The sequence below is a fragment of the Pseudomonas sp. P4795 genome (assembly GCF_048822895.1).
Lineage (GTDB): Bacteria > Pseudomonadota > Gammaproteobacteria > Pseudomonadales > Pseudomonadaceae > Aquipseudomonas.
In genome coordinates this window covers 1-54,982 of the sequence record NZ_JBMFBT010000012.1, presented here as the reverse complement: position 1 = coordinate 54,982, position 54,982 = coordinate 1, and the positions used below count along the sequence as shown (strand labels likewise).

Genomic DNA, 54,982 nt, shown 5'->3' with positions numbered 1-54,982 from the left:
AACTGCAAACGACTTTGCAGAGTGAATTGGCCGGACACCACTGAAGCCTGGCCGACTGCGGCCAAGCGTCCGACCCGTTCGATCAGGTCCGGCGCATGCTGGGTGGAAATCTGCGTCAGCAAATAGGTTTCCAGCCATGGCGCGAGAATCAGGCGAGTGTCCATGGCGATCTGCTCGCGCAACGCTTGCAGCGCGCTGAGCGCATTGGTGAATCGGTCATAACCGTCCGGCCACCAACCGACGCCAGCGAGGCTTTTCGAATCCAGCCCGTTCAGCGCGGTTTGCAGCGCCTGATAGCGGCTGAGGGTTTCGCTCTCGGCGCCTTCGGCCTGCAAGGCATTGCCCAGATTCAGCGTGGCTTGTGCGACCGTCGGTTGCACCGCGTCGAACGCAGCCATCGCGGCGAGGGTAGCGGGCGTTGGTTGACGGTTGGTTTCCGTGGCGCGCCAGCGGGCGGCGCGGTCGCGTTGCGCGGCGAGCAGATTGTCCAGCGCATCCAGTGCAAGCAACTGACGCACTCCGGCACGCTCGCCGGAAATCAGCTCGAGTTTGTTGCGGTAGTCCTGACCGATCATCAGCAGGCTACCGGCCAATGGCAGGATGAACAGTAGAAACAACAGCTGGAATTTACGCGCGAAACCAAAACGGCCCAGTAACTGGATCCCCGGTGATAAAAAAGCCTGCATGCCTCATGACTCCTCTGGACACCACGCACCATTGGCGTGCGCCGCGCTTGTTGAATGCGCGATCTGTGCCCTGCTAAAAGGCTTCGAAAGTCCACTCTCGCCCGCTCTGTAGGCCGGCTCTGTAGCGGAACTTCCCATTCTCGATCCCCTTTGTAAGGAGGCCGCGTTCAAGCGGATAAGGAAGGCAAGATTCAGACCATGGCGTTGCGCTATCACCTGGCAGCCGATGAGTGAATCGTTCGTTAGCTGGCTAAGGGGATGGCGCGCCCGCACCGAAAAATGGCACATTGACGCACCTGCCTGCGTGCACCCATCCGTTGTCCGGAAATTCCCATGGCTATCAGCAACGTTCAGGCCGCCGCTGCGGCGGCGCCCGCTTCCTCACAAAGCAGTCCACTGGTGATGCGGATCATTGGCGCGGTGGCGCTGGCGCATTTGATCAACGATCTGATCCAGTCGGTGTTGCCGTCGATCTATCCAATGCTCAAGGCCAGTTATGGCCTGACTTTCACCCAGATCGGCCTGATCACCCTGACCTTTCAATTGACTGCATCGTTGTTGCAGCCATGGGTGGGTTATCACACTGACCGTCATCCCAAGCCGTGGCTGTTGCCGGCGGGCACGGTGTGCACCTTGATCGGCATTCTGATGATGTCGGTGGTCGGCAGCTTCCCGCTGATCCTGCTGGCGGCGGGGTTGATCGGTATCGGCTCGTCGACTTTCCACCCGGAAGCTTCGCGAATTGCGCGGCTGGCCTCGGGCGGGCGTTTCGGGCTGGCGCAATCGACCTTTCAGGTGGGCGGCAACGCGGGTTCGGCACTCGGTCCGTTGCTGGCGGCGGCGATTATCATTCCTTACGGTCAGGATCACGTGGCGTGGTTCGGTCTGTTCGCGGTGTTTGCGCTGTTCGTGCTGTACCGCATCAGTCGCTGGTATGCGCATCACCTCAACCTGTTCAAGCTCAAGGCCGGCCAGGCTGCCACCCACGGATTGTCGAAGGGCAGGGTAACCAGCGCGCTGGTGGTGCTCGGGCTGCTGGTGTTCTCCAAGTATTTCTACATGGCCAGCCTCACCAGCTACTTCACCTTCTACCTGATCGAGAAGTTCGACCTGTCGGTAGCCAGTTCGCAGCTGCACCTGTTCCTGTTCCTCGGCGCGGTGGCGGCGGGCACGTTCTTTGGCGGGCCGATTGGCGACAAGGTCGGGCGTAAAGCGGTGATCTGGTTCTCGATCTTCGGCGTGGCGCCGTTCACCTTGCTGATGCCGCATGTCGATCTGTTCTGGACCAGCGTGCTCAGCGTGGTCATTGGCTTCATCCTCGCTTCGGCGTTCTCGGCAATCGTGGTTTACGCGCAAGAGCTGGTGCCGGGCAATGTCGGAATGATTGCCGGGATATTCTTCGGTCTGATGTTCGGTTTTGGCGGGATTGGCGCAGCGCTGCTCGGGCATTTGGCGGATGTGCACGGGATTGAGTACGTGTACTTCCTGTGTTCGTTCTTGCCGTTGTTTGGGGTGTTGGCGATTTTTTTGCCGAGGACGAAGAAAGCATAAGATCAAAAGATCGCAGCCTTCGGCAGCTCCTACAAAGGCTGCGATCTTTTGGCGGATTGTCAGGCACAAAAAAGCCGCGTATCAAACGCGGCTTTTTCATGGGTGCAGCTTTTAGACGTTGAAACGGAAGTGCATCACGTCGCCGTCTTTGACGATGTAGTCCTTGCCTTCCAGACGCCATTTACCGGCTTCTTTGGTGCCGGCTTCGCCCTTGTACTGGATGAAGTCGTCATACGCGATTACTTCAGCGCGGATGAAGCCTTTCTCGAAGTCGGTGTGGATCACGCCGGCAGCCTGAGGTGCGGTGGCACCGACTTTGACGGTCCAGGCGCGGACTTCTTCGACACCGGCGGTGAAGTAGGTCTGCAGGTGCAGCATTTCGTAGCCGGCGCGGATCACGCGGTTCAGGCCAGGCTCTTCCAGGCCCAGAGCCTCGAGGAACATGTCTTTCTCTTCGCCGTCATCCAGCTCGGCGATTTCCGCTTCGATCTTGTTGCAGACCGGCACAACGATCGCGCCTTCTTCTTCGGCGATGGCCTTGACCACGTCGAGCAGCGGGTTGTTCTCGAAGCCGTCTTCAGCCACGTTGGCGATGTACATGACCGGTTTGGTGGTCAGCAGGTGGAAGCCCTTGATCACCGCTTTTTCGTCGGTGCTCATGTTCTTCATCAGGCTGCGTGCCGGCTTGCCTTCGGTGAAATGCGCGATCAGTTGCTCGAGCAGCGCTTTCTGAACCACGGCGTCCTTGTCGCCACCCTTGGCGTTGCGCGCGACTTTCTGCAGTTGCTTCTCGCAGCTGTCGAGGTCGGCGAAGATCAGTTCCAGGTCGATGATTTCGATGTCGCGTTTCGGGTCGACGCTGTTCGAAACGTGGATCACGTTCTCGTCTTCGAAGCAGCGCACGACGTGAGCGATAGCGTCGGTTTCGCGGATGTTGGCGAGGAACTTGTTGCCCAGGCCTTCACCTTTCGAGGCGCCGGCAACCAGGCCCGCGATGTCGACGAATTCCATGGTGGTCGGCAGGATGCGCTTCGGATTGACGATGGCAGCCAAGGCTTCCAGACGCGAATCCGGCATCGGCACGATACCGCTGTTCGGCTCGATGGTGCAGAAGGGGAAGTTCTCGGCCGCGATCCCGGATTTGGTCAGGGCGTTGAACAGGGTGGACTTGCCGACGTTAGGCAGGCCGACGATGCCGCAATTGAATCCCATGGTGCTTCCCCTTCGGGTAAAAGTCAGGCCTTCTGGCTGTGCAGGTTTTTCATCGCGCGGTTCCATTCACCGGCGAGGATATCCGGCAGCACGCCGAGGGCAAAGTCGATGCTGGCATCGAGTTTTTCCTGTTCGGCGCGTGGCGCACGACCCAGGACGAAATTTGAAACCATACTGGCGACGCCCGGGTGGCCGATGCCAAGCCGCAGGCGGTAAAACGTATTCTGATTGCCCAGTTGCGCAATGATGTCGCGCAACCCGTTGTGACCGCCATGACCGCCGCCCTGCTTGAGCTTGGCAACGCCCGGAGGCAGATCGAGTTCGTCGTGCGCCACGAGGATTTCTTCAGGCGTGATGCGGAAGAAACCGGCAAGCGCCGCCACGGCCTGGCCGCTACGGTTCATGTACGTGGTGGGAATCAGCAGACGAACATCCTGACCCTGATGCGAATAGCGTCCGGTCAGGCCGAAATATTTGCGATCGGCCACAAGGTTCACACCTTGCGCGTGGGCGATGCGCTCAACAAAAAGGGCCCCTGCGTTATGCCGGGTCTGTTCGTATTCAGCGCCTGGATTTCCCAGGCCAACGATCAGTTTGATGGCAGTCACGATAGGGGCCCTTCCTTTGGAGTTGTGGATAACATCGCCGTCAGCGAGTGCGGCGAAAGTGGACGAAAAACTTCATTTACTCAAGAGTAAACGCCGCGTTATCGCCCGCTTTCTCGCTACGTTTCGGTCCGCGATGTTTCCTCAAGCTCCGGCAATACAGAGTGAATTACTCTGCAGCGCCTTCTTCAGCTTCTGGAGCAACGCGTGGAGCGTGTACGTTTGCAACAGCTTTGTCGTCACCGTGAGCCAGTGCAACGAACTCAACGCCTTTAGGGGCTTTGAGGTCGGACAGGTGAACGATCGCGCCGATTTCCAGAGCCGACAGGTCGACTTCGATGAACTCAGGCAGATCTTTCGGCAGGCAGGTCACTTCGATTTCGTTCAGAACGTGCGAGATTTCGCCGCCTTTCTTGATCGGAGCTTCTTCACCAACGAAGTGAACTGGCACGATAGCGGTCAGTTTCTGACCCGCTACAACGCGTACGAAGTCAGCGTGCAGCACGTGGCCTTTAGCTGGGTGACGTTGCAGAGCTTTGATGATGACGTTCTGCTTGGTGCCGCCAACGTTCAGTTCGATAACGTGGCTGTAAGCAGCATCGTTTTCGAGCAGTTTGGCAACTTCTTTGGCCAGCATGCTGATGGATTCAGGGGCTTTGTCGCCACCGTAAACTACAGCTGGAACCAGGCTTGCGAGACGACGCAGGCGGCGGCTCGCACCTTTCCCCAGGTCGGAACGCAGTTCAGCATTCAGAGTAAAATCGTTCATGTTGTATCTCCAAAATAGCCATGACCGAGCGGCGTTTGCGACCAGCGCCAAACACGGTATGGGCAAAAAAGCCCCGCCCCGGCAGAAATGCCGGGGCGGGGCGCTTTTCGTCAACGAGACATTTCGAGAAGGGCAGGGCCCTTAGCGGAACATCGCGCTGATCGATTCTTCATTGCTGATGCGGCGAACCGCTTCGGCAACTACCGGTGCGATATCCAGTTGACGGATACGCGCACAGGCTTGTGCTGCAGCGGACAGCGGGATGGTGTTAGTCACCACCAGCTCGTCCAGCACGGAATTTTCGATATTCTCGATGGCCCGACCCGACAGCACAGGGTGTGTGCAATAGGCAAAGACCTTGGCTGCGCCATGCTCTTTCAGGGCCTTCGCCGCGTGGCACAGAGTGCCGGCGGTATCGACCATGTCATCAACCAGAATGCAGGTACGCCCTTCGACATCACCAATGATATGCATCACTTCAGAGTGATTGGCTTTTTCACGGCGTTTGTCGATGATTCCGAGATCCACGCCCAGGGATTTGGCAACAGCACGTGCACGCACGACGCCACCAATGTCCGGGGAAACGATCATCAGGTTTTCGAAGCGCTGATCTTCAATGTCATCCACCAGAACCGGGGAGCCGTAGATGTTATCTACCGGAATATCGAAGAAACCCTGAATCTGGTCAGCATGCAGATCAACCGTGAGAACACGGTCGATGCCGACTACGGTAAGCATGTCAGCAACGACTTTCGCGCTGATAGCCACACGTGCGGAACGCGGACGGCGATCCTGACGGGCATAACCAAAATAAGGAATAACAGCAGTAATACGAGTAGCCGAGGAGCGGCGGAAGGCATCAGCCATCACTACCAGTTCCATCAGGTTATCGTTGGTCGGAGCGCAAGTCGGCTGAATAATGAAAACGTCTTTACCGCGAACGTTTTCATTGATCTCGGCAGTAATTTCGCCGTCGGAAAACTTGCCGACAGAGATGTCACCGAGAGGGATATGCAGCTGACGTACGACACGTCGAGCCAGATCGGGGTTAGCGTTCCCCGTAAAGACCATCATCTTGGACACGCGCAGTACCTAGAGGCTGAGGGTAACCTGGATGAGTATGGAAAATGGCAGGGGCGGCTGGATTCGAACCAACGCATGGCAGGATCAAAACCTGCTGCCTTACCGCTTGGCGACGCCCCTGTATCTGTTGCTTGCAAGTGCCGAGCACTTGGTTCCTTTAGAGCAGACTTTGCAGCTTGCGATGCAACATCGAAATGTTGCTTCCCTTTGCTACAAACCCTGTAAGGGTCTCTGTCAGAAGGGCCGAGACTTTATCAGCTTCAGCTTTGCTTGGGAAGCCCCCAAACACACAACTTCCAGTTCCGGTGAGTTTCGCTTCGGTAAAATTACCTAACAAATTCAACGCGTTACGTACTTCTGGGTAACGCCTCGATACCACCGGCAAGCAGTCATTACGACTGTTTCCCTCGGGAACGGGGCGCACTTTAATGGGCGGCGTGTTACGTGTCAACAATGGATCTGAAAAAATTTCTGCCGTACTTACAGAGACTTGCGGAACGAGCACGACATACCACGGTTCTGCGGGTTCGACCGGGGTGAGTTTTTCGCCCACGCCTTCGGCAAATGCCGCGTGGCCGCGCACGAACACCGGGACGTCTGCGCCGAGCGAAAGGCCCAGTGTCGCCAGCCGATCCTCATCCCAACCGAGTTGCCACAAATGGTTGAGGCCGAGCAAAGTGGTCGCCGCATTCGAGCTGCCACCACCAATGCCGCCGCCCATGGGCAGGATCTTGTCGATCCAGATATCAATCCCGAGTGCACAGCCGGATTGTTCCTGAAGTTTTTTCGCTGCACACACGATCAGGTTGCTGTCGTGCGGCACGCCGGCAAATTCGGTGTGCAGCCGAATCACGCCGTCATCGCGCACGGCGAAGGTGATTTCATCGCCGTAATCGAGGAACTGAAAAATTGTCTGCAACTCGTGATAACCGTCTTCACGGCGACCGAGAATATGCAGCATCAGGTTGAGTTTGGCCGGCGAAGGCAGCGTCAGGCGTGGAGCGGTCATGGGTTATTGCCCCAGTTTGCGCGGTTGCCAGTTCTTGATCACCAGCGTCACGTCCAGATCCGAACCATGCAGTTTGATCCGCTCGGGCAGCCAGTAGCCGTTCTGTTCGGCATAGCTGAGGTATTCAACCTGCCAGCCATCCTGATCCAGATTGGCCAGACGGCTGTCAGCATCCAGGGTCAGACGGCTTTTGCTCTCGGGTGCTGGCAAGCCGCGCACCCACCAGGCCAGGTGCGACACCGGCAGTTTCCAGCCAAGTTGTTCTTCGAGCAGGACTTCCGGAGTCGGCGCTTCGTAGCGACCCTGATTGGCCACTTCCAGCGAGACGGCGCCCGGGCGCCCGGTCAAGCGTGCCGCGCCACGACCCAGCGGGCCGGACAGGCGGATGTCGTAATAGTCCTGACGTTGCAGCCAGAACAGCGTGCCGCTGCCGGAATCTTTCGGTGCGCGGATGCCGATCTTGCCGTCGATCTGCCAGCCATCAAGGCTGCTCAGTTGCTGTTTGTGCACGTTCCACTGCGCCGGGTTGCCGTGGCCCTCGACCGATTCGCGTGCGCCGAAACCCGCACAACCGGCGAGCAGGGCGATGAAGCTGAAAACAATAACGTGGCGCAAAAACATGAGTTATAGAGTCTCGGATCCGGTCAGGCGCTTGATGGTGCTGCGCAGAATGGTGCTGTCGGGCTGGTCCTTGAGGAACTTGCCCCAGATTTGCTTGGCTTCGCGCTGCTTACCCTTGGTCCACAGCACTTCACCGAGGTGAGCGGCGACTTCGTGGTCAGGGAAACGCTCGAGCGCCTGACGCAGGTATTTCTCGGCGTCTTCCAGATTGCCCAAGCGGTAATTCACCCAGCCAAGGCTGTCGAGAACCGCCGGGTCTTCAGGATTGATCTGGTGGGCCTGTTCGATCAGGGCCTTGGCTTCAGCGTAGCGTGTGGTGCGGTCGGACAGGGTGTAGCCCAAAGCGTTGAGCGCCATGGCGTTGTCCGGGTCACGCTTGATGATCAGGCGCAGATCTTTTTCCATCTGCGCCAGGTCATTGCGTTTTTCCGCCAGCATTGCGCGGGTGTAAAGCAGGTTCAGGTCGTCCGGATATTGCAGCAACGCTTGCTGCAGGACTTTCCAGGCCTTGTCGCCTTGATTATTGGCGGACAGGCTTTCGGCTTCGATCAGATACAACTGAATCGCGTAATCCGGCTGCTCGTCGCGTTCGGCAGCCAGTTTGCTCTGGGCTTCGGCGGCTTTGCCGTTGCTCATCAGAATGTCCGCCTGACGCAATTGCGCCGGCAGATAGTCGTTGCCGGGGCCGACCTGGGCGTACTCGATCAGTGCGCCCTGCGGGTCGTTGCGTTCTTCGGCGATGCGACCGAGGTTCAAGTGAGCAGAATCGACGTGGCTTTCGCGGGCGATCAGATCTTCCAGATAACCCTTGGCCTCGTCCCAGGCCTTGCCTTCCAGGCACACCAGCGCCAGCGAGTAACGCAGTTCGTCGTCTTCCGGGTATTGCTGCACCAGCGTGGAGAACTCGACTTTGGCGTCGTCCATGCGGTCCTGTTCGACCAGCATCCGCGCGTAAGTCAGGCGCAGACGTTTGTCGTCCGGGTATTTTTTGATGCTTTTCTGCAACAGCGGCAGCGCTTCGTCGCCTCGGTTCAGACCTTGCAGCAGACGCGCGCGTAGCAGGATCGGGGCGATTTCGCCGTCTTCCGGAGGGTTGTCTTCAAGCAGGGACAGCGCACCTTTGGTGTCGCCATTCTGTTGCAACAGCAAGGCTTTACCGAAAATCAGCTGATTATTGTTCGGGTGGCGCTGCAACAAACGGTCAAAACTTTTCATCAGACCGTCGCGGGTTTCCTGATCGGTGTCGGCAGCCGACAGCGCAAGGAAATCGAAATGCGTGTCGCCCTTGCCCTGCAGGACTTTCTCCATGTAGACCATCGAGTCGTCGTAACGCCCGGCGCGTGCCAGTTGCACGGCGGCGGCGCGTTGCGCTTCGAGGTCGTCAGGCGCATTTCTCGCCCAGATCAAGGCGGTATCCAGCGCTGGCTGATCCGCGCCGAGGTACTCGGCAATGCGGAACGCGCGCTCGGAGACGCCCGGATCCTGGGTATTGATGGCCTGGGTCACGTAGTTATCCAGGGCAATGTCGAAACGATTGCGCTGGCCGGCCAGTTCAGCGCTCAACAGGCTAAAGACTGTTTCCTCGCTGAACGAACTGTAAACCTTGGGCTTTTCGGGGGCTGGCGTAGTGTCTTCGGCCGGTGAGGCACTGTCCTGCGACACGGGAGCCAAGGCCTGGCAGCCGCTGAGGAAGACAAAAGCAAGGAGCAACGCGGAGGATCTATTCATATAGGAAGAGGACGACTAACCTGCGGTCGGATCATCATGACACAAGCCTTCGGCCAAACATAACCGAGACTCGATTGTGCCCTTTATAGGGGTAAGCAATTGGGACAATAGTCAGCGGTGGTTGTTCTGAATCTGGCGAAGTAGGACAATTGCCGGCTTCACGTCACCATCAGCGACCTTGAATGGCCTTCCTCGCACTCGGTATCAACCACAAGACTGCTTCTGTAGACGTCCGCGAGCGCGTGGCGTTTACCCCTGAGCAGCTGGTGGAGGCGTTGCAGCAACTCTGCCGACTCACCGACAGCCGCGAAGCTGCGATCCTTTCCACCTGCAATCGCAGCGAGCTTTATATAGAACAGGATCACCTGTCCTCGGACGTGGTGCTGCGCTGGCTCGCCGATTATCATCATTTAAGCCTCGAAGAGCTGCGCGCGAGTGCTTATGTGCATGAAGAGGATGCGGCAGTTCGTCACATGATGCGCGTCGCCTCCGGGCTCGACTCGCTGGTGCTCGGCGAACCGCAGATCCTCGGCCAGATGAAATCCGCCTACGCCGTAGCACGCGAGGCCGGCACCATCGGCCCGTTGCTCGGGCGCCTGTTTCAAGCGACGTTCAACGCCGCCAAGCAAGTGCGCACCGACACCGCCATCGGCGAAAACCCGGTATCGGTGGCGTTTGCCGCTGTCAGCCTGGCCAAGCAGATTTTCAGCGACCTGCAACGCAGTCAGGCCTTGTTGATCGGCGCTGGCGAGACCATCACTCTGGTCGCCCGCCATCTGCATGAGCTGGGGGTCAAACGCATCGTCGTCGCCAACCGCACGCTGGAGCGCGCCAGTCTGCTCGCCGAGCAGTTCGGCGCGCACGCCGTGTTGCTCTCGGACATCCCCGCTGAGCTGGTGCGCAGCGACATCGTCATCAGCTCCACCGCCAGCCAGTTGCCGATTCTCGGCAAGGGCGCGGTGGAGAGTGCGCTGAAGCTGCGCAAGCACAAGCCGATCTTCATGGTCGACATCGCCGTGCCTCGGGATATCGAGCCGGAAGTCGGCGAACTCGACGACGTTTACCTGTATAGCGTCGATGATCTGCACGAAGTGGTCGCCGAGAACCTCAAAAGCCGTCAGGGCGCTGCCCAGGCCGCCGAAGAAATGGTCGCCACCGGCGCCGATGATTTCATGGTGCGCCTGCGCGAGTTGGCGGCGGTCGATGTGCTCAAGGCTTATCGTCAGCAAAGCGAACGCCTGCGTGACGAAGAATTGCAAAAAGCCCTGCGCCTGCTGGCCAACGGCGGCAACGCCGAAGATGTGCTGGTGCAACTGGCGCGTGGCCTGACCAATAAACTCCTGCACGCCCCGAGCGTGCAGTTGAAAAAGCTTTCTGCCGAAGGCCGCCTCGATGCGCTGGCCATGGCCCAGGAACTCTTTGCCCTCGAGGGCTCACCGGATAGCTTTTCGGATAAAAAACCGCAATGAAAGCGTCACTGCTCAATAAGCTGGACATCCTCCAGGACCGTTTCGAGGAACTGACCGCGCTGCTTGGCGACGGCGAAGTCATTTCCGATCAGACCAAGTTCCGCGCCTATTCCAAGGAATACGCCGAACTCGAGCCGGTCGTCGCAGCCTATAAACAGCTGCTCCGGGTCCAGACCGATCTGGAAGGTGCCCAGGCGCTGCTCAAGGACGGCGACCCGGACATGCGTGAAATGGCCGTGGAAGAAGTCCGCGAGACCAAAGAACAACTGATCGAAATCGAAGCCAGTCTGCAACGCATGCTGCTGCCCAAGGACCCCAACGACGGGCGCAACGTGTTCCTCGAAATCCGCGCCGGCACCGGTGGCGACGAGGCGGCGATCTTCTCCGGCGATTTGTTCCGCATGTACTCGCGTTACGCCGAGCGGCGTGGCTGGCGCGTCGAGATCCTGTCGGCAAACGAAGGCGAACACGGCGGCTACAAAGAAGTCATCGCCCGCGTTGAAGGCGACAACGTTTACGGCAAGCTGAAGTTCGAATCCGGCGCGCATCGCGTGCAGCGTGTGCCCGCGACCGAATCCCAAGGCCGCATCCACACCTCCGCGTGCACCGTGGCGGTGTTGCCCGAGCCGGACGAGCGGGAAACCATCGAGATCAACCCGGCGGATTTGCGCGTCGACACTTACCGCTCCTCCGGGTCTGGTGGTCAGCACGTCAACACGACCGACTCGGCGATCCGCATCACGCACTTGCCGACCGGCACCGTCGTCGAGTGCCAGGAAGAACGTTCCCAGCACAAGAACCGTGCACGGGCGATGGCGTGGCTGTCGGCCAAGCTCAACGATCAACAGACCGCAGCCGCGGCTAACGCGATCGCCAGCGAGCGTAAGTTGCTGGTGGGTTCCGGCGACCGTTCCGAGCGTATCCGCACCTACAATTTTGCTCAGGGCCGGGTCACTGACCACCGCGTCAATCTGACCCTGTACTCCCTCGACGAAATCCTCGCCGGTGGCATCGACGCAGTGATCGAGCCGTTGCTCGCCGAATACCAGGCCGATCAACTCGCAGCGATAGGTGAGTAAATGACCATCATCGCCAGCCTGTTGCGCGCCGCCGAACTGCCGGATTCGCCGACCGCGCGTCTGGATGCTGAGTTGCTCCTCGCTGCTGCGTTGGGCAAGTCACGCAGTTTTCTGCACACCTGGCCCGAGCGCATCGTGCCGTCCGAGGCCGCGCTGATCTTTGCTCAGTACCTGCAACGCCGTCGCGCTGGCGAGCCGGTGGCTTACATTCTCGGTCAGCAGGGTTTCTGGAAGCTGGATCTGGACGTCGCGCCGCACACCTTGATCCCGCGTCCGGACACCGAATTACTGGTGGAAGCTGCGCTGGAATTGCTCCCGGCAACCCCGGCCAAAGTGCTCGATCTGGGCACCGGCAGCGGCGCGATTGCTCTGGCGTTGGCCAGCGAGCGTCCGGCCTGGCAAGTGACTGCGGTGGATCGCGTGCTTGAAGCCGTGGCCCTCGCCGAACGTAATCGTCAGCGTCTGCACTTGAACAACGTCAAAGTGTTGAGCAGTCACTGGTTCAGCGCCGTCGAAGGCCAGCGTTTTCAACTGATCATCAGCAACCCGCCATACATTCGTTCCAGCGATCCGCATCTGGTCGAAGGCGATGTGCGTTTCGAACCCGAAAGTGCGCTGGTCGCCGGTATCGACGGGCTCGACGATCTGCGTCTGATCGTCGCCCAGGCGCCGGCACATCTTGAGGCCGGCGGCTGGCTGATGCTTGAACACGGCTATGATCAAGCCGAGGCCGTGCGCGATCTGTTGCAGGCCCACGGTTTCGCAGATATCCACAGCCGCACCGATCTGGGCGGCCATCAACGGATCAGCCTGGGGCGCCTGCCGTGCTGAGTGATCAGGAATTATTGCGCTACAGCCGGCAGATTCTGCTGCAACACGTCGACATCGACGGCCAGTTACAGCTCAAGGCCAGCCGAGTATTGATCGTCGGCCTCGGCGGGCTCGGCGCGCCAGTCGCGTTGTATCTGGCGGCGGCGGGTGTCGGTGAATTGCATCTGGCGGATTTCGACACGGTCGATCTGACCAATCTGCAACGCCAGATCATCCACGACACCGACAGCGTCGGCATGAGCAAGGTCGATTCGGCGCTCAAACGCCTCAGCGCGACCAATCCGGAAATTCTGCTGGTGCCGCATCGTCAGGCGCTGGACGAGGACTCCCTCGCCGCGGCCGTGGCGGCGGTGGATCTGGTGCTCGACTGTTCGGACAATTTCTCAACGCGCGAAGCGGTCAATGCGGCTTGCGTCGCGGCGGTCAAACCTCTGGTCAGCGGCGCGGCGATTCGCCTCGAAGGCCAGTTGTCGGTGTTCGATCCGCGTCGCCCCGAAAGCCCGTGCTACCACTGTCTGTACGGGCATGGCAGCGAAGCCGAACTGACGTGCAGCGAAGCCGGCGTGGTCGGGCCGCTCGTTGGTCTGGTCGGCAGTCTGCAAGCACTGGAAGCTTTAAAGATGCTGGTCGGTTTCGGTGAGCCATTGGTCGGCCGCTTGTTGCTGATCGATGCGCTGGGTTCGCGTTTCCGCGAGCTGCGGGTCAAGCGCGATCCGGGCTGCGCAGTCTGTGGCTCGCGCCATGCGTGAGGCGCCGATCGGCGTATTCGACTCCGGCGTCGGCGGCTTGTCGGTATTGGCCGAAATCCAGCGCCTGTTACCCAACGAGTCGCTGCTGTACTTCGGCGATTGCGGGCATATTCCTTACGGCGAGAAAACGCCAGAGTTCATCCGCCAGCGTTGCAGCGTGATGGCCGGGTTTTTCCGCGAGCAGGGCGCCAAGGCGTTGGTGCTGGCCTGCAACACTGCGACCGTCGCAGGCGTTGCCGATCTGCGCCGCGATTATCCCGAATGGCCGATTGTCGGCATGGAGCCTGCGGTCAAACCGGCGGCGGCTGCCACGCGCAGTGGTGTGGTTGGCGTGCTCGCCACCACAGGTACATTGCAGAGCGCCAAGTTCGCCGCGCTACTCGATCGTTTTGCCACCGATGTGCGGGTGATCACCCAGCCGTGCCCGGGGCTGGTCGAGCTGATCGAAAGCGGCGATCTGCACAGCGCCGAGTTGCGCCAGTTGCTGCACGGTTACGTCGCACCGCTGCTGGCTGCCGGTTGCGACACGATCATTCTCGGCTGCACGCACTATCCGTTTCTCAAGCCGATGCTCAGAAGCATGATCGCCGATGACATCAGTCTGATCGACACCGGCGCCGCTGTAGCGCGGCAACTTCAGCGTCTTCTGGCGGAACGAAATCTGCTGGCTGAAGGACCGAACCGATCGGTCAGATTCTGGACCAGTGCCGATCCCCAGTACTTGAAAAATGTCCTGCCGCTGTTGGGCCAAACCGCAAACGAAGTGCAACGCTTCGATTTGTAAAAAAAATGTGAAATAACTGAAAACTCATCTGAACTTCTAAACAGGCGCGGGCTTCTATAGCGCAGTTATCCAGAAAACCAAACGATCGTTCCGGAAAAGGAAGTTTTGAAGTGAAGCGACTATTTTGCTTGGCCGCGATTGCGGCCGCATTATTGGGGCACAGCTATACCGCACAAGCTGCAGGCGTTGAATTCGGAGTTGGCGCGACCAGCGATTCGACCATGACCTATCGCCTGGGCATGCAATTCGACTGGGACAAGAGCTGGCTGCAGAGCGACGTCGGCCGTGTGACCGGTTACTGGAGTGGCGCTTACACCTATTGGGAAGGTGACAAGACTTCGAGCAACAACAGCCTGTCGTTCTCCCCGGTGTTTGTTTACGAGTTTGCCGGTGAGTCGGTCAAACCGTACGTCGAGGCGGGTATCGGCGCGGCGTTCTTTTCCAACACCAAATACGAGAGCAACAACATCGGCGGCTCTTTCCAGTTTGAAGATCGCCTGGGCTTTGGTCTGCGATTCGCTGGCGGGCATGAAGTCGGGATTCGTGCGACGCACTATTCCAACGCCGGTCTGAGTAGCAGTAACGACGGCGTGGAAAGTTACGCACTGCATTACACGATGCCGTTGTAAGCCAGATCAAACGATCGCAGCCTGCGGCAGCTCCTACATGGGATTGATGTACAACCTGTAGGAGCTGCCGAAGGCTCGGGCCGCGATCGGACGATCTTTTGCTTTTAATCAGCGGTAAGCGGTGGCGATACCCTGGCGTTCTTCGATACATTCCGGTGCGCCCATCTCGAACTCGCGACAGATCAGCGGACGTTTCTCGTAGATCGTGCACATCATCGTGTCGCGATCCAGCGCCGCGCACCAGCCGTCGTCCAGCCGCAACATCACCTCACCCCCCCAGTCGTCGGTGTCGATAAAACGCTCGGGCACGCCGGTGTCGGTGATCAACATCACTTCAAGCTGACAGCAGCAGGCTGCGCAAGTCGAGCAGGTGACTGCCGGTTCGGCGATTTGCCGGAGGGGAATGGTCTTCATGGGCGGCAGTGTAAGGCAGTCGTCGATAACTGTGTGAAAGGCCTGACAGGCGTTCAGCTTGCTGCGTCGTCATTCAGGCGCCGAGCCAAGCTGTGCAACAACGGAAACAGCAACGCCCAGAGCAAACCGATGCCGATCAGCGTCGGCACTTCGCCGTAGGGAAACTGCACTCCCGCCAAGCGTCCGCCAGCGTAATACGACAAAGCGCCACCCAGCGCACCAAGCAAACTCGCCAGCCACCATGGCCGCGCGCTCCATTGCAGACAATGGCGCAGCGTGGTCGCCAGCAAGGCCCAGAGCAACATCAGCCACAACGGAATCAGCGGCGACAGATCCGTGAACTCGAACACCCCGAGACTACGCAAAACACTGTCCACCGCTATGCCAATGATGACCACGCTGAGAATCAGCCGACCTTCCGCCGCCCAACTGCCAATCCAGCGCAGATGAATCACCAGCACCGCCAACGCCACCAGCAACCACAGACTATTGCCGCCGAGCACGCAGGCGAACCAGCCAACCTGGAACAGTGCAGCATTCGCTAGCCGCTCAAGCATCGAAGCGTCCGAGCAGCGGCGCCGGCATCGCCGCCGGTTTCGCCAACAGCAGTTGCGCAGTGCCGATCGTGCGTTCGAGGAATCCACCCTCGCAATAGCACAGGTAAAACTCCCACAGCCGCAGGAAATAATCGTCGTAACCCAATTCGCTCAAACGCCCATGTGCTTGCCGAAAGTTTTCGCGCCATAAGCGCAGGGTCTTGGCGTAATGCAGGCCGAAGTCTTCCATGTGCAGCAGGTTCATGTCGGTGTCGCGGCTGACGATCTCGAGCATCTTCTGCACGCAGGGCAGGGCGCCGCCGGGAAAGATGTAACGCTGGATGAAATCCACGCCGCGCCGCGCCTGCTCGTAGCGTTGATCGCGGATGGTGATCGCTTGCAGCAGCATCAAGCCGTTGCTTTTGAGCAGGTGCGCGCACTGTTTGAAGTAGGTCGGCAGGAAGCGATGGCCGACTGCTTCGATCATCTCGATCGACACCAGTTTGTCGTACTGGCCGGTGAGGTCGCGATAGTCGGTCAGCAGCAACGTCACTTGATCCTGCAAACCCAGGCGCTCGATGCGTTCGGCGGTGAAGGCGAACTGCTCTTTCGACAATGTGGTGGTGGTGACTTTGCAGCCGTAATTCTGCGCGGCATACAGCGCCATGCTGCCCCAACCGGTGCCGATTTCCAGCAGGTGATCGCCGGGCTTGAGCGCGAGTTTCTGGCAGATTCGTTCGAGTTTGTTCAGTTGCGCCTGTTCCAGAGTGTCTTCCGGGCTGAGGAACTGCGCGGCGGAATACATCATGGTCGGGTCGAGAAACTGCTCGAACAGATCGTTGCCGAGGTCGTAATGCGCGGCGATGTTTTTCTGTGAGCCTTTGCGTGTATTGCGATTCAACCAATGCAGACTGCGCACCAGCGGCCGACCGATTTTCGCCAGTCCGCCCTCCATGCCGTCGAGCACTTCCAGATTGCTCACGAACACGCGCACCACGGCGGTCAGGTCCGGCGAGCTCCAGTAACCGTGGATAAACGCCTCGCCGGCGCCGATCGAACCGCTGGCGGCGACCATGCCCCAGACGGCTGCATCGTGTACCTGAATTTCGCCAACCAACGCGCTGCCCGCTGCACCGAAGACTTGCCGTTCGCCGTCTTCGATCAATACCAGTTGTCCATGTTTGAGTTGCTCCAGTTGGCGTAACACGCCGCGGCGCAATAGCGATCCGCTCAGGCCGTTGGCACTGAACAGGCTGGCTTTGACCGAAACGCTAGGAGTTTTCATGGTGGCGTTCCTTGGGAAGCACGGTTGCAGTTTGAAAGGTGCCGTCGGCAGCCTGATGAGAAAAAATCGGTGTGCGTTTGAGCAGCAAGCGCAGCGCCTGCCAATAGATCGCCAGCGCAGTCTTCGCGGTCATCCACGGAAAGCGCCGGATGTAGCGGTGCAGATGCGCTCGATCCAGCGGTTCGCGTTGCAGCTTCAGCGTGGCGTCGAACAGTTTGAATTCGCCCTGCCAGTCGGCCATGTGTACGCCGAGGTTTTGCGCTGCGGGACTGAAGCTCATGCGGTATTCCAGATCGCGTGGCAGGAACGGCGAAACATGAAACGCCTTGGCCACTGCGAAATGCTGATGCATATCCCCCAGTTCAGTCGCCTGCCGCGCGGGGAGCACATAGTGATAACGCTCGCGCCACGGCGTGTTGCTGACTTCGCAGAGGATCGCCGCCAGTTGCCCGTCGGCCTCGTGGCAGTAGAAGAAACTCACCGGGTTGAACGCCAGGCCCCAACTGCGCGCCTGGGTCAGCAGGCAGATCGAGCCTTGCGGTTCGTGGCCGATAGCCGCCGCGACCTGCTGGCGCACCGCGTCGATCAGGCGCACGCCTTGTCCGGTGAAGGTCTTCAGGTAGTCGCTTTCGCGAAACGAGAACGGCGCGAAACGGCTGTGTCCGGCCAGCGGCGACAAACCGAACACGGCGTCCTGCTCGGCCAGATCCAGATACAGCAGACCAATCCGGTAGCGGAACTCATGTCGCCGCGGAGCGAAGCGCCGATGGGCGATCCAGCCACTGTAGAGGGCGCTGTTCACAGGCTCTCCCCGAACGCAGCGGCGACGCGCAACGCGCTGACCACGCCATCCTCATGAAAGCCGTTGGCCCAATAAGCGCCGCAATAATGCGTGTGCTGCGCACCGTCGATTTCGGCCCAGCGGTTTTGCGCCACGACGGCACGCAAGCTGAACTGCGGATGCGCGTACGTGAAGCGCGCGAGGACTTTCGACGACTCGATGCCGGCACTCTGGTTGAGGCTGACGCAGAACGTAGTGTCGCTGTGAATGCCCTGCAAAATGTTCATGTCATAAGTGACAGCGGCGTGGGTGTGGCCGGCGCCGTTGAGGCGGTAATTCCAGCTGGCCCAGGCCAGTTTGCGTTTGGGCAGCAGGTTGGTGTCGGTGTGCAGCACCACTTCGTTGTCGGCGTAGGGCAGGGCGCCGAGCACTTCGCGCTCGGCATCGCTTGGCACGCCGAGCAGTTTCAAGGCCTGGTCGCTGTGGCAGGCGAACACCACTTTGTCAAAACGCTCGATGCCGGCCGGGCTGTGGATACCCACGCCATGCTCGTCGCGATCGACGCGGCTGACCGGACAATTCAGGCGAATTCTTTCACTGAAGGAGGCAGTCAGCGGCGCGATGTAGGCGCTGGAGCCGCCCTCGACCACGCGCCACTGCGGACGGTTATTCACCGAGAGCAAGCCGTGGTTTTCGAAGAAACGCACGAAGAACTGCAGCGGGAAATTGAGCATCTCGGCCATCGGCATCGACCAGATCGCCGCGCCCATCGGCACGATGTAATGCAGGATAAACCGCTCGCCGTAGCCGCCAGCTTTCAGGTAATCATCAAGAGTGGTGTCGGCAGCGATGCGCTGTTCGGCGAGGTCACGCTTCGCCTCTTTGTTGAAACGCAGAATGTCGCGCAACATGCCCCAGAAACCTGGCGAAAACACATTGCTGCGCTGGGCGAACAGGCTGTTGAGGTTGTTGCCGTTGTACTCCAGACCGCTGTCCGGATCGTTCACCGAAAAACTCATTTCGGTGGCTTTGAACGGCACGCCCAATTGCCCGAGCAGGCGAATGAAGTTCGGGTACGTCCAGTCGTTGAACACGATGAAACCGGTGTCCACCGCATACTGGCGACCTGCGACCGTCACGTCGACCGTGTGGGTGTGGCCGCCGACCCAGTCGCCAGCCTCGAACACCGTGACTTCATGTCGGCGATTGAGCAGGTAGGCGCTGGTCAACCCGGCGATCCCGCTGCCGACGATGGCGATCTTCACGCTGGATCCCTCATCGGCGGATTTTTGCGCACCATGCGCTTGCCGATCGCCAGTTGCACGCGCGACGGCATTTTCGACAGCGGCCAGAGCATTGCCATGAACATCGCGGGGAAGGCGATTTCCAGCGGTCGATCTTTGAGCCTGGCGTAGATGTGCCGCGCGGCTTTATCCACAGGCCAACTGAGCGGCATCGGAAAATCGTTCTTGGCGGTCAGCGGCGTATCGACGAAACCCGGGCTGATCACCGTGACTTCGATGCCCTCGTCCGCCAGATCAATGCGCAACGATTCGAACAAATAGCGCAGCCCGGCTTTCGACGCGCCGTAGGCCTCCGCCCTCGGCAACGGCACGTAAGTCACGGAGCTGGCCATGCCCACCAGATGTGGCGCAGTACCCTTGCGCAACAACGGCAGAGCGGCTTCGATGCAGTAACTGCTGGCGAGCAGATTGGTGCGCACCACGTGTTCGATGATCGAAGCGTCGAACTGCTTGGCATCGACGTATTCGCAAGTGCCGGCGTTGAGGATCACGCTGTCCAGCGAGCCCCAGTCTTCGGCGATCTGTTGACCGATTTCGCGCACCGTCTGACTGTTGGTCAGATCGCCCGCCACCACCAGCACTTGCCCCGGATAGCGTTGCGATAACACTTTGAGCGGTGCGACCTGACGCGAACTCACCGCCAGGTGCGCGCCGCTCTTGAGGATTTCTTCAGCCAGTGCCGCGCCGATGCCACTGCTGGCACCGGTCAACCAATAACGCCGTGGAGGTATACGACTCATCCCATTCTCCTTTTCAGCCAGGCGATCACCCGGCCCAATACTGGTAGATGTTCATAGAGCAGTGCCCCGGCATCAAAGTAATCCCGGTGCCGATAAACCTTGTCGCGCCAGAGCAGGTGCGAGCAGCCTGCAACGCGAATCGACTGACCACCCGCCAATCGCGGATGACGGTAACTCATGACCCAGCGCAGGTAGCCTTCGCCCTCACTGATCTGGTCGAAGCCGTGGTAATCGAAATGCAGCTCGCTGACGTTGGCGTACAACTCGGCGAAATAAGTGCGCAGATGCGCCAGTCCCTGCACTTCATGCAGTGGATCGGTGAAATGAATGTCTTCGCTGTACAGCTCGCCCAGACGATGCAAGTTGTCTTTGTTCAACTCGGCAAACTGGCGGGCGAAGCGCTGCAGGAATTCACTCATCATGACCTCCGGCTGGCTGTCGGCTTGGCAGGTTCTTGAACGCGGTCAGCGCGCGTTGTCGTGAGCTGCTCAGATCGACGATCGGCTTGGGGTAATCGGCAATGCCGAACAAACCGCCGAGGCTGGCCGGATTATGCACATCCTTTTTGTTCAGCCCGGCGAGTTGCGGCAGCCAGTGCTTGATGAACAGGCCTTCGCTGTCGAATTTTTCCGACTGGCTTAGCGGATTGAAAATGCGGAAGTACGGCGCCGAATCGGTGCCGGTCGAAGAACTCCACTGCCAGCCGCCATTGTTTGCAGCGAGGTCGCCATCGATCAGGTGACGCATGAAAAAACGTTCGCCTTCACGCCAGTCGATCAGCAGGTTCTTGGTCAGGAACATCGCCACCACCATCCGCAGACGGTTGTGCATCCAGCCGGTTTCAAGCAACTGACGCATGGCGGCGTCGATGATCGGCAGGCCGGTGCGCGCTTCTTGCCATGCGGCCAGCTCCTTCGGTGCATCTCGCCAGGCGAGGGCTTCGGTTTCCGGGCGAAACGCTCGGTGACGCGAGACCCGTGGATAGCCCACCAGAATGTGTTTGTAGAACTCGCGCCACAGCAGTTCATTGATCCAGGTGACCGCGCCAACCTTGCCGCTTTCGAACTCCCCCTGATTGCTTTGCAACGCGGTGTGCAGGCATTGGCGCGGCGAAACCACACCGGCGGCGAGATACGCCGAGAGCTGACTGGTGCCCGGTTTGGCGGGGAAATCGCGCTCGTTTTTGTAATAGTCGATTTGCACGTCGGCGAACGTATCGAGCCGGCGCCGCGCTTCGGCTTCGCCTGCCGGCCACAGCGCTTGCAGCGATTCGCTTGGCGTTGGGAAACCTTCGACAGAGGCGGGCACCGGGTCGCTTTTGATATCCAGGGCCGATTGCTTGAACGGTGCCTTGATCAGCCCCGGCATCGAGCGATGCAAGCGCTCGTAGCAGACCTTGCGGAACTGGCTGAAGACCTGAAAGTAAGTGCCAGTTTTGGTCAGGACGCTGCCGGGCTTGAACAGCAATTGGTCGAGATAGCTGAAGAACGCGATGCCCTCGGCTTGCAGCGCTTCGGCCACCGCAGCGTCACGACGGCTTTCGTGGATACCGTATTCCTCGTTGACGTGCACGGCCTCGATCTTCAACTGCTGACAGAGTTCGAGCAGCACCGCTGGCGCCTGATCCCAGTGCGAAGCAGTGCGGATCAGCAGCGGAATATTCAGCTCGCCGAGGCTTTTGCTCAGCTCTTTCAGGTTGCGCAGCCAGAAGTCGACTTTGCATGGGGCATCGTCATGTTCTTGCCATTGCTTCGGGCTCAACAGGTACACAGCCACGCTCGGGCCACGCTCGGCGGCGGCCGCGAGGGCAGTGTTGTCATGTTGGCGCAGGTCGCTGCGCAGCCAGATCAATTGCATGCTGTTCTCTGCACGATTCATCAAATCAGCCCACGCTGAACCAGCACCTGATGCGCCGACAATGGATCTTCGGCCAGGTACACATCAGCGATCTCGGAAGTTCTTGCGGACAACTCGGCGTGGTGGATGCACACCGTTGGTCCGGCAATGATTTTTGGGCAACTGACGCCGTTGAATAGTTTCGGCAATTGCGCCAGGTTCATGGCTTTACTGGAATACAGCAGTACGCCACGGGCTTGCAGGTGATCGGTGGCCAACGCCAGCTCGCCGGCCGGCAGCGGCCAGTCGAACACTTGCACCGGGCAGTCGGCGCTGCTGATCAGCCACGCCGTCAGCCACAGTTGCGGCTCCAGCGGCAGGTCGGAATGATTGATCAACAGCAGCGACGCGGAACGCAACTGACGGTTGTTATGGTAGATGCGTGCGCCGAACTTGCTGCGCAGCCAGGAATAAAAAAACACTTGCTCCATGCGCCCGCCGAACTGGCCTTGCCAGCGCTGTTCGAGCTCGGCCAGCAATGGCAGCAAAAGCTGCTCGCACAAAGTGCGCGGTGGATACAGCGCCATCGCCTGATTGATGCTGTCATCGAGGCCGCGTTCATTGAGCTGGGTGACCGCGACCAGTGCAGTCTGGCGCAGCGGCTGCCAGTCGTTTTCCAGCGGTTCGCTGACGGCTTGCGGAGTGTCGAGCAATGGCTTGACCAGACTCACCGCCACGCCACGGTTGAGCCAGGTGAGAATCGCCTGAATGCGCTGCACATGTTCGGCCGAATACAAGCGGTGGCCCTTGGGCGTGCGCTGCGGCACGATCAGGCCATAACGGCGCTCCCAGGCGCGCAGGGTCACGGCGTTGACGCCGGTCTGCCGCGCGACTTCGCGGATCGGCAGCCAGCCCTCGTCGAGGGCTTTCTTGAAGTCGGCGCCGAGGTCTTCGCTGGCGCTGGTGTCGGGTTTCACGTTCATTAAATGGCGTTTCGCAGGCTGAGGTTTTCCGGGTGCGGTTGCAGGTAAACCTGTTGCGCGATGTACGGATCCGGGTGTTGGCGAAAGTGATGTTTGAGCAGCGTCAGCGGCACCACCAGCGGCACGATGCCGAGGCGGTACTGGCCAATCACGTGCTGCACCTCTTCCTTGTCTTCGGCGCTGATCGCCTGTTTCAGGTAGCCGCTGATGTGCTGCAACACATTGCTGTGAGTGCCGCGCGTGGCGCATTTTTTCAATGCCGCCATCAGTTCGCTGAAGTAGCGCGGGCCGAGTTCTTGCGGATCGCTCAGCGCCATGTTGCCGAGCAATTTGCCCAGCGCCTTGTACTGCAGCGGGTTGTTGGCCATCAGCAGGTATTTGTAGCGCGAGTGGAATTCGATCAGTGCGCGGCGCGTCAGGCCCTGCGTCAGCACCTGCTGCCAGTCGCTGTAGGCGAGGACGCGGGTGATGAAGTTCTCGCGCAGCACGGGATCGTTGAGGCGCCCGGCCTCTTCCACCGGCAAGTCGGGATGCTGCGCACAGAACGCCTGAGCGTAAATGCCCCGCCCGCCGCCGTTCACCGGAGCGCCATTTGCGTGGTAGACCTTGACCCGCTCCAGCCCGCAGGAGGGCGATTGCTGCATGAAGATGTAGCCGCAGATGTCGTTCAACTCGACGGCCATCTTCTGGCCATAGTCGGCAAGCGGTTGGGTGACGTTGATTTCTCGATCGACAGTGCCAACCGCTTGCGGATTCTGCGGGTCACCAATCAAGCGGATCGGCTCACGGGGCGTGCCCAGGCCAATGGCTACTTCCGGGCACACGGGGGCGAAATCGAAATATTCAGTCAGCGTGCGTGAGCACAGCCGCGATTCCTTGTGCCCGCCGTTGAAGCGCACTTCGGCGCCCATCAGGCAGGCGCTGATGGCGATTTTCGGTTTGGCTGTTTGCTCGGACATCGGGGCACCTCGAATCTGAACCTGTACAGAGCGTGCGCGCTGTACAACATGGCTTTAGCATAGATTCAAGGCTGTACAAGTCAAATCATTTGTACAAGTTTTGCAGAGGATTTTACAGCCAACCCATTTTCCACCGGGAAATGTCCTGCAGCGCTTGCCATTCGAAGCGCTCACTGCGCTTGGTCAGCACCGCCTGCAACTCAATCTCCAACACCGTGCCTTCCTCATCCCGGAACAACTCGGTCACCAGAAAATGTTTTTCGCGGTTTTTCGGGAGGGCTGCTGTCCATTTCGACAGCAGCAATTTACGCGGATTGATCTGATTCACTGCAAATGCTCATGCAAGCGTCGCGCGGCTTCCTGGCCACTCAGCCACGCACCTTCGACACGGCCAGACAAGCACCAGTCGCCGCAGGCGTACAGGCCCAGATCGGCATCGGCCAAGGTGCCCCATTCATGGCTGCTGGCCGGGCGGGCGTAGAGCCAGCGATGGGCGAGGCTGAAGCTCGGCGCAGGCATGGCGCTGTGCAGCAGTTCGGCGAATGCGCCGTGCAATTGCTCGATCACCGCTTCCTTGGACAGGTCGATATGTTGCCGACTCCAGGCGCTGGTAGCGTGCAGCACCCAAGTGTCGAGGGTGTGGTCGCGCCCGGGTTTACTGCGGTTGCGCGCCAGCCAGTCGAGCGGGCTGTCCTGCACGAAGCAGCCTTCGATCGGCGTATCCAGCGGGGTGTCGAAGGCAAGGGCGACCGCCCAGGTCGGCTCCATTTTCACCCCGGCGGCGGCCCCGGCGAGTTTCGGTGCGGCGGCCAGCAAAGCGGTGGCTTGCGGCGCTGGTGTGGCGATCACAACGTGGCTGAACGGGCCATGGGTGAACCCTTCGGCGTCTTGCAGATGCCAGTGTTGTTCGCCGCGATAGACTTCGGTGATCCGGCAAGCGAAGTGCACTTCCAGGCCCTCAAGCAAACCACGGGTGATGGCACTCATGCGCGGCGAGCCGACCCAGCGCGTCTGCTCGTCCGGCGACAAATTCAGTTGCCCGCCCTGACAGGTGTAGAGCTGCGGAGTCCACTCGGCGACCCAGCCCTGACTTTGCCAGCGCTGCACCTCGGTGACGAAGCGCCGGTCGCGCGCGGTGAAGTACTGCGCGCCCATGTCCAGCGAGCCGGCGTCACTGCGCTTGCTCGCCATGCGTCCGCCGCTGCCGCGACTTTTGTCGAACAGCTGCACGATGTGCCCGGCGTCAGTCAGCGCCTGGGCGGCGGAGAGTCCGGCGATGCCGGTGCCGATGATTGCGATAGGTACAGTCATAGGGGCCTCGTTTACCTTTCTCTGTACAGACTACGCCGTGGATGAAACCTGTACAATTTTGTTTTTTGGTATAACTTCCAGCATTCTCGTTCTGACAGCTTGGCCTATGGTTAAACAATAGAGCCTGCCCGATAGAAAAGATCCCTGCTTATAAAAATAGACTAGGGATCGACGGAAAACGCCACGCGAGGAACAAGCCATGCACATATTGCTGACCGGCGGTACTGGATTGATCGGACGTCAGCTCTGCCGACACTGGCTGGGGCAGGGCCATCGGCTGACGGTGTGGAGTCGTCGCCCGGAAAAAGTCGCGCAGATCTGTGGCGCGCAGGTGCGTGGTATTGCGCGCCTGGAGGACCTCGGCGAAGAGCCGCTGGATGCGATCGTCAACCTCGCCGGCGCACCGATTGCCGACCGGCCGTGGACGCATCGGCGCAAGGCGTTGTTGTGGAGCAGCCGCATCAAGCTCACGGAAACTCTTCTGGCGTGGCTGGAAACACGCGCGCAGAAACCCGCGCTGTTGATCTCCGGTTCGGCAGTTGGTTGGTACGGCGACGGCGGCGAGCGCGAGTTGACCGAAGAATCGCCGCCAGTGATTGACGACTTCGCCAGTCAGTTGTGCATCGCCTGGGAGGAGACCGCCCAGCGTGCCGAAGCCTTGGGCATGCGCGTGGTGCTCGTGCGAACCGGGCTGGTGCTATCGGCCGAGGGCGGCTTTTTGTCGCGGTTGTTGCTGCCATTCAAACTCGCGCTGGGCGGGCCTTTGGGTAACGGGCGGCAATGGATGCCGTGGATTCATATCGATGATCAAATCGCCTTGATTGATTTTCTTCTGCACCGCGATCAGGCGATCGGTCCTTATAATGCGTGCGCGCCGACACCTGTGCGCAATCGCGAATTTGCCAAGACGCTGGGTAGCGTGCTGCACCGCCCGGCGTTCATGCCGATGCCGGCCCTGGCCCTGAAGGTCGGGCTCGGTGAAATGTCTTTGTTGTTGCTCGGCGGTCAAAAGGCCTTGCCGGCACGTTTGCTGGAAGCCGGATTCCGCTTCCGCTTCACGGAATTACGCGCGGCTCTGGACGACCTCTCCAGCCGCCTCTGAAATAGGACGTTGCATGACCGATCACGCCTTGCTACTGGTCAACCTGGGTTCGCCGGCCTCCACCTCGGTGGCCGATGTGCGCAGCTACCTCAATCAGTTTCTGATGGACCCGTATGTCATCGACCTGCCATGGCCGGTGCGACGGTTGCTGGTATCGCTGATTCTGATCAAGCGCCCCGAGCAATCGGCGCATGCCTACGCTTCGATCTGGTGGGAGGAGGGTTCGCCACTGGTGGTGCTCAGCCGCCGCTTGCAAGAGCAAGTGAAGGCGCAGTGGAAGCACGGCCCGGTAGAATTGGCGATGCGTTACGGCGAGCCATCGATTGAAACGCGCCTGCTGCAACTGGTCGCGGCGGGGCACAAGAAAATCACCCTCGCACCGCTTTATCCACAGTTCGCCGACAGCACCACGACCACGGTGATCGAAGAAGCCAAACGCGTGCTGCGCGAGAAAAAACTCGACGTGCAGCTGTCGATCCTGCAGCCGTTCTACGATCAGCCGGAATACCTCGACGCATTGGTCGCCAGCGCCAAGCCGCATTTGCAGCAGGATTACGATCACCTGTTGCTGAGTTTTCATGGCTTGCCCGAGCGGCATCTGACCATGCTTGATCCCACCGGGCAGCATTGCTTCAAGAATGAAGATTGCTGCAAGAACGCTTCGCCGGCGGTGTTGGCCACCTGTTATCGCGCGCAGTGTCTGCGCACAGCCGCGTTGTTCGCCGAGCGCATGGGGCTGGCGGACGGCAAATGGTCGGTGTCATTTCAGTCGCGATTGGGCCGGGCGAAGTGGATCGAACCGTACACCGAAGCGCGGCTGGATGAGTTGGCGAAAAGCGGCGTGAAGAAGATTCTGGTGATGTGCCCGGCGTTCGTTGCCGATTGCATCGAAACGCTGGAGGAGATTGGTGATCGCGGTAAAGAGCAGTTCCGCGAAGCCGGGGGCGAGGAGTTGCTGCTGGTGCCATGCCTGAACGATGACCGGCAATGGGCCAAGGCGTTGGCGACCCTGTGCGAACGAGCGCCGTTGGCGCTGTAAGACATTCTGGAAACACACAGCTCTCACTGTGTAGAACAAATTGTGGCGAGGGGATTTATCCCCGTTGGGCTGCGAAGCAGCCCTAAATCCTGCGGATGCGGTGTGACAGGAATACCGCGTTCGCCAGATCTGCGACTGCTTCGCAGCCGAACGGGGATAAATCCCCTCGCCACAGGTATCGTGTCAGCCTTTAGAGCAGTGGCTCATCCGCCTTCTTGTGCTTCCAGCTGTCATTGCCCGGCAGCAGCAGATTCAGCGCAATCGCCACCACCGCGCACAGCGCGATGCCTTTGAGGCCGAAGTCGTCTGGCCCGGTGCCGGTGCCGACCAGCACACCGCCAATCCCGAACACCAACGTCACCGAAACAATCACCAGATTGCGCGCTTCGCCCAGATCGATCTTGTGGCGGATCAGGGTGTTCATGCCCACTGCCGCAATCGAGCCGAACAACAGGCACAGAATCCCGCCCATCACCGGCACCGGAATGCTTTGCAGCAGCGCGCCGAACTTGCCGACGAACGCCAGACTGATGGCGAAGATCGCCGCCCAGGTCATGATTTTCGGGTTGTAGTTCTTGGTCAGCATCACCGCGCCCGTCACTTCCGCGTAGGTCGTGTTGGGCGGGCCACCGAACAGCCCGGCTGCTGTGGTGGCGATGCCGTCACCGAGCAGAGTGCGGTGCAGGCCTGGCTTCTTCAGATAGTCACGACCAGTCACGCTACCCACTGCAATCACACCGCCGATGTGTTCGATGGCCGGGGCCAGCGCCACCGGAACGATGAACAGAATCGCCTGCCAGTTGAATTCCGGCGCGGTGAAATGCGGGATCGCAAACCACGGTGCAGCGGCTATCTTCGCGGTGTCGACCACGCCGAAATAGAACGCCATGCCAAACCCGACCAGCACGCCGGAGATGATCGGCACCAGACGGAAAATGCCTTTGCCGAACACCGCCACGATCAACGTGGTCAGCAGCGCCGGCATCGAGATCAGCATTGCGGTCTGATAAGGAATCAGCTCGGAACCGTCGCCAGCCTTGCCCATCGCCATGTTTGCGGCAATCGGTGCCATGGCCAGACCGATCGAGATGATCACCGGGCCGATGACTACCGGCGGCAGCAGACGGTCAATGAAACCGGTGCCTTTGATCTTTACGGCCAGGCCGAGGAAGGTGTAGACGAAACCGGCCGCCATCACGCCGCCCATGGTCGCCGCGAGGCCGAACTGGCCCTTGGCGAGAATGATCGGCGTGATGAAGGCGAAGCTCGACGCAAGGAACACCGGCACCTGACGCCCGGTGACGATCTGGAACAGAATCGTGCCCAGACCTGCGGTAAACAGTGCCACGTTCGGGTCCAGGCCCGTGATCAGCGGCATCAGCACCAAAGCGCCGAAAGCCACGAACAGCATCTGCGCGCCGGACAGCACCGTACGCCAGAGCGGATCGTTGAACTCTTGTTGCATGCTTACGCGTCCTTCTGCTTGGTGCCGAAAATCTTGTCACCGGCATCGCCAAGCCCAGGGATGATGTAGCCGTGCTCGTTCAACTTCTCGTCGATGGACGCGGTGTAGATTTTCACGTCCGGGTGCGCCTTCTCGACAGCAGCAATGCCTTCCGGCGCGGCAACCAGCACCATCGCGCGGATTTCCTTGCAGCCAGCCTTTTTCAGCAGGTCGATGGTCGCAACCATCGAGCTGCCGGTGGCGAGCATCGGGTCGATGATCATTGCCAGACGCTCGTCGATCTCTGGAACCAGTTTTTCCAGATAGGTGTGCGCCTGCAGAGTTTCCTCGTTGCGGGCCACGCCCACAGCGCTGACTTTGGCACCCGGGATCAGGCTGAGCACGCCTTCGAGCATGCCGATACCGGCGCGCAGGATTGGCACGACAGTGATCTTCTTGCCGGCGATTTTTTCGACTGACACGGTGCCGCACCAACCTTCGATATCGTAGGTTTCCAGCGGCAAATCTTTGGTAGCTTCATAGGTCAACAGCGCACCGACTTCCTGAGCAAGCTCACGGAAATTCTTGGTGCTGATGTCTGCACGGCGCATAAGGCCAAGTTTGTGACGGATCAGCGGATGGCGGATCTCTTGGATGGACATGGGGAAAGGCTCCGGCGGCGGGCAAAAAAACCGGCCTAGATTAATCTATCCGAGGGTGATGTCCTATAGGACATACAGTACGTTAGTCCATAAAGGCTTGATTCAGCCGTGCGAGGTGCGTACCTTTGCCCGCTTTTCGCGACTATACCCCCTGCCAACCACCCCCCGGAGAGCGCCATGTCCGCTGATCTCGAGCATATCCGTCAAATCATGCGAGAGGCTGACTGCCTGTACACCGAGTCTGAAGTCGAGGCCGCCATTGCCCGCGTCGGTGCGCAAATCAACGAAACACTGGCCGATACCAACCCGGTGGTGTTCTGCGTGATGAACGGCGGGCTGATTTTCTCTGGCAAGCTGCTGACTCATCTGCACTTCCCGCTGGAAGCGTCCTACCTGCACGCGACCCGTTATCGCAACGAAACCAGCGGCGGCGACCTGTTCTGGAAAGCCAAGCCGGAAGTCTCGTTCCTCGACCGTGACGTGCTGATCATCGACGACATCCTCGACGAAGGTCACACCCTGGGCGCGATCATCGACTACTGCAAACACGCCGGCGCGCGCAAAGTGCACACTGCCGTGTTGATCGACAAAGATCACGACCGCAAGGCGCGTCCTGACCTGAAAGCCGATTTCGTTGGCCTGCCGTGCGTTGACCGCTACATCTTCGGTTACGGCATGGACTACAAAGGCTACTGGCGCAATGCCAACGGGATTTTTGCCGTCAAAGGCATGTAATCCCGCCATCGCGACTGACTGCAAGATCGCCCCGGTGACGCCTGCGTTGAGCGATGCAGGCGCACGGGGGTAAACTGCCTGCCCCGTGAAATGTCTGCGAGCTGGAGTCGGCAATGCGTAAAGATAAGAAGCAAGTGATTGGTGACGAGATCGGCGATGAGCAGATCAAGCTGTTCCTCGATTTTGAACCGGTCGACGCCACCTCGCCGTCGCTGCACAAACTGGTCAAGGCCTACCGTGGCCTGCGCATCGATGACTTCGAGCGTTTTCTGACGTTCTTCGTCGAGGCGGGTTACGACGTTGACGGCAAAGACGAGCAGGGCCAGACCTTTGTGGATCAGATCCGTGATCAGCGTAATGCTGCGGAATACATCGAACTGATCGACAAGGCGCGCGGTTAAGGTCAAAGGACAAGATCAAAAGATCGCAGCCTTCGGCAGCTCCTACAGGGGATTGGTGTTCACCCTGTAGGAGCTGCCGAAGGCTGCGATCTTTTGCTTTTTAGAAGACCAAAAAAAACGCCCCGCACTCACTGAGTGCGGGGCGTTTTTTGTGCGGCCGAATCAAGCGTAGCTTTCGGTCTCGTTGCTGGCTGCAACCAGTTCCAGAGCGACGTTGTTGTGCGCGTTGATCTTGCGATACAGCGCTGCGTCGGTTTCCAGAACCTTTTCCCGAGCCGGGAAGATTTCTGCCAGTTTGGCTGCCCACTCACCGGACGCCTTGGCCGGGAAGCACTTCTCGATCAGTTCAAGCATGATCGAAACCGTCACCGAAGCGCCCGGCGAAGCACCGAGCAGAGCGGCGAGGGAACCGTCCTTGGCCGCGACCAGTTCGGTACCGAATTGCAGGATGCCGCCCTTTTTCGGGTCTTTCTTGATGATCTGCACCCGTTGGCCGGCCACTTCCAGGCGCCAGTCTTCGGCCTTCGCCTCCGGGTAGAAACGGCGCAGGGAATCCAGGCGCTGTTCCATCGACTGCATCACTTCGCTGACCAGGTACTTGGTCAGGTCCATGTTGTTTTTCGCCACGGCGAGCATCGGGCCTATGTTGCCGGCGCGCACCGACAGCGGCAGGTCCATGAAGGATCCGTGCTTGAGGAACTTGGTGGTGAAACCGGCGTATGGCCCGAACAGCAGGGATTTCTTGCCATCGACCACACGGGTGTCCAAGTGCGGCACCGACATCGGCGGCGAACCCACGGCGGCCTGACTGTAAACCTTGGCCTGGTGGTGTTTGACCACTTCCGGGTTGTCGCAACGCAGCCACTGGCCGCTGATCGGGAAGCCGCCGAAGCCTTTGCTTTCCTCGATACCCGAAGCTTGCAGCAACGGCAGGGCCGCGCCACCCGCGCCGAGGAAGACGAACTTGGCGTCGACTTCACGGCTGTTGCCGCTGTTGACGTCTTTGATGCTGACGGTCCAGCCGCTGCCATTACGCTTGAGGCCGGTCACGCGCTTGCAGTATTTGATTTGGGTATCGGGAGCGCTGCTCAAGTGTTTGAGCAACTGATTGGTCAGCGCGCCGAAGTTGACGTCGGTGCCGTTCATCACGCGGGTCGCGGCGAGCACTTCATCACTCGCACGGCCCGGCATCATCAGCGGCATCCACTCGGCCATTTTCGCCTTGTCTTCGGTGTACTCCATGTCGGAGAACGCGTGGTGCTTGCTCAGCACATCGAAGCGCGATTTGAGGAAGGACACGCCGCTGTCGCCCTGCACGAAGCTCAAGTGTGGCACCGGGCTGATGAACGATTTGCACGAGCCGAAGGTGCCTTTCTTGGTCAGGTACGACCAGAACTGCTTCGACACCTCGAACTGGGTGTTGATGTGCACGGCTTTCTTGATGTCGACACTGCCGTCGGCAGCCTGCGGCGTGTAATTCAGCTCGCACAGGCCGGCGTGGCCGGTACCGGCGTTGTTCCACGGGTTGGAACTCTCCGCCGCACCGGAATCCATCAACTCGACAACTTCCAGCTTGATCGCCGGGTCGAGCTCTTTGAGCAGCACTGCCAGGGTGGCACTCATGATGCCGGCCCCAACCAGAACTACGTCGACTGCTTCGTTATGCGCCATTTAACGCGTCTCCAAAATCTGCAGCACCAAATTGTCGGCATGGCTGCCAGGCGTTCCGGGGCAGGTCAGTTGCGCCCCAGGAATGCTTGGTCAGGATTGCCATGTCCGAATCTTCGCAATTTTTTGCAACTTCAGCGGATGCATGCGGCCGGGCTTCAAGAGTTGCATGAACTCATTTCAGCACGCGGCTGGCAATTCGACTTATGGTCGAGACATCCGTTTGTGCAACCAAATCCGTAGCGGACAGGCTTCAGGCTCCGGTATTCGAGGCGTACCCGTTCCTGTGTCGTTGGGCTGTTTCAGACGCTAATGGTGCATGTTCAGACGCAAAACTATTCATTTGCTCGCCACACTCTTGTGAAGTTGTGAAAACCCGTTTTTTTCACGCTCTTTTGAAGACGTGAACCTCAAAAAAGGGCTGTCCAGGCCTGGCACCGTGCCCGTGGGGGCAAAACAACTCAGTGGCCGAGCGTCATGACAGCTCTGCAGATTCGCGAAAAGCGGGTTTTTTGCCGGATAAACAGCAAGCACGCCAGCTTCACTCGATCTGTGTGGGCGGCTCTCTGTGGGCGATTTGGATGCCAATGCATGCGCATTGACGCTGTTGCGGGGCCCGATCAGGAGACGTCCTTATAATCGGGGGGAGATTGTATCGAAGAAATGCGCGGAGTTGGTCGGGTTTAATGACTTTTATTAGGTATCTGGTCAGATGCTCAACATTGCCTGGGCGCGTGCGCGTGGTCGGTGCTGTGCGACGCGGGCACTGGCGGGCAGTGGCTGGTGCAGCCAGTTGAGGCGGATTTCATCGATTTCGACCCAACCATCGCCCATTGGCTGCAGGCTGCACTGCTTGAAAGCCTTGCAGTGGCCGTTGTGGTCGAGCAGGGCGAAGCTGCGGTGCAACGGACGCGGGGCGAACAACGAGATCAGATAACGCATGGCTGAGTTCCTTGTTGGGGGACTGAGGACAAGGTTGCCCGCGAGCCGTGACGTCAACATGTATGGGCCGTGACGAATGCGTGACAGGAACCGCTTTCTCAAGGGTTTGTCAGACATTTGAGTATTCACTGTGCGGCGCTGGTTACCCGCAGTGGCCCACCGCTATACTGCCGGCCTGTTTGTGCCTGATTCTGGAGAAAAAAGCATGTTGCAACGCCTGTTGTTCGGTTTGATCACTGTGACCAGTTTGACCCTGGTTGGCTGCGCCCACAGCCCGCAACAACTGAGCCCGGAACCGAAGCTGACCACTCAGCTCGCCGCCGTTGGCCGTGGCCAGCCGGTTGTCGTACGCGTGGTCGATGGTCGTCCGTCGCCAACCCTCGGCACCCGTGGCGGTCTGTACCCTGAGACCAGCGCCATCACCGTGCAGAAAGACCAGATCCTGCCGAAATTGCAGGCCCAGGCTGAAGCCGCCGTGCGTCTGCTCGGCTTCACCCCGAGCAACAACGCGCTGAACGCGCCGCAGTTGACCGTGACCCTGACCGAGCTGAAGTACCAGTCGCCGAAAGAAGGCATGTACGTGACCGAAGCGACCATTGGCGCGACTTTCCGCTCCGACGTGCAGAACGCCAACCGTCGCTACAGTGGCCGTTACGGTGCGTCGCTGGATCAGCGCTTCGGCATGGCGCCGAATCAGGAAACCAACACCAAGTTGGTGAGCGATGTGTTGAGCGATGCGCTGACGCGGTTGTTCAAGGATCCGACTGTGGGTCAGGTGCTTGGCGAATAAGGCTTTCGCCAGACACAAAAAAGCCCGGTGCCAGCAATGGCCCCGGGCTTTTTCATGCCCACAAATATCGTTCAACCAACGCGATTCAAGGTGTCATGCGGCTTGCGAATAGAAATCGAGAACGCTGACGCCGGTCAGCAAATCCGTCTCCGGCAAATCCGCATGCTGATGCCCGCCCAGCGCGCAATACACTAGCCAATGCCGATCCTGAACATTGAACGCCAGACTGCCGACCAGCGTCTGCTGTTCGTCGGAGGGCGAGATGAGGTACAGCCGATCCTGGTTTTCCGCGTGCAACATGTGGCAATCCGTTTATGTTTCGAGGCGCGCAGGGTGGACTAGCCACATGACGCTGGCGTGACACAGGACAGCCATCGGTCGATTGGCAGGTAATTTGTCGCAAAGGCTGGGGCTGGCGGGGAGGGTTCCGGTAGACTCCGGCGCGCGGTCGTCCTCTGGCGTTCGCCGTACCGGTTTAGTTTGAGGTCTGTGATGTCGCTGCATTTGATGACGCTGTTTACCGCCCATCCCGCCAAATTGATCAACCTGCTGGCCTTATTGTTGGCCTTTCCCGGCAGTTGGCTGCTGCACGCTACCCGTCGCCGTGAACAGCGCGCCCAGGCCAGTCTCGCGGCCCAGCGCCAGAGTTCGCCGAATCAGGAGCCGATCCTCGATTGGGCGACACTGCGCATGAACCGCTTTTTCTATCGTTTCGGGTTCGCCTGCCTCGGCCTGGCGCTGGTCGTTTCGTGGATCAGCACGCGCTTTTAAAAGCAAAAGATCGCAGTCTGCGGCAGCTCCTACAGGGTGTACATCAATCCCGTGTAGGAGCTGCCGCAGGCTGCGATCTTTTGATCTTGCTTCTGTCTTATAGCGGCAACCCAGCCTTGACCCGGTACTGATTACGCACCGGCGTCGCATATTGCAGCACTAGAAACGGACGATGCTCCTCAGGGCAGGCGTTCAGCCGGTCCTGCCACTCTTCCTCGGCTTTGGCCAACTCATCGACGCCAAACACCTCGGCAGCCTCTGGCACTTTCAACTGCGGATCGGCATCAGCCCACTGTGCGTACGCCAGGTAATGCACCGGGAACAAGCGGTAGCCGCCAAGAATCTGCTTGTCCATCTCGACCGCCAGTTGCTTGGTGTCTTCGAACAACTCGCTGATCGGCGCGGCGAAGTTCACATGCACCCGGCCCTTGTAGCCGGTGATGCCCTTGGCGATGCTCGCATCATCCTCGCCCGGTGCTTTCGCGTAGGTGCCGGTGGTGGCGCGGATGTACAGCTCGCGCGCCTTGGCCTGGTCGCACGGGTCGTATTCGTAGCTGATCGACACGGGAGTCACGTTGAGCGACTTGATGACCTCGCCGAACGGCTCGTCCTTGCGGCTCATGTGGAACATCTTGAGAATCGCCGACTCGGTGCGGTCGTCGCCGTCCTTGGCCCGACCTTCGGCCTGCGCGATCCAGATCGACGCGCAGTCGTTGCGGATCGAGTGGTTGATGTAGGCGGACAGCAGTTGATAAGCGGCCATCTTCTCGCGGCGGCCGGTGATCGAGCGATGCACGATGAAGCTCTTGTTCAGGCGCATCAGATCGCTGACAAACGGCTTTTGCAGCAGGTTGTCGCCAATGGCGATGCGCGGCGTCGGCAGGCCGGCGTGGTACACCGCGTAGTTGACGAAGGCCGGGTCCATCACGATGTCGCGGTGGTTGGCGATGAACAGATAGGCGCTTCCGGACTTGAATTGCTCGACCCCGGTATAGGTCACGCCGTCGGTGGCACGCTCGATGGTGTGGTCGACGTAAGCCTCGACCTTGTCCTGTAAAGTTGCCACCGAAGTCACGTCGGCAAACTCACGACGCAGCCGATGGGCTATAAGTGGTTTGAGCATCCAGCCGAAGGCACCGGCAAAACGCGGGAAGCGGAAGTGGGTGAGGATATCTAGAAACGCCTTGTCGCCGAGCAGTCTTGCCAGTACCACAGGTACTTCGCTGTCGTCGTAAGGTCGGATGGCATCGAATTCGCCCATCATGCTCTCTTGTTGGAAACGGCTAGGGTAAGTAAAGGTTTTGTTCGAAAACCAACGGGGCACGGTCTGAAAAAACAGCCAGACAAAAATAGCCCTGCAAATAGACCGGCGATTATACGCACAAGTCACTTGGGAGACCGCGATGCTGGAAACCGCTGAATATGAATGTCCTTATTGTGGGGAAGAGGTCGAGACGACGGTGGACCGGTCCGGGGGCGATCAGACCTATATCGAAGACTGTCAGGTGTGTTGCCGGCCGATCAAGTTCGTGTTGCAGGTTCACGAAGACGAGTGGCATCTGGAAGTCTTCAGCGAGAACGAGTGAGGTGCGCCGATGCAGCGAATCTACGAGCCGGAAAACCTGATGGAAGGCGAGATGCTCAAGGGCATGCTCGCCAGCGAAGGCATCGAGGCGCATCTGGTCGGGCGCGATCTGCTTGGCGGCACCGGTGAATTGCCGATCTTCGGCCTGCTCGGGCTGTCGGTCGACAACGACCAGGCTGAATACGCCCGCGAGCTGATCAGCGCGTACAATGCCGCGCTGCCGCTGCCCGGCGATGAACCGGAAAGCTTCCCCGGCACGCTGGTCTGTTAGGCTGGCGTTCGTTTTACTTCTGAGTCGTGTTGCCCCATGTGTGGACGTTATGCCCTGTTTCGCTGGAACCGCGACTTCGCGGCCCTGCCAGGTTTTCCTGCCGATCAACTGGCGCAGTGGAACATTTCCCCCAACGATTCGGTGCTGATGCTGCGTGCCGAAGCGGATGGCCAGCGCTCGCTGGCCCGCGCGCGCTGGGGGCTGACGCCGCCGTGGCTGACCGATCTGTCGCGTACCCCGGCGCATGCCCGGGCGGAAACCGTTGCTGAACAACCGATGTTCCGCGAAGCCTTGCGCTTGCGCCGTTGTCTGCTGCCGGCCAACGGTTTTTACGAATGGCGCGGGACTACGCGCAAGCGCCCGTACTGGCTAACGCCGGGCGAGGGCGCTTCGCTGTTTTTTGCGGCGATCTGGGAGGCGTATCCGGTGCAGGAGCAGGTCTGGCTGAGTACCGCGGTGATCACCCAGCCAGCGGCGAGTCAGCGTCGGCCGTTGATTCTGGATGAGGCGGGGCAGGCGGCGTGGCTCGATCCGGCGACGCCGCTGCACGTGTTGCAGGGGTTGTTGGCGAGTGAGCCGGCTGTGCTGCGCGAGCGGGCGTTGGCGAATCTGGTCAATGATCCGAAGCTCAATGGGCCGGAGTGTTTGACTCCGGGCTGAGAGCCTTGGATCAAGAGCCCCTCACCCTAGCCCTCTCCCAGAGGGAGAGGGGACTGACCGAGGTGTCTTGCGTCATACATCGACCTGAAATAACCAGTCGATTATGGATTCACTGCCGAGCGGTCAGGTCGGCGTATTCCTCAAAGATCCCCCAATCAGTCCCCTCTCCCCCGGGAGAGGGCTAGGGTGAGGGGGCTTTTGACTTTTAGCTTTTCACGTCAAACCTTGAACTGATTGATCAACCGCCGCTGCTGCTCCGCCAACTTGGTCAGATCGGCACTCGCCGAACTCGATTCATCTGCCCCGCCCGCGACTTCATTCGCCACTTGGCCGATATTGATCACATTGCGATTGATGTCATCCGCCACTGCGCTTTGCTCTTCGGCAGCGCTGGCAATCTGCGTGTTCATGTCATTGATCACCGACACCGCCTGAGTAATCGTCTCCAGCGCCTCGGCCGCTTTCGCCGCGTGCTGCACGCTTTCGTCGGTACGGTTCTGACTGTCTTCCATGACCCGCACCACATCGCGGGTGCCCTGTTGCAGTTGCTGGATCATGCTTTGGATTTCTTCAGTGGCCTTCTGGGTCTTCTGCGCCAGATTGCGCACTTCGTCGGCGACTACGGCAAAACCGCGACCCTGTTCACCGGCGCGTGCCGCTTCGATGGCTGCGTTGAGCGCGAGCAGATTGGTCTGTTCGGCAATCCCGCGAATGGCGGTGAGGATCGCGTTGATGTTTTCGCTGTCCTTGGCCAGGTTCTGCACCACGCCGACGGCTTTGCTGATTTCAATCGCCAGTACGCCAATCGAATTCGACGTGTCGCGGACGATTTGCATGCCTTGGCTGGCGGCCTGATCCGCGTGGCTGGCGGCTTGCGCGGCTTGGGTCGCGTTGCGCGCCACATCCTGCGCGGTGGCGGTCATTTCCTGTACGGCGGTGGCCACCTGATCGATCTCGGCCAATTGCTTCTGCACGCCGATGTTGGTGCGGATGGCGATGTCGGCGGTGTGCTCCGACGAGTCGCTGACGCTCTGCACCGAAGTGACCACTTGGGTAATCATCGCCTGCAACTTGGCGAGGAAGGTATTGAAGCCTTTGGCAATCGAGCCGAGTTCGTCGCTGCGATCGCTGCTCAGGCGGCGGGTCAGATCACCTTCGCCCTGCGCGATGTCATCGAGCATGCTGACCATTTGCTTGAGTGGCCGCGCGATGCCGTGGCCGACCAGCCAGATCACCAGCAAACCGAGGCCGGCGATGAGCAGGCCGACCATGGCCATGCCGAAGGTGTCGGACTTGCGCTGGGCGTCGAGGTCGGCCTGAAGTTTTTGCAGGTCGGCCATCACCGCGTCCAGCGGCAGTTGCAGCATCAGCGTCCAGCGCGCGTCGGTCTGGCCGATGCCGAAAGGCAGGTACAGCTCGATGCGGTTCTGCTGTTTATCGACGCTGTAGGTGACCTCGCCGCGCTTGAGATTGGCCATGTGGGCGATCTGCTGCGCGTCGAGAATATCGCTGACCTTTTCGCCGAATTTGCTCGAATCCTTGGTGTACGCGACGATCCGGCCATTGCCGCCGACCAGGGCCATTTGCCCGGCACCGCTGTAGAGTTTCTGGTTGGCGGCGAGCAGCATGTCCTGGATGAAGTTCACCGACAGGTCGGCGCCGACGATGCCCTGGAAGGCGCCGTTGAGCATGATCGGTTCGATAAACGAGGCGAGCATGACGATTTTGTCGCCGACCTTGTACGGCGCAGGATCGATCACACAGGATTTTTTACTTTCTTTCGAGCACAGGTAGTACTCGCTGGCGCGTACGCCGGTGGACAGGACTTTCTGGTCATCGACGTCGGCCAGTTTATCCAGGCCAAGGGTGCCGTCGTCATTGCGAAACCACCACGGCAGGAAGCGCCCGGTGGCCGAATCGATCCCGGCCACGCTGGTGCCGACGTAGGATGCATCATTGCGGTCGAGTGCGTTTTTTTCCCAGCCAATGTAGGTGCCGAGAATCTTCGGATTCTTCGCGACGTTTTCCTTGATCAACTCGATCAGTTGCTCGCGGCTCAGGCTCAACGCCGGTTTGCCGTCGGCGCCGGATGTGCCGAGCAGGGCGTTGACCCGCACCAGCCCGCCGGCAATCAGCAGCGGCGCTTCGAGTTCGCGCTGGATCTGGCTGACCTGAGTCTGCGCCAGCGAGGTCAACCGTTGTTCGATGACTTGCTCGAACTGCGCCTGGGTGCGTTGCTGCACCATGTCTTGCGTACGCGCGCCGGAAAACAGCGCATACAACACCAGCGCGGCGACTACGCTAAGCACGATGGCGCCGGCCAGAGCGGCCACGGAAAACTGGATCGACTTGAATTTCATGAAAGCTCCGCACGCGAGAGGACGTCTGCGCTGTTGTATCGGCCGCGCGGATTGGGCCATGAGTGGATTGGCGGGGGATGTCGCAAATGGATCCGTACGCGCCGCAGTTGCCGCGGTCTGGGTTGGATATGAATTTTTTCCTACAGGGCAGCGGGCGTCTTCTGAAAGTTTGTGCAACACGTCCGTTGTATCTGGCGCCAATACAATTACCCGCCTACGATACGCCACAGGTTTTCAGGGAGCTTTTTGATGAACAAGACTTTGGTTGTAAGTGCACTGAGCGCAGCGCTGTTGCTGGCCGGTTGTCAGTCGGTCAACACCACCAGCGGCGGAGCCGTCGGCGTAGAGCGCAAGCAGTACATGTTCAGCATGCTGTCCTCGCAAGAGGTCGACCAGATGTATGCCCAGTCCTATCAGAAGACCGTGGGCGAGGCGTCGAGCAAAGGTGTGCTGGACAAGACCAGTGCCGAAGCCAAACGGGTGCAGGCGATTGCCAACCGTTTGATCGCTCAGGCACCGAACTTCCGTCCGGATGCGGCGCAGTGGAAGTGGGAAGTCAACCTGATCAAGAGCGATGAACTCAACGCCAACTGCGGTCCCGGCGGCAAGATCATTTTCTACACCGGGCTGATCGACAGTCTGAAACTCACCGACGATGAAATTGCCGCGGTCATGGGCCATGAAATCGCCCACGCCTTGCGCGAGCATGGTCGGGAAGCGATGTCCAAGGCTTACGGGATGGAGATGGCCAAGCAGGGCGCTGGCGCGTTGTTCGGTCTGGGTCAGGACAGCCTCGCGCTGGCCGATACCGTCGCCAACTACGGCATGACCTTGCCGAACAGCCGCGCCAACGAAAACGAAGCCGACCTGATCGGCCTCGAACTGGCTGCTCGCGCCGGTTACAACCCGAATGCCGCGATCACCCTGTGGAACAAGATGAGCAAGGCTTCGGAAGGTTCGCCACCGGAATTCATGAGCACTCACCCGGCCTCGACCAGCCGCATCGCCTCGTTGCAGGCAGCGATTCCAAAGGTCATGCCGCTGTACGAGAAAGCCCCGAAATCCTGAAGTAGGCAGGACCCTTGTGGAGAGGGGGCAAGCTCCCTTTCCACAGTTCTATGGCAGATCAGGCAGAGGGGTTAAACCCAACCACTGCTCTGCATCGCCTTGTACACCGCCACAATCGCCAGAATCAGGAACGCCGAAGCGGCCAGTCGGCGGATCAGGGTCAGCGGCAGTTTGTCTGCGGCGAAGTTACCGGCCAGTACCACCGGAACGTTGGCAATCAACATGCCGGCGGTGGTGCCGATGATTACCAGCCACAGATCCGGGTATTGCGCGGCGAGCATTACTGTCGCGACCTGGGTTTTGTCGCCCATCTCTGCGAGGAAAAACGCGATCAACGTGGTCAGGAACGGCCCGAATTTGCGCGCGGTGCTCGCTTCGTCGTCGTCCATCTTGTCCGGCACCAGCGTCCACAGTGCGGTCGCGGCGAAGCTCGCGGCAAGGATCCAGTGCAGCGTCGCATTCGAGAAGAAACTGCCGAACCAGGCGCCTACCGCACCGGCTGCTGCGTGGTTGGCCAGGGTCGCGGCGACGATGCCGGCGATGATCGGCCAGGGTTTGCGAAAGCGGGCGGCGAGAATCAGCGCGAGCAGTTGCGTCTTGTCGCCGATTTCGGCCAAGGCAACGATTGCGGTGGGAACGAGTAACGAGTCCAGCATCAGGATTTTCCTAAGGGGCGGGTCGACACGGCTATGACACGTACAGCCTTCCCGCCCCGGGTAAGGTGTGCGTGTCATAGGTCTTGTCAAACCCTGCGATCCGTCTGGTGCGGACGCTTGGGTCGCATACGCCATGATCTGAGGACCAAGTATGTTGACGTATGCCGGACGAGCATGGCGCTCGTGGGAGACTACTCCCCTAGGACGGAGCGGATTCTGCCTAGGCAAAATCCATTCGGCAAGCGCTAATTTTCAGCCACGCTTGGCCCGGTAAATCCGAAAACCGTTGCCTTCGGCCTTGATCGCGCACACGCCGAGATGCTCTTCGATCAGCGGTTGATACTTCAGGAAGCTGTTCGCAACCAAGCGCAGTTCGCCACCGTTTTTCAGATGTTTAGCGGCTTTTCGCAGCAAGTTCTCGGTCGCGAAGTAATCGGTATGCACGCCGACATGGAACGGCGGATTGCTCAGAATTGCGCTCAACCCCATCGGTGCGGCATCAATGCCGTCACCGGTCAGCACTTCGGCGTCCAGACCGTTGGCAGCCAGAGTCAGACGACTGCTGGCGGCGGCAAATGCATCGACATCGAGCAAAGTGACCTGATTGTGCGGATAGCGACGTTTCACCGCAGCGCCCAACACGCCTGCGCCGCACCCGAAGTCCAGCAGATGGCCGCTCGGCAGTTTGTCCAGATGCTCAAGCAGCAGGGCGCTGCCGCGATCCAGTCGGCCGTGGCTGAACACGCCCGGCAGGCTGATGACTTTCAACGGGCCTTCGGCCAGCGGCAATTCGTAAGTCTGCGCGAGGCTTTCCAGCGATTTGGCTTCAGGCGCATTGGCCACTGTGACCAGCCACAACTGGCAGTGTCGCGCGCTGTCGAGTTTGCGTGGCTTGCCGAACGGGTTCAGCTGTTTCGACGCGCCTTCGATGCCGCTGCGTTTTTCACCGACCAGAAACACTTCGCGACCCGGCAGGCGAGCCGCCACGGCGTTGAGGATGTAATCGGTCAGATCCTTGGATTTGGGCAGAAACACCACAACGCTGTCGAACTCGCGCTCCGGGACATTCACGCCGAAATGGCTGCGTCCTTCGAAACGCGCGTCGAGCGCGGCCTGATCGCCAGCGTGCCAGCACCAGCCGAAAGCATTCGGCAGGCGCCCAAGCAAATCATCGGCGGGCAAACCGGCCAGCAATAACGATCCCTGGAATAATTCGGGCTGACGAAGCAGTACTTCACTGCGCGGATCCATAACTGCTCCTGTGAAAAAAAGTGCCGCAGTCTATCAACTGACGACCCGCAGCGCCTTACCGTTGAAATATGCCTGAGTGTTTTCCACCAATTGGCCAACAATGCGCTGGCGCGCTTCGCGGCTGCCCCAGGCATTGTGCGGGGTGACGATCAGGCGCGGAATGTCGGCGGCCAGCAGCGGATTGCCCTGGGTTGGCGGTTCGACACTCAGCACATCGGTGGCCGCGCCGCCGAGGTGGCCATTGCGTAGCGCATCGGCCAGCGCCTGTTCGTCGATCAGGCCGCCACGGGCGGTATTGACCACGAACGCGCCGGGTTTCATCGCGGCCAGCTCGCGGGCGCCGATGAAGTTGCGGGTATGTTCGTTGAGCGGGCAGTGCAGGGTCAGCGCGTCGATCTGCGGCAGCAGTTCATCCAGTGGCAAGCGATCCGGGCGTGCCGGGCGTCCCGGAATCTGCCCGAGCAAAACGCGCATGCCGAATGCCTCAGCCAGCCGCGCGACCGCGCCGCCGAGCTCACCGTGGCCGAGCATGCCGAGGGTTTTGCCCTCCAGTTCGACGATTGGATAGTCGAGCAGGCAGAACTGTTGCGCCTGCTGCCAGCGACCCTCGCCAACGGCTTTTTGATAGTCAGTCAGACGCGTGGCGAGGTTGAGCAGCAGCATGAACGTGTGTTGCGCCACCGACGGCGTGCCGTAACCCTGGCAATTGCACACGGTGATGCCTTGGGCGCGGGCGGCGGCGAGGTCGACGTTATTGGTGCCGGTGGCGGTGATCAGGATCAGTTTCAGATCGGGGTTGGCAACCATCGCGGCAGCGTCGATCTGGATTTTGTTGGTGATCGCCACGCTGGCGCCCCGCAGGCGTTCGGCGACTTGTTCTGGCTGAGTCCGGGCGAACAATTGCAGATCGCTGAAGCACGCGCGCAGCGGGCTCAGGTCGAGGTCGCCCAGATCCAGCGAGGGGTGATCGAGGAATACGGCGCGGTGGGCGTTCGTCATCAACTGTACCTGTCGTGCGGGGAAGGGAAGGCGTAATCTGCCGAGCCTACCAGATGAAACAAATTGATACGCCTGGCCGAAAGGAGCCCCCATGTACTGGACCGAGTTCTTGACCGTTGCACTGATCCACCTGTTGGCCGTCGCCAGTCCGGGCCCGGACTTTGCCGTGGTGGTGCGCGAAAGCGTGACTCACGGTCGTCGCGCCGGCACCTGGACCGCGCTCGGTGTGGGCACGGCGATTTTCCTGCACGTCGGTTATTCGCTGCTCGGCATCGGCCTGATCGTGTCGCAATCGATTGTGCTGTTCAATGCCTTGAAATGGGCCGCTGCCGCCTACCTGCTGTACATCGGCTACAAGGCTCTGCGCGCGCAACCGGCGAAAGCCGTGACCGACGATCTGCACAAAGAGGCCGGCGAACGCACCGCGCGCGGCGCGTTTACTTCAGGCTTCGTCACCAATGGCTTGAACCCGAAGGCCACGTTGTTTTTTCTGTCGCTGTTCACCGTCGTCATCAACCCGCACACGCCGCTGAGCGTGCAGGCCGGTTACGGCATCTACCTGGCCGTAGCCACGGCGATCTGGTTCTGCCTGGTGGCAATGTTGTTCAGCCAACAACGCGTGCGTGCCGGTTTCGCGCGCATGGGCCATTGGTTCGACCGCACCATGGGCGTGGTCCTGATTGCGATTGGCGTGAAACTGGCGTTCACCGAGATGCATTGATCAATCGGTCGTGTCGGAGCAGCCTCGTTGCAATCGACAACTTCTACACAAGCTCACTCAGCTTGTTGAGGTTGCTCAGATACTCCCGCGGATTTTCCCCGAGCAAACGGCGGAACATCGCGCTGAACGCCCGCGCGCTGCCGTAGCCCAAGTCGCGCGCCACGCTATGTACGCTGTCACCGGCGAGCAGGCGCGGCAGGGCTTCCATCAGACGCAGTTGCTGGCGCCACGCATTGAAATTCATCCGCAGTTGCTGCTGAAAAAGCCGCGCCAGCGTGCGCGAACTGGCCCCCACTTGCTGCGCCCAGTCTTCCAGGGTGTTGGGGTGATCCGGTGTGCGTAGCAACGCCAGGCAAATGTTCAGTAGACGTCGGTCGCTGGGCATGGGGATGTGCAGCGGCAGGTTTTCCAGACTGGCGAGCTCTTGCAGCAGCAATTGCTGGATCAGCGGATTGTCGGCATGCGGTGGGCCTTGCACTGCACGCAGGATCAATTCGCGCAACAGTGGCGTCACAGCCAACGCAGCATTGGTTCAGGCTGACGGGGGACAGTTCCGGGGAGATGAACAGTGAACGCATCTGCACATCACCCGACATGAAAATCTCATGTGCAACCTCGGGCGGAATCCACACTGCGCGGCTCGGCGGAATAACCCAGGCACCCTGCGCCGTGACCACCCGCATTACGCCAATGACCGCATAAAGTAGTTGTGCTTCACGGTGCAAGTGCAGCGGCTGGTGAGCGCCGTCGAGGTAATCGCGTGGATAAGCACTCACCGGGCCGTGTTCGAAATGGCTGATCAACATGTCTGATTCACTGACTTGGTTGGCAGGAATACGCTTTCCAGCCAACTTAGCATGGGCGACCACAACAACGAAAAGCGTGTCGTCATGAATCAATCCCGAAACGTCATCCGCTACATCAACGCAGCGCATGTGATCGACCACATGTTCATGCTGATTTTCCCCGCCGCCGTACTCGGCATGACCCAGGCCTTTGCCCTCGACTACGCCGCGCTGATCGGCCTGTCGCTCGGCGGCTTTATCGCGTTCGGTGCGTGTTCGCTACCCGCCGGCTGGCTGGGCGATCATTGGAGTCGGCGGCGAATGATGCTGGTGTTTTTCTTCGGCATCGGCGCCTCGGCAATTTTTACCGGCCTGAGCAACAGCCCGATGATGCTGGTGACTGGCTTGACGCTGATCGGAGTTTTCGCCGCGATCTACCATCCGGTCGGCACGGCAATGCTGGTGGCGTATGCACAGAATCGTGGGCGTGAGATCGGCATCAACGGCATGTGGGGCAACCTCGGCGTGGCGTTTTCGGCGCTGGTCACAGGATTGCTGGTGGCGCAATTCGGTTGGCGCTCGGCGTTCATCCTGCCGGGGGTTGTCGCGATTGTGCTCGGCGTCGGGTTTGCGCTGCAGGTGCGTGAGGAACCGATTCCGAAACGCCCACACACGGCACTCAAAGGTGCGGGCGGCCAGCGCATTTCAATGATCCTGGTGTTCGGCGTGCTGGCGCTGGCCACGGCCACCGGCGGCGTGGTGTTCAACGCAACGACCATGACCTACCCGAAACTGTTCCAGGAGCGCCTGCACGACTTGTTCGCTGCACCGCAAACCCTCGGGCTGGTGGTCAGCCTGGCGTATGCCTTTGGTGCGATTGCGCAGTTGAGTATCGGTCGGATATTGCACCGCATCAGTTTGAAGTGGCCGTTTATCGTGTTGACACTGTTTCAGGCGCCATTGCTCTTCGCACTGGCTTATGTCGATGGCTGGGCGGTGATCGTTGTCGGTGCAGCGTTCATGTTTGTGGTGTTCGGCCAAGTCACGGTGAACGATTCGATGGTCGCCAACTTCGTTGCGCCGCAGTGGCAGTCGCGGGTATTTGCCTTACGCTACTGCTTATCCTTCGGCGCGAGTGCAACGGCGATTCCGCTGATTGCCTATGTCGAACCGCGCCATGGCTTCGTCGGGCTTTACCTGATCCTGGCTGGGTTTGGCGCTTTGACCTTCCTTGCTGCGCTGCTTTTCCCACGCACACCTTCGGAAGAGGCGGTAGGGCAAACAGCCTGATCGGTAACGAAACCGGGCAAATGCTGGCGCAAAGCTAGCACTTGTACGGCTGTGCAAATCATTCCTTTGGCTGATTTGGTTGTGGCGTAAGGGTTTTACATTACAAATCTTTACGCCAACACCGTGCAGTCAGAAAAGGGATTCTTATGTTGCAGACTCGCGTCATTCCGCCCGCCGAAGGGGCGTACCAGTATCCATTGCTGATCAAACGGTTGCTGATGTCCGGCGCTCGTTATGAGAAAACCCGCGAGATTATCTACCGCGACCAGTTGCGCTACAGCTATCCGACCCTGATCGAGCGGGTTGCGCGGCTGGCCAACGTACTGACAGCGGCGGGGGTCAAGGCCGGCGATACCGTCGCGGTGATGGACTGGGACAGCCATCGCTACCTGGAATGCATGTTCGCGATCCCGATGATTGGTGCGGTGATCCACACCATCAACGTGCGTCTGTCACCGGAACAGATTCTCTACACCATGAACCACGCCGAAGACCGCTTCGTGCTGGTCAACAGCGAATTCGTCGGGCTGTATCAAGCCATCGCGCCCCATCTGACCACAGTGGATAAAACCCTGCTGCTCACCGATCTGCCGGAAAAAACCGCCGAACTGCCGAATCTGGTCGGTGAGTACGAGCAACTGCTGGCTGCAGCGAGCCCGCACTATGATTTCGCGGATTTCGACGAAAACTCGGTCGCGACCACGTTCTACACCACTGGCACCACCGGCAACCCGAAAGGCGTGTACTTCACCCATCGGCAGCTGGTGCTGCACACCATGGGCGTGTCGACGATCATGGGCTCCATCGACAGCGTGCGCCTGCTCGGCACCAACGATGTGTACATGCCGATCACGCCGATGTTCCATGTGCACGCGTGGGGCTTGCCGTATGTAGCGACGATGCTCGGGCTCAAACAGGTCTATCCAGGGCGTTACGATCCGGAATTCCTCGTCGAGTTGTGGCGCAAGGAGAAGGTCACGTTCTCGCATTGTGTGCCGACCATTCTGCAAATGCTGCTCAATGCCAAGGGCGCGCAAACTACCGATTTCGGCGGCTGGAAAATCGTCATCGGCGGCAGTGCGCTGAACCGCTCGCTTTATGAAGCCGCCAAGAGCAAAGGCATTCAACTGACGGCAGCCTATGGCATGTCGGAAACCGGTCCGCTGGTGTCCTGCGCACATTTGAACGATGAACTGATGGCCGGCACCGAGGACGAGCGCACCACTTATCGGATCAAGGCCGGCGTGCCTGGACCGTTGGTGGAAGCGGCGATTGTCGACAGCGAAGGCAACTTCCTTCCCGCCGATGGCGAAACCCAGGGCGAGCTGGTGCTGCGCGCGCCATGGCTGACCGAAGGATATTTCAACGAGCCGCAGAAGGGTGCCGATCTGTGGAAGGGAGGCTGGCTGCACACCGGTGACGTCGCCACGCTGGACGGCATGGGCGTGATCGACATCCGCGACCGCATCAAGGACGTGATCAAGACCGGCGGCGAGTGGATCTCCTCGCTGGACCTCGAAGATCTGATCAGCCGGCACGTCGCGGTACGCGAAGTAGCAGTGGTGGGCATCGCCGACCCTCAGTGGGGCGAACGCCCGTTTGCGCTGCTGGTGATCCGCGAAGGGCACGAAATCGGGGCGCGTGAGCTCAAGGAACACCTCAAGCCATTCGTCGAATTGGGGCACCTGAGCAAGTGGGCGATCCCGAGTCAGATTGCCGTTGTTACGGAAATTCCCAAGACCAGCGTCGGCAAACTCGACAAGAAGCGCATCCGCCTCGACATCACTGAATGGCAGAGCAATAACAGCACCTTCCTTTCGACGCTTTGAGCGTCCCTGGCGCGCCGAAAACGGCGCGCCAGACCTCCCTAGCAAGCGCTTGGCTTGTGAAATCCGAATTTTCAGCCATCCTTGCCGTGCCGACATGTGTCGGACTGGCGAAAGGACTGTTCCAGAGTGGCCGGCAGCTGCAAATCACACTTTAGAGGGATCAAGCAGTACAACCTGCTGGCTATAGTCCGCTCAAGGATTTTTAAGAACGGGGCACACGCACAACACGGGGCGATGCGACATTGGAGTGATTTCGGGCAACCCTTGGTTTCCGGTCCTTCAAGCGTTTTTAAAAGTACTAACTGCCATAACAATAATGCACATGGAGTAGCGTCGATGACCTCAGTAAACCAGTTCTGGCGCCGGGCGAAACTGCCTCTGGCGGTCAGTCTTGCTTCTTCGCTCGCCGGGCCCGCATTCGGCGTCAGTTTCAACGTCGGTGAAATCGAAGGCCAGTTCGACTCCTCCCTGTCGATCGGTGCCAGTTGGTCTACCCAGAGTCCGAACAAGAACCTCATCGGCGTCAACAACGGCGGCCATGGCCTGTCGCAGACCTCCGACGACGGCCACGCCAACTTCAAGAGCGGCGAAACCTTCTCGAAGATCTTCAAGGGTATCCATGACCTTGAATTGAAATACGGCGACACCGGCGTATTCGTCCGTGGCAAATACTGGTACGACTTCGAACTCAAGGACGAGAGCCGCCAGTTCAAGGACATCAGCGACAACAACCGCAAGGAAGGCGCCAAGTCTTCCGGCGGGCAGATCCTCGATGCATTCGTCTACCACAACTACTCGATTGCCGATCAGCCGGGTTCCGTGCGTCTGGGCAAACAGGTAGTGAGCTGGGGTGAAAGTACCTTCATCGGCGGCGGCATCAACTCGATCAACCCGATCGATGTCTCCGCATTCCGTCGTCCGGGCGCCGAGATCAAGGAAGGCCTGATCCCGGTCAACATGTTCTATGTGTCGCAGAGCCTGACCGAAAACCTCTCGGCCGAAGCTTTTTACCAGCTCGAATGGGATCAGACCGTTGTCGACAACTGCGGCACGTTCTTCTCCCAGCCGGACATCATTGCCGACGGCTGCGAAAACAACCTGCGCGTGCTGAACAAGCGTTCGACCATTCCCGCTGTGGCCCTGGGACCATTGGCAGCCAACGGCGTCAACGTCAACGAGGAAGGTGTTCTGGTCCAGCGCGGCGCCGACCGTGATGCCCGCGACGGCGGCCAGTGGGGTGCGTCCCTCAAGTACATGTTCGAACCGCTTGATACCGAGTTCGGTGCGTACTTCATGAACTACCACAGCCGTGCGCCGATCTTCAGCGCCACGGGTGCGCCGCAGTCGGTCTACAACACCGCAGCCAGCCTGCCCGGGCCGTTCGCTGCCCTTGCACCGTTGCTGGTCGCCGGTAACTCGAAGTACTTCGTCGAATACCCTGAAGACATCCGCCTCTATGGCCTGAGCTTCTCCACCACCCTGCCTACCGGTACGGCATGGAGCGGTGAACTCAGCTACCGGCCGAATGCTCCGGTGCAGTTGAATTCCACCGACATCCTGTTCGCAGGTGTGCGTCCGCTGGGTGGCGCGTTGACCAATGCTTCGCTGTTGACCGGTGTTCCGGGTCAGGACCTGCACGGCTATCGTCGCAAGGAAATCACCCAGTTCCAGACCACCCTGACGCACTTCTTCGATCAAGTCATGGGCGCCAGCCGTCTGACCCTGGTCGGTGAAGTGGGCGTGACTCACGTCGGCGGTCTGGAAAGCAGCTCCAACATCCGCTACGGCCGTGATCCGGTCTACGGCCCGGGCGAATTGCCGGCTACCGGTGGTGCCAACACCTGCGCCAACATCCTCAACGCCAGCACCATCAACGGGGCAGGCGCAGGTTCGCCGCAGAACAACCGCAGCCGCAATTGCGATGATGAAGGTTTCACCACGGCGACCTCGTGGGGCTATCGCGGTCGTGCGATCTGGGAATACAACGACGTGTTCGCCGGCGTCAACCTCAAGCCGAACGTGGCCTGGTCCCATGACGTAAGCGGCTACTCGCCTGGCCCTGGCGGCAACTTCGAGGAAGGTCGCAAAGCGGTCAGCCTGGGTGTCGATGCCGAATACCAGAACACCTACACCGCGAGCCTGGCCTACACCAACTTCTTTGACGGCAAGTACACCACCGTGGACGACCGCGACTTCGTTGCGCTCAGCTTCGGCGTGAACTTCTAAGCACTGCATTTTCAGGACGAACGAACTTATGAAAATAACAAAGAGTCTGTTCCACGCCGGTGTTCTGGGCCTTTCGCTGCTGGCAACAAGTGTCATGGCAGCGGTGCCTGCCGCTGAAGCGGACAAGCTGGGCAAGAGCCTGACCCCGATGGGCGCCGAGATGGCCGGCAACGCCGACAACTCGATCCCGGCGTGGAAGCCGCTGCCGAAGAATGCCGGTAGCGTCGACAGCAAGGGCTTCCTGTCGAACCCGTACGCCAGCGAACAACCACTGTTTACCATCACTGCAAAGGATGTAGACAAGTACAAGGACAAGCTCGCACCGGGTCAGTACGCGATGTTCAAGCGTTATCCGGAAACCTTCAAGATGCCGGTCTACCCGTCGCATCGCGGCGCGACGGTTCCAGATGAGGTGTTTGCTTCCATCAAGAAAAACGCCACCACCACGAACCTGGTGCAAGGTGGCAACGGCCTGGAAAACTTCGAGACCGCGGTGCCGTTCCCGATTCCGAAAACCGGCGTCGAAGTGATCTGGAACCACATCACCCGCTATCGTGGTGGCAGCGTGACCCGTCTGGTAACCCAGGCCACGCCGCAACCGAACGGCTCGTACAGTCTGGTGTATTTCCAGGATCAGTTCGTGTTCCGCGACAAGATGAAGGACTACGATCCGGCGAACCCGGGCAACATCCTGTTCTACTTCAAGCAGAAAGTGACCGCGCCGGCACGTCTGGCCGGTGGCGTGCTGCTGGTGCACGAAACCCTCGATCAGGTGAAAGAACCGCGTTCGGCCTGGGTCTACAACGCCGGTCAGCGTCGTGTGCGTCGCGCACCACAAGTGTCGTATGACGGGCCGGGTACTGCGGCGGACGGCTTGCGTACCTCCGACAACCTCGACATGTTCAACGGCGCACCGGATCGCTACGACTGGAAACTCATTGGCAAACAGGAGATGTACATCGCCTCCGACAGCTACAAACTCGACGATCCGAAGCTCAAGTACGCCGACATCATCAAGGCCGGTCACATCAACCAGGATCTGGCGCGTTATGAACTGCGTCGTGTCTGGCACGTGACTGCAACCTTGAAGGAAGGTCAGCGGCACATCTACGCCAAGCGTGACTTCTTCATCGATGAAGATACCTGGCAGGCTGCGGTGATCGACCATTACGACGGTCGTGGCCAGCTGTGGCGTGTGGCCGAGGCGCATGCCGAGAACTACTACGACAAGCAAGTGCCGTGGTATGCCCTGGAAACCCTCTACGACCTGCAGTCCGGCCGCTACCTGGCGCTGGGCATGAAGAACGAAGAGAAGCAGGCGTATGACTTCGGTTTCACCGCCACCACCAGCGACTTCACGCCGGCCGCGCTGCGTCAGGATGGTGTTCGCTAAGCTGTAGCAACGCGAGGCCGCATCCTCGTGAAAACGCCCCGACCGGTTCGGGGCGTTTTTTTACCTGTCACTTTTCCTGTAGCCTTTTTGTAGCCATTTGTAGCAACCACCTTCATAACCGCTTCGTTTAAGGCTAGTCTGCGGACATCTGCTACGCCGCCAACCGCCCTACAACAAGAGCCGGCCATGACTGATCTGTCCCCACTTGCGGGTCCTGCAAGCGTTGCCGTCGCGGCACTCGACGGGCGTTTTTTTCGCCCGCCGTTGCCTGATGGTCACGTGTTGCGCCCGCGTCTGTGCGAACGCCTGAGTGCTGGTCTCGGTGGTCGTCTGCTATTGGTCAGCGCCCCGGCCGGATTCGGCAAGAGTTCGCTGGCGGTGGAGTTCTGTCAGAGCCTGCCAGCGCACTGGCAAAGTCTGTGGCTCGGCCTGAGTGTTCGCGACAATGATCCGGGGCGCTTTCTTGAGCGTCTGCTCGAAGGCTTGCAGGACTATTTTCCGCCGATCGGCAGCCGGGCGCTGGGGCTGCTCAAGATGCGTCAGCGGCATCAGCCGTTCGCTTTCGAAGAATGGCTTGATGGCTTGCTTGATGAACTCGCTCAGCACCTCGATCCGAAGGCGCCGATACTTCTTGTTCTGGATGATTACCACTTGGCACAAGGGCCGGTGCTCGACCGCTGCCTGCAATTTTTCCTCAATCATCTGCCTGACGGCTTGTTGGTCATGGTCACCAGCCGCCAGCGGCCCGACTGGCATCTGGCGCGCCTGCGCCTCTCGCGACAATTACTCGAACTGCACGAGCAGGACCTGCGTCTTACCCACGACGAAGCCATGACCCTGCTTGATCGCCATAGCAGTTCCCTGCGCGGCGAAGCGCTGGAAAACCTGATTCAACGCAGCGAAGGCTGGGTGGCCGGGTTGCGGTTCTGGCTGCTGGCGGTGTCCGAGGCCGGCAATCAGGCGCCTTTGCCGCAAGCCTTGAACGGTGGAGAAGGGCTGATCCGCGACTATCTGCTGGAAGAAGTCATCGATTGCCTGCCTCCCGAAGTTCAAGCATTTCTGTTCGAGACGGCTCCCCAGGATCGCTTTTGCAGCGAGCTATGCGACGCCGTTCGCGAAGCCCATGACAGTGCCGAAATCCTCAGATTTCTCTCGGCGCATCAGGTGTTCCTGGTGCCGCTGGACGAGCATGGCCACTGGTATCGCTATCACCACCTGTTTTCCGATCTGTTGCGCAGTCGGCCCGTGGCGCAAGCGATGGTGCCGACCGCGACCCTGCACCTGCGAGCCTGCCGCTGGTTCAACGCACAGGGTCTGCTGGATGAGGCAGTGGAACAGGCGTTACGCGCCGGCCATCTCGATGTGGCGGCGAATCTGGTGCAGAACCTGTCTGAAGAACAACTGCTGGCAGAGCAAAACGTCGGCATGCTGCTGCGCTGGAAAATGGACTTGCCCGACAGCCTGCTGATCAGCACGCCACGGCTGATCGTGTTGTACAGCTGGGCGCTGGGGCTTGCCTGTCAGCTCGACGCCGCCGAAGAGCTGGCCAGTCATCTGAGTCGTTTTCTGCCGGCGCCGTCGGCCACCGCGCAAAGGTCGATGCTCGCGCAATGGCTGGCGCTGAGCGGGATCATTGCCCGCGGCCGTGGTCATCGTGAATTGACGCTGACTTATTGCAACGAAGCGCTGGAAAGCCTGCCGGCCAAACGCTACGGCCAACGGCTGATGTGCCTTTCGACCTTGTCCAATCTGGCAATCGCCGACGGTGACCTGTGGCGCGCGCGCGGCTTGAACCGCGAATCTCTGGAGCTGGCGCAGCGGGTCGGCAATCCGTTGTTCGAAGCGTTGGCCCATTACGATCGTGCCCGCGTGTTGCAGGCGCGTGGAGAAATTCTGCGAGCGCTCGACGAAGTGCATGAAGGTCTGGCTCGTCTGCGCGGACTGTCGACGCAGCGGCTGTACGCGGTGCGCGCCCGTCTGACGTTATACGAGGGCTTTCTGCTGGCGATGCGCTTGCAGTCGCAGGCCGCGCGTACAAAATTGCAGGCAGGGCTCATTGAAGCGCGGGCTTGTCGCGACATTAGCGTTTTGATCGGCCACTGCGTCATCGCCCGACTGGAAGGCAGCACCGGTGAATTCGCCAGAGCCTTCGCTGAGTTGGCGGAAGCCGAACGGCTGATGCACATCTGGGATGTACCACCGATTTATTACCTGGCGATGATCACACTGGTCAAATGCGAGCTTTGGCTGGCACAGGGGCGCACCGATCTGGCTGAAGCCTGGCTAGCGCGTCTGGGTCAGACTTACACCGGTGGACGCGCCGCGGCACCGCCGGAGTTTCACCCGCAACTGCCTTTGCATGTCGAACTGCAACAGGCGTTGCTTGACCTGATTCAGGGGCAACCGATGCTCGCTGAAGGGCGTCTGGATGTGTTGTATGAAAATGGTCAGCAAACCGGGCGGCAGTTGCTGTGTGTGATGGCGCTGACGCAGAAAGTTGCGTTGCTGCTGGCGGGTGGGTGTGAGCCAGAAGCGCGTAAAGCCCTGGCTCTGGCACTGGATGCTGCCAGCGGGGGGGTATTGCAGCCGTTTGATGCCTTGGTCAAAGAACATCCGGGCTGGTTACGTGGGCAATTAATGTCGATCACGTCGACAGCTGTCTGCCTGCAATTGCTGGAACAGTTTCCGCAGCCAGCAGCTCGTACCGTTGCTGAAACTTCTACGACGGAGCAGCTTAGTAGTCGAGAGTTGTCGGTACTGCGTCTGATCGCACAAGGCTGTTCGAACCAGGAGATCAGCGAACAACTGTTTATTTCGCTGCACACTGTGAAAACCCACGCCAGCCATATCAACAGCAAGTTGGGAGTGGAGCGTCGTACGCAGGCAGTGGCACGGGCCAAAGAGTTGGGAGTGCTTAGCTAGGGCGTCGTAATGTTTTTCCAGTGAGCTGAAATGCACAACGCCCGGCACATGTCCGGGCGTTGTATTGTTTTCTCAGACCAAACTCAACCGTAGGCGGTCAACGCTTCAGGCTACTAGATCGTTAGCGCTGAAACTGTTCACACCCAACAACTGAATCTCGAAATCCGCACCGGCGTTACCGCTGACGTTGCCTGACAGCACGTGGTCAACGAAGCGCAGTTGCCCTGCGCCGGTGAAATCAGCCGCGCCGATGAAAGAGAAGCCGTTGAAACCAGGATCCAGCATGTTGGCGTCAAATTTCGTCAGATCGATTTTGTCACCTTGCTGGCTGTTGAAGTCGGTAATGACGTCTCTATTTAGGCCAATGCCCATTTCATTAGCGGCTGCGAATACGAACGTGTCAGCACCTGCGTTACCGGTCAAGGTGTCGGCCCCCGCACCGCCATCCAGGATGTTGT

The 54,982-nt window shown here is 59.7% G+C and carries 54 protein-coding genes, 1 tRNA gene, 2 pseudogenes and 1 riboswitch (1 of these 58 cut by a window edge); of the genes and pseudogenes, 23 read left to right on the top strand and 34 right to left on the bottom strand.

Annotated elements, in window-relative coordinates:
* Window positions 1–686: the 5' portion of a methyl-accepting chemotaxis protein gene (locus ACOI8A_RS26270; protein ID WP_420650807.1), read on the bottom strand. Its footprint begins 1,372 nt before the window's first position; only the first 686 of its 2,058 coding nucleotides appear in the window; it begins with the start codon at window positions 684–686; the stop codon falls past the left edge of the window.
* Between the two features lie 333 nt (window positions 687–1,019).
* On the opposite strand from ACOI8A_RS26270, the gene ACOI8A_RS26265 reads away from it, so the two are divergent.
* Window positions 1,020–2,237, top strand: a complete 1,218-nt coding sequence (locus ACOI8A_RS26265) for an MFS transporter (protein ID WP_420650806.1) — start codon at window positions 1,020–1,022, stop codon at window positions 2,235–2,237.
* A gap of 111 nt (window positions 2,238–2,348) precedes the next feature.
* Here ACOI8A_RS26265 and ychF read toward each other — a convergent pair whose 3' ends face one another.
* The 8 genes from ychF to ACOI8A_RS26225 all read right to left on the bottom strand — a co-directional run bounded on the left by ychF (window position 2,349) and on the right by ACOI8A_RS26225 (window position 9,264).
* Entirely contained in the window at window positions 2,349–3,449 is a 1,101-nt protein-coding gene (ychF, locus tag ACOI8A_RS26260) for a redox-regulated ATPase YchF (RefSeq protein WP_420650805.1), read from the bottom strand.
* Between the two features lie 23 nt (window positions 3,450–3,472).
* The gene (gene pth / locus ACOI8A_RS26255; protein ID WP_420650804.1) at window positions 3,473–4,057 is read right to left on the bottom strand and encodes an aminoacyl-tRNA hydrolase; all 585 of its coding nucleotides are present in this window, start codon (window positions 4,055–4,057) and stop codon (window positions 3,473–3,475) included.
* Window positions 4,058–4,223: 166 nt separating this feature from the next.
* Window positions 4,224–4,823: a 50S ribosomal protein L25/general stress protein Ctc gene (locus ACOI8A_RS26250; protein WP_420650803.1), complete on the bottom strand. Its 600-nt coding sequence runs from the start codon at window positions 4,821–4,823 to the stop codon at window positions 4,224–4,226.
* Between the two features lie 141 nt (window positions 4,824–4,964).
* Window positions 4,965–5,906, bottom strand: coding sequence for a ribose-phosphate pyrophosphokinase (locus tag ACOI8A_RS26245; RefSeq protein WP_003171603.1), 942 nt, complete (start codon window positions 5,904–5,906; stop codon window positions 4,965–4,967).
* 45 nt (window positions 5,907–5,951) lie between these two features.
* A tRNA-Gln gene (locus ACOI8A_RS26240) sits at window positions 5,952–6,026 on the bottom strand.
* A gap of 37 nt (window positions 6,027–6,063) precedes the next feature.
* On the bottom strand, window positions 6,064–6,915 hold the full coding sequence (gene ispE, locus ACOI8A_RS26235) for a 4-(cytidine 5'-diphospho)-2-C-methyl-D-erythritol kinase (RefSeq protein ID WP_420650802.1): 852 nt from the start codon (window positions 6,913–6,915) through the stop codon (window positions 6,064–6,066).
* A gap of 3 nt (window positions 6,916–6,918) precedes the next feature.
* Window positions 6,919–7,536: a lipoprotein insertase outer membrane protein LolB gene (gene lolB / locus ACOI8A_RS26230; RefSeq protein WP_420650801.1), complete on the bottom strand. Its 618-nt coding sequence runs from the start codon at window positions 7,534–7,536 to the stop codon at window positions 6,919–6,921.
* A gap of 3 nt (window positions 7,537–7,539) precedes the next feature.
* Complete coding sequence (locus tag ACOI8A_RS26225) at window positions 7,540–9,264, bottom strand: tetratricopeptide repeat protein (RefSeq protein ID WP_420650800.1); 1,725 nt, start codon at window positions 9,262–9,264, stop codon at window positions 7,540–7,542.
* Between the two features lie 182 nt (window positions 9,265–9,446).
* On the opposite strand from ACOI8A_RS26225, the gene hemA reads away from it, so the two are divergent.
* The 6 genes from hemA to ACOI8A_RS26195 all read left to right on the top strand — a co-directional run bounded on the left by hemA (window position 9,447) and on the right by ACOI8A_RS26195 (window position 14,805).
* Window positions 9,447–10,733: a glutamyl-tRNA reductase gene (gene hemA / locus ACOI8A_RS26220; RefSeq protein ID WP_420650799.1), complete on the top strand. Its 1,287-nt coding sequence runs from the start codon at window positions 9,447–9,449 to the stop codon at window positions 10,731–10,733.
* A complete protein-coding gene (gene prfA / locus ACOI8A_RS26215; protein ID WP_420650798.1) occupies window positions 10,730–11,812 on the top strand; it encodes a peptide chain release factor 1 in 1,083 nt (360 codons plus the stop codon). The genes hemA and prfA overlap by 4 nt, the downstream gene beginning before the upstream one ends.
* Entirely contained in the window at window positions 11,813–12,643 is an 831-nt protein-coding gene (gene prmC, locus ACOI8A_RS26210) for a peptide chain release factor N(5)-glutamine methyltransferase (protein ID WP_420650797.1), read from the top strand.
* Complete coding sequence (locus ACOI8A_RS26205; protein WP_420650796.1) at window positions 12,637–13,392, top strand: molybdopterin-synthase adenylyltransferase MoeB; 756 nt, start codon at window positions 12,637–12,639, stop codon at window positions 13,390–13,392. Before prmC ends, ACOI8A_RS26205 begins: the two co-directional genes overlap by 7 nt.
* Window positions 13,385–14,176: a glutamate racemase gene (gene murI, locus ACOI8A_RS26200; protein ID WP_420650795.1), complete on the top strand. Its 792-nt coding sequence runs from the start codon at window positions 13,385–13,387 to the stop codon at window positions 14,174–14,176. Before ACOI8A_RS26205 ends, murI begins: the two co-directional genes overlap by 8 nt.
* 110 nt (window positions 14,177–14,286) lie before the next feature.
* Window positions 14,287–14,805 (top strand): acyloxyacyl hydrolase, encoded by a 519-nt coding sequence (locus ACOI8A_RS26195; protein WP_420650794.1) that lies wholly within the window; start codon window positions 14,287–14,289, stop codon window positions 14,803–14,805.
* A 108-nt stretch (window positions 14,806–14,913) separates the two neighbouring features.
* Here the strand turns inward: ACOI8A_RS26195 and ACOI8A_RS26190 are convergent, their stop codons facing one another.
* From ACOI8A_RS26190 to ACOI8A_RS26135, 12 genes are all read right to left on the bottom strand, one after another.
* Window positions 14,914–15,219 carry a YkgJ family cysteine cluster protein gene (locus tag ACOI8A_RS26190; RefSeq protein ID WP_420650793.1) on the bottom strand — a complete coding sequence of 102 codons (306 nt, stop codon included), beginning with the start codon at window positions 15,217–15,219 and terminating at the stop codon, window positions 14,914–14,916.
* Window positions 15,220–15,272: 53 nt separating this feature from the next.
* The gene (locus ACOI8A_RS26185) at window positions 15,273–15,776 is read right to left on the bottom strand and encodes a DUF2878 domain-containing protein (RefSeq protein ID WP_420650792.1); all 504 of its coding nucleotides are present in this window, start codon (window positions 15,774–15,776) and stop codon (window positions 15,273–15,275) included.
* Entirely contained in the window at window positions 15,769–17,040 is a 1,272-nt protein-coding gene (locus tag ACOI8A_RS26180) for a class I SAM-dependent methyltransferase (RefSeq protein ID WP_420650791.1), read from the bottom strand. The genes ACOI8A_RS26185 and ACOI8A_RS26180 overlap by 8 nt, the downstream gene beginning before the upstream one ends.
* Window positions 17,027–17,842 carry a DUF1365 domain-containing protein gene (locus ACOI8A_RS26175; protein ID WP_420650790.1) on the bottom strand — a complete coding sequence of 272 codons (816 nt, stop codon included), beginning with the start codon at window positions 17,840–17,842 and terminating at the stop codon, window positions 17,027–17,029. The genes ACOI8A_RS26180 and ACOI8A_RS26175 overlap by 14 nt, the downstream gene beginning before the upstream one ends.
* Window positions 17,839–19,086 carry an NAD(P)/FAD-dependent oxidoreductase gene (locus ACOI8A_RS26170; RefSeq protein WP_420650789.1) on the bottom strand — a complete coding sequence of 416 codons (1,248 nt, stop codon included), beginning with the start codon at window positions 19,084–19,086 and terminating at the stop codon, window positions 17,839–17,841. Before ACOI8A_RS26170 ends, ACOI8A_RS26175 begins: the two co-directional genes overlap by 4 nt.
* Window positions 19,083–19,865 (bottom strand): SDR family NAD(P)-dependent oxidoreductase, encoded by a 783-nt coding sequence (locus tag ACOI8A_RS26165; protein ID WP_420650788.1) that lies wholly within the window; start codon window positions 19,863–19,865, stop codon window positions 19,083–19,085. Before ACOI8A_RS26165 ends, ACOI8A_RS26170 begins: the two co-directional genes overlap by 4 nt.
* Window positions 19,862–20,284: a nuclear transport factor 2 family protein gene (locus ACOI8A_RS26160; RefSeq protein ID WP_420650787.1), complete on the bottom strand. Its 423-nt coding sequence runs from the start codon at window positions 20,282–20,284 to the stop codon at window positions 19,862–19,864. The genes ACOI8A_RS26165 and ACOI8A_RS26160 overlap by 4 nt, the downstream gene beginning before the upstream one ends.
* Window positions 20,277–21,722 (bottom strand): deoxyribodipyrimidine photo-lyase, encoded by a 1,446-nt coding sequence (phrB, locus tag ACOI8A_RS26155; protein ID WP_420650786.1) that lies wholly within the window; start codon window positions 21,720–21,722, stop codon window positions 20,277–20,279. The genes ACOI8A_RS26160 and phrB overlap by 8 nt, the downstream gene beginning before the upstream one ends.
* A gap of 20 nt (window positions 21,723–21,742) precedes the next feature.
* Window positions 21,743–22,684: a MerR family transcriptional regulator gene (locus ACOI8A_RS26150; RefSeq protein ID WP_420650785.1), complete on the bottom strand. Its 942-nt coding sequence runs from the start codon at window positions 22,682–22,684 to the stop codon at window positions 21,743–21,745.
* On the bottom strand, window positions 22,684–23,643 hold the full coding sequence (locus ACOI8A_RS26145; protein ID WP_420650784.1) for a YbgA family protein: 960 nt from the start codon (window positions 23,641–23,643) through the stop codon (window positions 22,684–22,686). The genes ACOI8A_RS26150 and ACOI8A_RS26145 overlap by 1 nt, the downstream gene beginning before the upstream one ends.
* A 112-nt stretch (window positions 23,644–23,755) precedes the next feature.
* Window positions 23,756–23,971, bottom strand: a complete 216-nt coding sequence (locus ACOI8A_RS26140) for a TIGR02450 family Trp-rich protein (protein ID WP_420650783.1) — start codon at window positions 23,969–23,971, stop codon at window positions 23,756–23,758.
* Window positions 23,968–24,954, bottom strand: a complete 987-nt coding sequence (locus tag ACOI8A_RS26135) for an NAD(P)/FAD-dependent oxidoreductase (RefSeq protein WP_420650782.1) — start codon at window positions 24,952–24,954, stop codon at window positions 23,968–23,970. Before ACOI8A_RS26135 ends, ACOI8A_RS26140 begins: the two co-directional genes overlap by 4 nt.
* Before the next feature lie 199 nt (window positions 24,955–25,153).
* Between ACOI8A_RS26135 and ACOI8A_RS26130 the strand changes: the two genes are divergently transcribed.
* Window positions 25,154–26,056: a TIGR01777 family oxidoreductase gene (locus tag ACOI8A_RS26130; protein WP_420650781.1), complete on the top strand. Its 903-nt coding sequence runs from the start codon at window positions 25,154–25,156 to the stop codon at window positions 26,054–26,056.
* 13 nt (window positions 26,057–26,069) lie between these two features.
* Complete coding sequence (gene hemH / locus ACOI8A_RS26125; protein WP_420650780.1) at window positions 26,070–27,095, top strand: ferrochelatase; 1,026 nt, start codon at window positions 26,070–26,072, stop codon at window positions 27,093–27,095.
* Between the two features lie 190 nt (window positions 27,096–27,285).
* On the opposite strand, the gene ACOI8A_RS26120 is transcribed toward hemH, so the two are convergent.
* Together ACOI8A_RS26120 and upp are read right to left on the bottom strand one after the other, a co-directional pair.
* Entirely contained in the window at window positions 27,286–28,560 is a 1,275-nt protein-coding gene (locus ACOI8A_RS26120; protein WP_420650779.1) for a uracil-xanthine permease family protein, read from the bottom strand.
* Between the two features lie 2 nt (window positions 28,561–28,562).
* Window positions 28,563–29,201, bottom strand: coding sequence for a uracil phosphoribosyltransferase (upp, locus tag ACOI8A_RS26115; RefSeq protein WP_420650778.1), 639 nt, complete (start codon window positions 29,199–29,201; stop codon window positions 28,563–28,565).
* A gap of 177 nt (window positions 29,202–29,378) precedes the next feature.
* On the opposite strand from upp, the gene ACOI8A_RS26110 reads away from it, so the two are divergent.
* Window positions 29,379–29,936, top strand: a complete 558-nt coding sequence (locus ACOI8A_RS26110) for a hypoxanthine-guanine phosphoribosyltransferase (RefSeq protein ID WP_420650777.1) — start codon at window positions 29,379–29,381, stop codon at window positions 29,934–29,936.
* Window positions 29,937–30,049: 113 nt separating this feature from the next.
* Window positions 30,050–30,337, top strand: coding sequence for a PA4642 family protein (locus ACOI8A_RS26105; protein WP_420650776.1), 288 nt, complete (start codon window positions 30,050–30,052; stop codon window positions 30,335–30,337).
* 162 nt (window positions 30,338–30,499) lie between these two features.
* Here ACOI8A_RS26105 and mqo read toward each other — a convergent pair whose 3' ends face one another.
* Window positions 30,500–32,008 (bottom strand): malate dehydrogenase (quinone), encoded by a 1,509-nt coding sequence (mqo, locus tag ACOI8A_RS26100; RefSeq protein WP_420650775.1) that lies wholly within the window; start codon window positions 32,006–32,008, stop codon window positions 30,500–30,502.
* A 705-nt stretch (window positions 32,009–32,713) separates the two neighbouring features.
* Complete coding sequence (locus ACOI8A_RS26095) at window positions 32,714–32,947, bottom strand: hypothetical protein (protein ID WP_420650774.1); 234 nt, start codon at window positions 32,945–32,947, stop codon at window positions 32,714–32,716.
* A gap of 205 nt (window positions 32,948–33,152) precedes the next feature.
* Between ACOI8A_RS26095 and ACOI8A_RS26090 the strand changes: the two genes are divergently transcribed.
* The gene (locus ACOI8A_RS26090) at window positions 33,153–33,737 is read left to right on the top strand and encodes a YajG family lipoprotein (protein WP_420650773.1); all 585 of its coding nucleotides are present in this window, start codon (window positions 33,153–33,155) and stop codon (window positions 33,735–33,737) included.
* 93 nt (window positions 33,738–33,830) lie between these two features.
* On the opposite strand, the gene ACOI8A_RS26085 is transcribed toward ACOI8A_RS26090, so the two are convergent.
* Complete coding sequence (locus tag ACOI8A_RS26085; protein WP_039766399.1) at window positions 33,831–34,037, bottom strand: hypothetical protein; 207 nt, start codon at window positions 34,035–34,037, stop codon at window positions 33,831–33,833.
* Window positions 34,038–34,229: 192 nt separating this feature from the next.
* On the opposite strand from ACOI8A_RS26085, the gene ACOI8A_RS26080 reads away from it, so the two are divergent.
* On the top strand, window positions 34,230–34,508 hold the full coding sequence (locus ACOI8A_RS26080) for a hypothetical protein (RefSeq protein ID WP_420650772.1): 279 nt from the start codon (window positions 34,230–34,232) through the stop codon (window positions 34,506–34,508).
* Between the two features lie 97 nt (window positions 34,509–34,605).
* On the opposite strand, the gene ACOI8A_RS26075 is transcribed toward ACOI8A_RS26080, so the two are convergent.
* Complete coding sequence (locus ACOI8A_RS26075) at window positions 34,606–35,769, bottom strand: 1-acyl-sn-glycerol-3-phosphate acyltransferase (RefSeq protein WP_420650771.1); 1,164 nt, start codon at window positions 35,767–35,769, stop codon at window positions 34,606–34,608.
* Between the two features lie 142 nt (window positions 35,770–35,911).
* On the opposite strand from ACOI8A_RS26075, the gene ACOI8A_RS26070 reads away from it, so the two are divergent.
* From ACOI8A_RS26070 to ACOI8A_RS26060, 3 genes are read left to right on the top strand one after another with little or no spacing between them, the layout of a single operon-like run.
* Window positions 35,912–36,094 (top strand): CPXCG motif-containing cysteine-rich protein, encoded by a 183-nt coding sequence (locus tag ACOI8A_RS26070; RefSeq protein ID WP_420650770.1) that lies wholly within the window; start codon window positions 35,912–35,914, stop codon window positions 36,092–36,094.
* A 9-nt stretch (window positions 36,095–36,103) separates the two neighbouring features.
* Window positions 36,104–36,364 carry a putative signal transducing protein gene (locus tag ACOI8A_RS26065; protein WP_114885463.1) on the top strand — a complete coding sequence of 87 codons (261 nt, stop codon included), beginning with the start codon at window positions 36,104–36,106 and terminating at the stop codon, window positions 36,362–36,364.
* Window positions 36,365–36,400: 36 nt separating this feature from the next.
* Window positions 36,401–37,024, top strand: coding sequence for an SOS response-associated peptidase (locus ACOI8A_RS26060; protein WP_420650769.1), 624 nt, complete (start codon window positions 36,401–36,403; stop codon window positions 37,022–37,024).
* A 218-nt stretch (window positions 37,025–37,242) separates the two neighbouring features.
* On the opposite strand, the gene ACOI8A_RS26055 is transcribed toward ACOI8A_RS26060, so the two are convergent.
* Both ACOI8A_RS26055 and ACOI8A_RS26050 read right to left on the bottom strand, forming a co-directional pair.
* Window positions 37,243–38,085, bottom strand: a complete 843-nt coding sequence (locus tag ACOI8A_RS26055) for a methyl-accepting chemotaxis protein (RefSeq protein ID WP_420650824.1) — start codon at window positions 38,083–38,085, stop codon at window positions 37,243–37,245.
* 12 nt (window positions 38,086–38,097) lie between these two features.
* A pseudogene (locus tag ACOI8A_RS26050) lies at window positions 38,098–38,295 on the bottom strand (HAMP domain-containing protein); the annotation flags it as partial.
* Between the two features lie 1,338 nt (window positions 38,296–39,633).
* On the opposite strand from ACOI8A_RS26050, the gene ACOI8A_RS26045 reads away from it, so the two are divergent.
* The gene (locus ACOI8A_RS26045) at window positions 39,634–40,452 is read left to right on the top strand and encodes a M48 family metallopeptidase (RefSeq protein WP_420650768.1); all 819 of its coding nucleotides are present in this window, start codon (window positions 39,634–39,636) and stop codon (window positions 40,450–40,452) included.
* A 71-nt stretch (window positions 40,453–40,523) separates the two neighbouring features.
* Here ACOI8A_RS26045 and ACOI8A_RS26040 read toward each other — a convergent pair whose 3' ends face one another.
* The 3 genes from ACOI8A_RS26040 to ACOI8A_RS26030 form a co-directional block, all read right to left on the bottom strand.
* The gene (locus ACOI8A_RS26040) at window positions 40,524–41,108 is read right to left on the bottom strand and encodes a TMEM165/GDT1 family protein (protein ID WP_420650767.1); all 585 of its coding nucleotides are present in this window, start codon (window positions 41,106–41,108) and stop codon (window positions 40,524–40,526) included.
* 89 nt (window positions 41,109–41,197) lie between these two features.
* Window positions 41,198–41,320: riboswitch (yybP-ykoY riboswitch) on the bottom strand.
* 40 nt (window positions 41,321–41,360) lie between these two features.
* Complete coding sequence (locus ACOI8A_RS26035; protein ID WP_420650766.1) at window positions 41,361–42,359, bottom strand: methyltransferase; 999 nt, start codon at window positions 42,357–42,359, stop codon at window positions 41,361–41,363.
* A 33-nt stretch (window positions 42,360–42,392) separates the two neighbouring features.
* Window positions 42,393–43,358 carry a 2-hydroxyacid dehydrogenase gene (locus ACOI8A_RS26030; RefSeq protein ID WP_420650765.1) on the bottom strand — a complete coding sequence of 322 codons (966 nt, stop codon included), beginning with the start codon at window positions 43,356–43,358 and terminating at the stop codon, window positions 42,393–42,395.
* A 91-nt stretch (window positions 43,359–43,449) separates the two neighbouring features.
* Between ACOI8A_RS26030 and ACOI8A_RS26025 the strand changes: the two genes are divergently transcribed.
* Window positions 43,450–44,079: a LysE family translocator gene (locus ACOI8A_RS26025; protein ID WP_420650764.1), complete on the top strand. Its 630-nt coding sequence runs from the start codon at window positions 43,450–43,452 to the stop codon at window positions 44,077–44,079.
* Window positions 44,080–44,122: 43 nt separating this feature from the next.
* Here ACOI8A_RS26025 and ACOI8A_RS26020 read toward each other — a convergent pair.
* Window positions 44,123–44,885 (bottom strand): annotated as a pseudogene (locus tag ACOI8A_RS26020) (AraC family transcriptional regulator).
* Window positions 44,886–44,969: 84 nt separating this feature from the next.
* Between ACOI8A_RS26020 and ACOI8A_RS26015 the strand changes: the two are divergent.
* From ACOI8A_RS26015 to ACOI8A_RS25995, 5 genes are all read left to right on the top strand, one after another.
* The gene (locus tag ACOI8A_RS26015; RefSeq protein WP_420650763.1) at window positions 44,970–46,154 is read left to right on the top strand and encodes an MFS transporter; all 1,185 of its coding nucleotides are present in this window, start codon (window positions 44,970–44,972) and stop codon (window positions 46,152–46,154) included.
* A gap of 146 nt (window positions 46,155–46,300) precedes the next feature.
* Window positions 46,301–47,983, top strand: a complete 1,683-nt coding sequence (locus ACOI8A_RS26010) for a fatty acid--CoA ligase (RefSeq protein ID WP_420650762.1) — start codon at window positions 46,301–46,303, stop codon at window positions 47,981–47,983.
* A gap of 336 nt (window positions 47,984–48,319) precedes the next feature.
* Entirely contained in the window at window positions 48,320–50,209 is a 1,890-nt protein-coding gene (locus ACOI8A_RS26005; RefSeq protein WP_420650761.1) for a DUF1302 domain-containing protein, read from the top strand.
* Between the two features lie 28 nt (window positions 50,210–50,237).
* Window positions 50,238–51,602 (top strand): DUF1329 domain-containing protein, encoded by a 1,365-nt coding sequence (locus ACOI8A_RS26000; RefSeq protein ID WP_420650760.1) that lies wholly within the window; start codon window positions 50,238–50,240, stop codon window positions 51,600–51,602.
* 186 nt (window positions 51,603–51,788) lie between these two features.
* Entirely contained in the window at window positions 51,789–54,524 is a 2,736-nt protein-coding gene (locus ACOI8A_RS25995; protein ID WP_420650759.1) for a LuxR C-terminal-related transcriptional regulator, read from the top strand.
* 105 nt (window positions 54,525–54,629) lie between these two features.
* On the opposite strand, the gene ACOI8A_RS25990 is transcribed toward ACOI8A_RS25995, so the two are convergent.
* Window positions 54,630–54,982: type I secretion C-terminal target domain-containing protein (locus ACOI8A_RS25990; protein WP_420657882.1), on the bottom strand; the 353-nt coding region annotated here is incomplete at its 5' end.

What these genes read in the sequence shown, in the direction of transcription:
- ACOI8A_RS26075 (WP_420650771.1), bottom strand. Translation starts at nt 35,769, where the DNA reads ATGGGCGAATTCGATGCCATCCGACCTTACGACGACAGCGAAGTACCT.
- ACOI8A_RS26145 (WP_420650784.1), bottom strand. Translation starts at nt 23,643, where the DNA reads ATGTCCGAGCAAACAGCCAAACCGAAAATCGCCATCAGCGCCTGCCTG.
- ACOI8A_RS26015 (WP_420650763.1), top strand. Translation starts at nt 44,970, where the DNA reads ATGAATCAATCCCGAAACGTCATCCGCTACATCAACGCAGCGCATGTG.
- ACOI8A_RS26150 (WP_420650785.1), bottom strand. Translation starts at nt 22,684, where the DNA reads ATGAACGTGAAACCCGACACCAGCGCCAGCGAAGACCTCGGCGCCGAC.
- ACOI8A_RS26190 (WP_420650793.1), bottom strand. Translation starts at nt 15,219, where the DNA reads ATGAAGACCATTCCCCTCCGGCAAATCGCCGAACCGGCAGTCACCTGC.
- ACOI8A_RS26005 (WP_420650761.1), top strand. Translation starts at nt 48,320, where the DNA reads ATGACCTCAGTAAACCAGTTCTGGCGCCGGGCGAAACTGCCTCTGGCG.
- ACOI8A_RS26080 (WP_420650772.1), top strand. Translation starts at nt 34,230, where the DNA reads ATGTCGCTGCATTTGATGACGCTGTTTACCGCCCATCCCGCCAAATTG.
- ACOI8A_RS26185 (WP_420650792.1), bottom strand. Translation starts at nt 15,776, where the DNA reads ATGCTTGAGCGGCTAGCGAATGCTGCACTGTTCCAGGTTGGCTGGTTC.
- ACOI8A_RS26045 (WP_420650768.1), top strand. Translation starts at nt 39,634, where the DNA reads ATGAACAAGACTTTGGTTGTAAGTGCACTGAGCGCAGCGCTGTTGCTG.
- ACOI8A_RS26120 (WP_420650779.1), bottom strand. Translation starts at nt 28,560, where the DNA reads ATGCAACAAGAGTTCAACGATCCGCTCTGGCGTACGGTGCTGTCCGGC.
- ACOI8A_RS26265 (WP_420650806.1), top strand. Translation starts at nt 1,020, where the DNA reads ATGGCTATCAGCAACGTTCAGGCCGCCGCTGCGGCGGCGCCCGCTTCC.
- ACOI8A_RS26010 (WP_420650762.1), top strand. Translation starts at nt 46,301, where the DNA reads ATGTTGCAGACTCGCGTCATTCCGCCCGCCGAAGGGGCGTACCAGTAT.
- ACOI8A_RS25995 (WP_420650759.1), top strand. Translation starts at nt 51,789, where the DNA reads ATGACTGATCTGTCCCCACTTGCGGGTCCTGCAAGCGTTGCCGTCGCG.
- lolB (WP_420650801.1), bottom strand. Translation starts at nt 7,536, where the DNA reads ATGTTTTTGCGCCACGTTATTGTTTTCAGCTTCATCGCCCTGCTCGCC.
- ACOI8A_RS26250 (WP_420650803.1), bottom strand. Translation starts at nt 4,823, where the DNA reads ATGAACGATTTTACTCTGAATGCTGAACTGCGTTCCGACCTGGGGAAA.
- ACOI8A_RS26130 (WP_420650781.1), top strand. Translation starts at nt 25,154, where the DNA reads ATGCACATATTGCTGACCGGCGGTACTGGATTGATCGGACGTCAGCTC.
- ACOI8A_RS26085 (WP_039766399.1), bottom strand. Translation starts at nt 34,037, where the DNA reads ATGTTGCACGCGGAAAACCAGGATCGGCTGTACCTCATCTCGCCCTCC.
- ACOI8A_RS26225 (WP_420650800.1), bottom strand. Translation starts at nt 9,264, where the DNA reads ATGAATAGATCCTCCGCGTTGCTCCTTGCTTTTGTCTTCCTCAGCGGC.
- ACOI8A_RS26035 (WP_420650766.1), bottom strand. Translation starts at nt 42,359, where the DNA reads ATGGATCCGCGCAGTGAAGTACTGCTTCGTCAGCCCGAATTATTCCAG.
- hemH (WP_420650780.1), top strand. Translation starts at nt 26,070, where the DNA reads ATGACCGATCACGCCTTGCTACTGGTCAACCTGGGTTCGCCGGCCTCC.
- ACOI8A_RS26165 (WP_420650788.1), bottom strand. Translation starts at nt 19,865, where the DNA reads ATGAGTCGTATACCTCCACGGCGTTATTGGTTGACCGGTGCCAGCAGT.
- ACOI8A_RS26180 (WP_420650791.1), bottom strand. Translation starts at nt 17,040, where the DNA reads ATGAAAACTCCTAGCGTTTCGGTCAAAGCCAGCCTGTTCAGTGCCAAC.
- ACOI8A_RS26160 (WP_420650787.1), bottom strand. Translation starts at nt 20,284, where the DNA reads ATGAGTGAATTCCTGCAGCGCTTCGCCCGCCAGTTTGCCGAGTTGAAC.
- ychF (WP_420650805.1), bottom strand. Translation starts at nt 3,449, where the DNA reads ATGGGATTCAATTGCGGCATCGTCGGCCTGCCTAACGTCGGCAAGTCC.
- prfA (WP_420650798.1), top strand. Translation starts at nt 10,730, where the DNA reads ATGAAAGCGTCACTGCTCAATAAGCTGGACATCCTCCAGGACCGTTTC.
- ispE (WP_420650802.1), bottom strand. Translation starts at nt 6,915, where the DNA reads ATGACCGCTCCACGCCTGACGCTGCCTTCGCCGGCCAAACTCAACCTG.
- ACOI8A_RS26090 (WP_420650773.1), top strand. Translation starts at nt 33,153, where the DNA reads ATGTTGCAACGCCTGTTGTTCGGTTTGATCACTGTGACCAGTTTGACC.
- upp (WP_420650778.1), bottom strand. Translation starts at nt 29,201, where the DNA reads ATGTCCATCCAAGAGATCCGCCATCCGCTGATCCGTCACAAACTTGGC.
- ACOI8A_RS26110 (WP_420650777.1), top strand. Translation starts at nt 29,379, where the DNA reads ATGTCCGCTGATCTCGAGCATATCCGTCAAATCATGCGAGAGGCTGAC.
- hemA (WP_420650799.1), top strand. Translation starts at nt 9,447, where the DNA reads ATGGCCTTCCTCGCACTCGGTATCAACCACAAGACTGCTTCTGTAGAC.
- mqo (WP_420650775.1), bottom strand. Translation starts at nt 32,008, where the DNA reads ATGGCGCATAACGAAGCAGTCGACGTAGTTCTGGTTGGGGCCGGCATC.
- ACOI8A_RS26135 (WP_420650782.1), bottom strand. Translation starts at nt 24,954, where the DNA reads ATGACTGTACCTATCGCAATCATCGGCACCGGCATCGCCGGACTCTCC.
- ACOI8A_RS26095 (WP_420650774.1), bottom strand. Translation starts at nt 32,947, where the DNA reads ATGCGTTATCTGATCTCGTTGTTCGCCCCGCGTCCGTTGCACCGCAGC.
- ACOI8A_RS26055 (WP_420650824.1), bottom strand. Translation starts at nt 38,085, where the DNA reads ATGATTACCCAAGTGGTCACTTCGGTGCAGAGCGTCAGCGACTCGTCG.
- ACOI8A_RS26040 (WP_420650767.1), bottom strand. Translation starts at nt 41,108, where the DNA reads ATGCTGGACTCGTTACTCGTTCCCACCGCAATCGTTGCCTTGGCCGAA.
- ACOI8A_RS26060 (WP_420650769.1), top strand. Translation starts at nt 36,401, where the DNA reads ATGTGTGGACGTTATGCCCTGTTTCGCTGGAACCGCGACTTCGCGGCC.
- phrB (WP_420650786.1), bottom strand. Translation starts at nt 21,722, where the DNA reads ATGCAATTGATCTGGCTGCGCAGCGACCTGCGCCAACATGACAACACT.
- murI (WP_420650795.1), top strand. Translation starts at nt 13,385, where the DNA reads ATGCGTGAGGCGCCGATCGGCGTATTCGACTCCGGCGTCGGCGGCTTG.
- ACOI8A_RS26105 (WP_420650776.1), top strand. Translation starts at nt 30,050, where the DNA reads ATGCGTAAAGATAAGAAGCAAGTGATTGGTGACGAGATCGGCGATGAG.
- ACOI8A_RS26030 (WP_420650765.1), bottom strand. Translation starts at nt 43,358, where the DNA reads ATGACGAACGCCCACCGCGCCGTATTCCTCGATCACCCCTCGCTGGAT.
- ACOI8A_RS26000 (WP_420650760.1), top strand. Translation starts at nt 50,238, where the DNA reads ATGAAAATAACAAAGAGTCTGTTCCACGCCGGTGTTCTGGGCCTTTCG.
- prmC (WP_420650797.1), top strand. Translation starts at nt 11,813, where the DNA reads ATGACCATCATCGCCAGCCTGTTGCGCGCCGCCGAACTGCCGGATTCG.
- ACOI8A_RS26065 (WP_114885463.1), top strand. Translation starts at nt 36,104, where the DNA reads ATGCAGCGAATCTACGAGCCGGAAAACCTGATGGAAGGCGAGATGCTC.
- ACOI8A_RS26070 (WP_420650770.1), top strand. Translation starts at nt 35,912, where the DNA reads ATGCTGGAAACCGCTGAATATGAATGTCCTTATTGTGGGGAAGAGGTC.
- ACOI8A_RS26025 (WP_420650764.1), top strand. Translation starts at nt 43,450, where the DNA reads ATGTACTGGACCGAGTTCTTGACCGTTGCACTGATCCACCTGTTGGCC.